45 protein-coding genes and 2 pseudogenes are annotated in these 56,560 nt (G+C 73.6%); 27 read left to right on the plus strand and 20 right to left on the minus strand.

Annotated elements, in window-relative coordinates; translation table 11 throughout:
- Positions 1–17: 17 nt before the first annotated feature.
- Positions 18–476, minus strand: a complete 459-nt coding sequence (locus ACIBJF_RS20880) for a flavodoxin family protein (RefSeq protein WP_399175527.1) — start codon at positions 474–476, stop codon at positions 18–20.
- 103 nt (positions 477–579) lie between these two features.
- Between ACIBJF_RS20880 and ACIBJF_RS20885 the strand changes: the two genes are divergently transcribed.
- Both ACIBJF_RS20885 and ACIBJF_RS20890 read left to right on the plus strand, forming a co-directional pair.
- Complete coding sequence (locus tag ACIBJF_RS20885) at positions 580–1,524, plus strand: GNAT family N-acetyltransferase (RefSeq protein ID WP_399175528.1); 945 nt, start codon at positions 580–582, stop codon at positions 1,522–1,524.
- Between the two features lie 91 nt (positions 1,525–1,615).
- Positions 1,616–2,314, plus strand: a complete 699-nt coding sequence (locus tag ACIBJF_RS20890; RefSeq protein WP_399175530.1) for a lipoprotein — start codon at positions 1,616–1,618, stop codon at positions 2,312–2,314.
- A 20-nt stretch (positions 2,315–2,334) separates the two neighbouring features.
- Here ACIBJF_RS20890 and ACIBJF_RS20895 read toward each other — a convergent pair whose 3' ends face one another.
- Positions 2,335–2,973 (minus strand): GNAT family N-acetyltransferase, encoded by a 639-nt coding sequence (locus tag ACIBJF_RS20895; RefSeq protein WP_399175532.1) that lies wholly within the window; start codon positions 2,971–2,973, stop codon positions 2,335–2,337.
- 175 nt (positions 2,974–3,148) lie between these two features.
- The gene (locus ACIBJF_RS20900; RefSeq protein ID WP_399175639.1) at positions 3,149–5,113 is read right to left on the minus strand and encodes a DUF1996 domain-containing protein; all 1,965 of its coding nucleotides are present in this window, start codon (positions 5,111–5,113) and stop codon (positions 3,149–3,151) included.
- A gap of 367 nt (positions 5,114–5,480) precedes the next feature.
- Between ACIBJF_RS20900 and ACIBJF_RS20905 the strand changes: the two genes are divergently transcribed.
- Positions 5,481–7,082, plus strand: coding sequence for an NlpC/P60 family protein (locus ACIBJF_RS20905; protein WP_399175533.1), 1,602 nt, complete (start codon positions 5,481–5,483; stop codon positions 7,080–7,082).
- A 34-nt stretch (positions 7,083–7,116) separates the two neighbouring features.
- On the opposite strand, the gene ACIBJF_RS20910 is transcribed toward ACIBJF_RS20905, so the two are convergent.
- Positions 7,117–8,175: an NAD-dependent epimerase/dehydratase family protein gene (locus ACIBJF_RS20910; protein WP_399175535.1), complete on the minus strand. Its 1,059-nt coding sequence runs from the start codon at positions 8,173–8,175 to the stop codon at positions 7,117–7,119.
- 224 nt (positions 8,176–8,399) lie between these two features.
- Here ACIBJF_RS20910 and ACIBJF_RS20915 point away from each other — a divergent pair, with 224 nt between their 5' ends.
- From ACIBJF_RS20915 to ACIBJF_RS20950, 8 genes and pseudogenes are all read left to right on the plus strand, one after another.
- Positions 8,400–9,764 carry an FAD-dependent oxidoreductase gene (locus tag ACIBJF_RS20915; protein WP_399175537.1) on the plus strand — a complete coding sequence of 455 codons (1,365 nt, stop codon included), beginning with the start codon at positions 8,400–8,402 and terminating at the stop codon, positions 9,762–9,764.
- 132 nt (positions 9,765–9,896) lie between these two features.
- Positions 9,897–10,860 (plus strand): annotated as a pseudogene (locus ACIBJF_RS20920) (DUF1152 domain-containing protein); the annotation flags it as partial.
- A gap of 538 nt (positions 10,861–11,398) precedes the next feature.
- A complete protein-coding gene (locus ACIBJF_RS20925; protein ID WP_399175539.1) occupies positions 11,399–12,634 on the plus strand; it encodes a hypothetical protein in 1,236 nt (411 codons plus the stop codon).
- Between the two features lie 91 nt (positions 12,635–12,725).
- Positions 12,726–13,001 carry a DUF1232 domain-containing protein gene (locus ACIBJF_RS20930; RefSeq protein WP_399175541.1) on the plus strand — a complete coding sequence of 92 codons (276 nt, stop codon included), beginning with the start codon at positions 12,726–12,728 and terminating at the stop codon, positions 12,999–13,001.
- Positions 13,002–13,030: 29 nt separating this feature from the next.
- Positions 13,031–13,759: a 2-phosphosulfolactate phosphatase gene (locus ACIBJF_RS20935; protein ID WP_399175543.1), complete on the plus strand. Its 729-nt coding sequence runs from the start codon at positions 13,031–13,033 to the stop codon at positions 13,757–13,759.
- Positions 13,760–13,932: 173 nt separating this feature from the next.
- On the plus strand, positions 13,933–16,443 hold the full coding sequence (locus ACIBJF_RS20940) for a SpoIIE family protein phosphatase (RefSeq protein ID WP_399175544.1): 2,511 nt from the start codon (positions 13,933–13,935) through the stop codon (positions 16,441–16,443).
- Positions 16,444–16,527: 84 nt separating this feature from the next.
- On the plus strand, positions 16,528–19,266 hold the full coding sequence (locus tag ACIBJF_RS20945; RefSeq protein ID WP_399175546.1) for a SpoIIE family protein phosphatase: 2,739 nt from the start codon (positions 16,528–16,530) through the stop codon (positions 19,264–19,266).
- 55 nt (positions 19,267–19,321) lie between these two features.
- Positions 19,322–20,641 (plus strand): hypothetical protein, encoded by a 1,320-nt coding sequence (locus ACIBJF_RS20950; protein ID WP_399175547.1) that lies wholly within the window; start codon positions 19,322–19,324, stop codon positions 20,639–20,641.
- A gap of 13 nt (positions 20,642–20,654) precedes the next feature.
- Here ACIBJF_RS20950 and ACIBJF_RS20955 read toward each other — a convergent pair whose 3' ends face one another.
- Both ACIBJF_RS20955 and ACIBJF_RS20960 read right to left on the minus strand, forming a co-directional pair.
- Positions 20,655–20,888, minus strand: a complete 234-nt coding sequence (locus ACIBJF_RS20955) for a hypothetical protein (protein ID WP_399175549.1) — start codon at positions 20,886–20,888, stop codon at positions 20,655–20,657.
- Between the two features lie 90 nt (positions 20,889–20,978).
- Positions 20,979–22,826: a glycoside hydrolase family 15 protein gene (locus tag ACIBJF_RS20960; RefSeq protein ID WP_399175551.1), complete on the minus strand. Its 1,848-nt coding sequence runs from the start codon at positions 22,824–22,826 to the stop codon at positions 20,979–20,981.
- A 152-nt stretch (positions 22,827–22,978) separates the two neighbouring features.
- Here ACIBJF_RS20960 and ACIBJF_RS20965 point away from each other — a divergent pair, with 152 nt between their 5' ends.
- Positions 22,979–23,185, plus strand: coding sequence for a hypothetical protein (locus tag ACIBJF_RS20965; protein WP_356311736.1), 207 nt, complete (start codon positions 22,979–22,981; stop codon positions 23,183–23,185).
- 146 nt (positions 23,186–23,331) lie between these two features.
- Here ACIBJF_RS20965 and ACIBJF_RS20970 read toward each other — a convergent pair whose 3' ends face one another.
- The gene (locus ACIBJF_RS20970; protein WP_399175553.1) at positions 23,332–24,465 is read right to left on the minus strand and encodes a molybdopterin-dependent oxidoreductase; all 1,134 of its coding nucleotides are present in this window, start codon (positions 24,463–24,465) and stop codon (positions 23,332–23,334) included.
- Positions 24,466–24,619: 154 nt separating this feature from the next.
- On the opposite strand from ACIBJF_RS20970, the gene sthA reads away from it, so the two are divergent.
- Positions 24,620–26,005: a Si-specific NAD(P)(+) transhydrogenase gene (gene sthA, locus ACIBJF_RS20975; RefSeq protein WP_399175641.1), complete on the plus strand. Its 1,386-nt coding sequence runs from the start codon at positions 24,620–24,622 to the stop codon at positions 26,003–26,005.
- Positions 26,006–26,107: 102 nt separating this feature from the next.
- Here the strand turns inward: sthA and ACIBJF_RS20980 are convergent, their stop codons facing one another.
- Positions 26,108–26,584, minus strand: coding sequence for a DUF5709 domain-containing protein (locus ACIBJF_RS20980; RefSeq protein ID WP_399175555.1), 477 nt, complete (start codon positions 26,582–26,584; stop codon positions 26,108–26,110).
- A gap of 136 nt (positions 26,585–26,720) precedes the next feature.
- Here ACIBJF_RS20980 and ACIBJF_RS20985 point away from each other — a divergent pair, with 136 nt between their 5' ends.
- A complete protein-coding gene (locus ACIBJF_RS20985) occupies positions 26,721–26,951 on the plus strand; it encodes a hypothetical protein (RefSeq protein ID WP_399175556.1) in 231 nt (76 codons plus the stop codon).
- A gap of 16 nt (positions 26,952–26,967) precedes the next feature.
- On the opposite strand, the gene ACIBJF_RS20990 is transcribed toward ACIBJF_RS20985, so the two are convergent.
- The 3 genes from ACIBJF_RS20990 to efeU form a co-directional block, all read right to left on the minus strand.
- On the minus strand, positions 26,968–28,125 hold the full coding sequence (locus tag ACIBJF_RS20990) for a HoxN/HupN/NixA family nickel/cobalt transporter (protein WP_399175558.1): 1,158 nt from the start codon (positions 28,123–28,125) through the stop codon (positions 26,968–26,970).
- Between the two features lie 110 nt (positions 28,126–28,235).
- Positions 28,236–29,513: an iron uptake transporter deferrochelatase/peroxidase subunit gene (efeB, locus tag ACIBJF_RS20995; protein WP_399175560.1), complete on the minus strand. Its 1,278-nt coding sequence runs from the start codon at positions 29,511–29,513 to the stop codon at positions 28,236–28,238.
- A 68-nt stretch (positions 29,514–29,581) separates the two neighbouring features.
- Entirely contained in the window at positions 29,582–31,612 is a 2,031-nt protein-coding gene (efeU, locus tag ACIBJF_RS21000; RefSeq protein ID WP_399175562.1) for an iron uptake transporter permease EfeU, read from the minus strand.
- Between the two features lie 213 nt (positions 31,613–31,825).
- On the opposite strand from efeU, the gene ACIBJF_RS21005 reads away from it, so the two are divergent.
- Genes ACIBJF_RS21005 through ACIBJF_RS21025 form a run of 5 tightly spaced genes read left to right on the plus strand, consistent with a single transcriptional unit; the run spans position 31,826 to position 35,918 of the window.
- Positions 31,826–32,485 (plus strand): DedA family protein, encoded by a 660-nt coding sequence (locus tag ACIBJF_RS21005; protein ID WP_399175564.1) that lies wholly within the window; start codon positions 31,826–31,828, stop codon positions 32,483–32,485.
- On the plus strand, positions 32,485–33,096 hold the full coding sequence (locus tag ACIBJF_RS21010; RefSeq protein WP_399175566.1) for a phosphatase PAP2 family protein: 612 nt from the start codon (positions 32,485–32,487) through the stop codon (positions 33,094–33,096). Before ACIBJF_RS21005 ends, ACIBJF_RS21010 begins: the two co-directional genes overlap by 1 nt.
- The gene (locus tag ACIBJF_RS21015; RefSeq protein WP_399175568.1) at positions 33,093–33,848 is read left to right on the plus strand and encodes a phosphatase PAP2 family protein; all 756 of its coding nucleotides are present in this window, start codon (positions 33,093–33,095) and stop codon (positions 33,846–33,848) included. Before ACIBJF_RS21010 ends, ACIBJF_RS21015 begins: the two co-directional genes overlap by 4 nt.
- Positions 33,802–34,467, plus strand: a complete 666-nt coding sequence (locus tag ACIBJF_RS21020; protein ID WP_399175570.1) for a response regulator transcription factor — start codon at positions 33,802–33,804, stop codon at positions 34,465–34,467. The genes ACIBJF_RS21015 and ACIBJF_RS21020 overlap by 47 nt, the downstream gene beginning before the upstream one ends.
- Before the next feature lie 11 nt (positions 34,468–34,478).
- Positions 34,479–35,918: a sensor histidine kinase gene (locus tag ACIBJF_RS21025; RefSeq protein WP_399175572.1), complete on the plus strand. Its 1,440-nt coding sequence runs from the start codon at positions 34,479–34,481 to the stop codon at positions 35,916–35,918.
- Between the two features lie 6 nt (positions 35,919–35,924).
- Here the strand turns inward: ACIBJF_RS21025 and ACIBJF_RS21030 are convergent, their stop codons facing one another.
- The 5 genes and pseudogenes from ACIBJF_RS21030 to ACIBJF_RS21050 form a co-directional block, all read right to left on the minus strand.
- A complete protein-coding gene (locus ACIBJF_RS21030) occupies positions 35,925–36,209 on the minus strand; it encodes a hypothetical protein (RefSeq protein WP_399175574.1) in 285 nt (94 codons plus the stop codon).
- A gap of 35 nt (positions 36,210–36,244) precedes the next feature.
- Positions 36,245–36,307, minus strand: a pseudogene (locus ACIBJF_RS21035) (hypothetical protein); the annotation flags it as partial.
- 67 nt (positions 36,308–36,374) lie between these two features.
- Positions 36,375–37,229: a proteasome subunit beta gene (gene prcB, locus ACIBJF_RS21040; protein ID WP_399175576.1), complete on the minus strand. Its 855-nt coding sequence runs from the start codon at positions 37,227–37,229 to the stop codon at positions 36,375–36,377.
- 74 nt (positions 37,230–37,303) lie between these two features.
- Positions 37,304–38,284, minus strand: coding sequence for a lysylphosphatidylglycerol synthase domain-containing protein (locus tag ACIBJF_RS21045; RefSeq protein ID WP_399175578.1), 981 nt, complete (start codon positions 38,282–38,284; stop codon positions 37,304–37,306).
- Positions 38,281–39,768 (minus strand): hypothetical protein, encoded by a 1,488-nt coding sequence (locus tag ACIBJF_RS21050; protein ID WP_399175643.1) that lies wholly within the window; start codon positions 39,766–39,768, stop codon positions 38,281–38,283. Before ACIBJF_RS21050 ends, ACIBJF_RS21045 begins: the two co-directional genes overlap by 4 nt.
- 167 nt (positions 39,769–39,935) lie before the next feature.
- Between ACIBJF_RS21050 and ACIBJF_RS21055 the strand changes: the two genes are divergently transcribed.
- Both ACIBJF_RS21055 and ACIBJF_RS21060 read left to right on the plus strand, forming a co-directional pair.
- Positions 39,936–40,319 carry a BlaI/MecI/CopY family transcriptional regulator gene (locus ACIBJF_RS21055; protein ID WP_356315232.1) on the plus strand — a complete coding sequence of 128 codons (384 nt, stop codon included), beginning with the start codon at positions 39,936–39,938 and terminating at the stop codon, positions 40,317–40,319.
- On the plus strand, positions 40,316–41,209 hold the full coding sequence (locus ACIBJF_RS21060) for a M48 family metalloprotease (protein ID WP_399175581.1): 894 nt from the start codon (positions 40,316–40,318) through the stop codon (positions 41,207–41,209). Before ACIBJF_RS21055 ends, ACIBJF_RS21060 begins: the two co-directional genes overlap by 4 nt.
- 49 nt (positions 41,210–41,258) lie before the next feature.
- On the opposite strand, the gene ACIBJF_RS21065 is transcribed toward ACIBJF_RS21060, so the two are convergent.
- Together ACIBJF_RS21065 and ACIBJF_RS21070 are read right to left on the minus strand one after the other, a co-directional pair.
- Positions 41,259–43,622, minus strand: coding sequence for a glycoside hydrolase family 65 protein (locus ACIBJF_RS21065; protein WP_399175583.1), 2,364 nt, complete (start codon positions 43,620–43,622; stop codon positions 41,259–41,261).
- Complete coding sequence (locus ACIBJF_RS21070) at positions 43,619–44,359, minus strand: HAD family hydrolase (RefSeq protein WP_399175585.1); 741 nt, start codon at positions 44,357–44,359, stop codon at positions 43,619–43,621. The genes ACIBJF_RS21065 and ACIBJF_RS21070 overlap by 4 nt, the downstream gene beginning before the upstream one ends.
- 85 nt (positions 44,360–44,444) lie before the next feature.
- On the opposite strand from ACIBJF_RS21070, the gene ACIBJF_RS21075 reads away from it, so the two are divergent.
- Positions 44,445–45,107, plus strand: a complete 663-nt coding sequence (locus ACIBJF_RS21075; protein WP_399175587.1) for a nucleoside/nucleotide kinase family protein — start codon at positions 44,445–44,447, stop codon at positions 45,105–45,107.
- Between the two features lie 6 nt (positions 45,108–45,113).
- Here ACIBJF_RS21075 and ACIBJF_RS21080 read toward each other — a convergent pair whose 3' ends face one another.
- Positions 45,114–46,943, minus strand: coding sequence for a hypothetical protein (locus ACIBJF_RS21080; RefSeq protein ID WP_399175589.1), 1,830 nt, complete (start codon positions 46,941–46,943; stop codon positions 45,114–45,116).
- A gap of 536 nt (positions 46,944–47,479) precedes the next feature.
- Between ACIBJF_RS21080 and ACIBJF_RS21085 the strand changes: the two genes are divergently transcribed.
- From ACIBJF_RS21085 to ACIBJF_RS21105, 5 genes are all read left to right on the plus strand, one after another.
- On the plus strand, positions 47,480–49,393 hold the full coding sequence (locus tag ACIBJF_RS21085) for a phosphatase PAP2 family protein (protein WP_399175591.1): 1,914 nt from the start codon (positions 47,480–47,482) through the stop codon (positions 49,391–49,393).
- 92 nt (positions 49,394–49,485) lie between these two features.
- Positions 49,486–51,381 (plus strand): phospholipid carrier-dependent glycosyltransferase, encoded by a 1,896-nt coding sequence (locus tag ACIBJF_RS21090; protein WP_399175593.1) that lies wholly within the window; start codon positions 49,486–49,488, stop codon positions 51,379–51,381.
- Positions 51,382–51,459: 78 nt separating this feature from the next.
- Positions 51,460–52,377 carry a MurR/RpiR family transcriptional regulator gene (locus ACIBJF_RS21095; protein WP_356315211.1) on the plus strand — a complete coding sequence of 306 codons (918 nt, stop codon included), beginning with the start codon at positions 51,460–51,462 and terminating at the stop codon, positions 52,375–52,377.
- A gap of 445 nt (positions 52,378–52,822) precedes the next feature.
- Positions 52,823–53,203 carry a hypothetical protein gene (locus ACIBJF_RS21100; protein WP_399175596.1) on the plus strand — a complete coding sequence of 127 codons (381 nt, stop codon included), beginning with the start codon at positions 52,823–52,825 and terminating at the stop codon, positions 53,201–53,203.
- Positions 53,204–53,385: 182 nt separating this feature from the next.
- Positions 53,386–55,794, plus strand: a complete 2,409-nt coding sequence (locus ACIBJF_RS21105) for a SpoIIE family protein phosphatase (RefSeq protein ID WP_399175598.1) — start codon at positions 53,386–53,388, stop codon at positions 55,792–55,794.
- A gap of 279 nt (positions 55,795–56,073) precedes the next feature.
- Here the strand turns inward: ACIBJF_RS21105 and ACIBJF_RS21110 are convergent, their stop codons facing one another.
- Positions 56,074–56,547, minus strand: coding sequence for a flavin reductase family protein (locus ACIBJF_RS21110; RefSeq protein WP_399175645.1), 474 nt, complete (start codon positions 56,545–56,547; stop codon positions 56,074–56,076).
- Positions 56,548–56,560: the final 13 nt, after the last annotated feature.

Below are 56,560 nucleotides of genomic sequence, written 5' to 3' on the forward strand. Positions count from 1 at the left end.
CCGCGGGCCGCCCGCGCTCACGACCCGGGCATCAGCCCGGCCGCGACCGTGGCCCCGAGCTCCCAGCACGCGTCCGTGTCGGCCTTGCCGGGTTCGCCGGTGACCGTCACCGCGTCGGCCGCGCGGCGCCAGCCGAGGCCGGTGGTGACGGCCTCGATGGCGCGGACGGCGCCGGTGACGTCGTTGCCGCCGTGGACGTAGTAACCGAACGGCCGGCCCCGGGTCTCGTCCAGGCAGGGGTAGTAGATCTGGTCGAAGAAATGCTTCAGCGCGCCGGACATGTACCCGAGGTTCGCCGGTGTGCCGAGCAGATAGCCGTCGGCCTCCAGCACGTCGGCCGCGGTCGCGGACAGGGCGGCCCGGCGGACCACGCGGACGCCCTCGATCTCCGGCGTCGTGGCGCCGGAGACGACGGCCTCGAACAGCGCCTGGCAGTTGGGCGACGGGGTGTGATGGACGATCAGCAAGGTAGGCACACCCCGCACCCTGCCGTGCCCCCGCAGCGCCTCGCAAACGGCGGGCGTGGCGGCCGGTGCCGCCGGGTAGAGCCTGTGCACGAGGAGGACGGGAGGGGCCGCCGTGACCAGAGCGGGTGCGCCAAAGGCCGGTTTCCGCCCGGACCGGCTGCCGGCCGGCTACCGGTGGCGGCCGGCGACCACCGCCGACGCCGACGCGATCCACCGCCTCGTCGCCGCGTACGAACACGCGCTGCACGGCCGCTCCGTGACCGGGGCCGACCGGATCACCGCCGAACTCACCCTGCCCGGTCTGCGACCGGAGGACGACACGGTCCTCGTGCACGACGGCACGGGCGCGCCGGCCGGCTACGGCTGGGTGAAGGAGCGGCGGGCCAGGGTTCATGTGCACCCCGGTCACCAGGGCCGGGGCCTCGGCGGTGCGCTGCTCGACTGGACCGAGGCCAGGGCCCGGAGCGCGGGCGGCGACCGGCTCGCGCAGACGGTCCCCGACAGCGACGGCGCCGCGAGCGCGCTCCTGCGGGCCGGCGGGTACTCCCGGCTGGTCACCGAGTGGCTGCTTCGGATCGCGTTGCCACGCGAACCGGAGGTGCCCGATCCGCCGGCGGGCATCACCGTCCGGCCGTTCCGGGCCGGCGACGAACAGGCCGCGTACCAGCTCACCGAGGACGCGTTCGACGAGTGGCAGCCACGGCGGAAGACCTACGCGGAATGGGCGCGGCACTGCGTCGAACGCACCACGTTCCTGCCGGCGGCGTCACCGCTCGCCTTCGCCGGCGGCCAACTGGTCGGGGCCGTGCTGTCGCTGGACGTTCCGGGCCACGACGAGGGGTACGTCGAGCGGGTCGCGGTACGGCGCGACCACCGCGACCGGGGCATCGCCCGCACGCTGCTGCACGAGGCGTTCCGCACCTTCCACCGCCTCGGCAGGCCGGCCTGCACCCTGTGGACGCACTCCGACACCGGTGCGCTCTCGCTGTACGAGCACCTGGGCATGACGGTCCAGCGCGGCTCCACCGTCTACGGCAAGCCGCTCCTCACCGGCTGACCCGGGCCGAGGCGCGACCACGCGGAAACGCGTTCGGTGGTGTCGGTGCCCTCGGCTACAGTTGCGCCCCTGAACAGGAGGGGAGCGGGAAGTGCAGGTCAGGGTGGGGCCCGGGCGGGGCGCGGTGGTCGTGGCGGTGGCGCTCGCGGCGGTGCTCGGCGGGTGCGCGAAGTCGGCGGACGGTGACGGGAAGAACGCCTCGAGCGCGTCCCCGGCCGCCAAGGGGGAAGGGGCCAAGGGGACGGGGACGGCGAGCGGCGGTTCGATCGGCGCGGCCGGTTCGGCCTGCGAACTGCCCGTCCGGTTCGACATCGCCAAGCACTGGAAGGCCAAGGCGATCGACGCCGAGGTGGTGCTGTCGAAGGGGTCGAAGGGCTCCGACGGCGACCTGGGCGGGTCGCTCGCGGACGCCTTCCTGCGGCAGGGACCGGTCACCGCCGCCTGCGAGATCGACGCCAAGCCTGCGGGCCACATCGGCTTCCTGCGCGTGTGGACCGGCAAGCCGGGGAAGGCCGACGCGGCCAGCGTGCTGCGGGAGTTCGTCGCCGCCGAGGACGACGTCAGCAAGGAGAGGTACCACTCCTTCAGGACCGGCAGCGGCCTGACCGGCGTGGAGGTCGAGTACCTGTACACCAGCAAGCTTCTGGACGAGACGAAGACCGAGACCGCGCTCGCGGTGGGCACGCCCGACGGCCCGGTCGTCCTGCACCTCGGCGGCATGGACACCGAGGAGCACGAGGCGATGCGGCCCGCCTACGAACTCGCCAAGCGGACGCTCGAGTCGACCTGATCGCCACCGCCCGGAAGCGCTCAGCCCACGGTCGTGGACCGGCCCAGATAGGTGAGGGGGCCGACGTCCGCGACCGGGATCTCCCGGAAGCCCAGGCGGTCGTAGAAGGCGCGGGCCGCGGTGTTGACGGTGACCATGCCGAGGTGGACGGCCTGAACGCCCTGTCCGCGCAGGGTGTTCAGGAAGGTGTGCATCAGCCGGCGGCCGTGACCCCGCCCCTGCCAGGGAGGCAGCAGGTCGATGTGCAGATGGGCGGGGTGACCGGCGAGTTCGGGCACGAGCATGCGCTCCGGGTGGTGCAGGAGGCGGATCATCTCCTCGGTGGGCGTGCGGGGCGGCTCGGTGGCTGCCGGGGCCGGGTAGCGGTCGGCCAGCTGTGGAATCCAGGCCCGGCGGAAGTCCTCGACGAAGCGCTCGGTGTCCGCCGTGCCGACGATGTAGCCCACCGCCCGGCCCGAGCCGTCGTCCAGCACGAAGGCGAGGTCCGGGTCGAAGTGACAGTACGGCTCGGCGAAGAGCGCGGGCATGAGGCGCTCATCGGGGTAGCGGGCGCGGGAGTCCCCGCCGTTGAGCGCGGTACGGACACAGACGTCGGCCACCGCGGGGCGGTCGGCGGGGTGATAGGGGCGGATGACGGGGGTGGGTGGGAGAGCGGGCATGGTGTCATCCTGAGCCTTTGGGAGCGCTCCCACAAGTCGCTGCCCGCAAGCGGTCGTTGACGGAAGCGCTCGATGCGCGGCTCAGGGGGCGGTCCCCTCCATGCGGCCATGGAGGGGACCGCGGAGGCGACCGCCCCGCGGAGGACGGCCGGTTGTCGTGGTGGGCGCGCCGCCGTCAGTAGCGGAGCCGCCTGGCCCTGAGCAGCATGAACAGGCCCGACAGGGCGAGCAGGGTGCCGAGCGCCGCGGGCCACAGGTGCGCCCCGGTCTCCGCGAGTCCGCCCTGCGTTCCCTGTGCTTGGGGCTGCGCGGCGGCGGGCGGAACGTATCCGGCGGGGGTGGCCGGGGCGGACGCGGACCGGCTGGGCTCGGGCTGGGCCGCCCCGGACCGGGTGGGCGCGGACGTGGGCGTGGGCGGTGCCGGCGGGGTGGACCGGTCCTGCTTGGTGGTGTGGTCCTGCCTGGTGGTGTGGTCCTGCTTGGTGCTGCCGCCGCCGTCGTCCGGCGCGGTGGTGTGGCGGTCCGGTGTGGTCGTGCGGTCCGGTGTGGTCGTCGCGTCGGTCCTGGGCTCCTCGCTGGGCTGCGCGGTGGAGGGAGCCGGCGCGGAGGTGGGGGCGGCGGTGTCACCGGGCTGCGGCGTCGTGCCGGAGCCCGGGGCGGCCGTCGTACCGGAGCCGGAACTCGCCGTGGGCGACGCCGTCGTACCCGAGTCGCCGCCGTCCGGGCCGCAGGTGCGGCCGGAGTTGATGCAGTCGACCATCTGGCCCATCAGGTCCTCGTCGAAGACATTGATGAAGTCGCCGTGGTCGGTGACGGGCTTGTGCAGTTGCTCGGGGAAGGAGTCGACCGCGAAGAGCGGGACCGTACGGCCGCCGTCCTGCAGGCTCGGCGCCTTCACGTCGTAGACGATCCGCTGCACCAGCTGCGGAATGGCGCGGAAGCCGGCCGGACACGAGCCGTCGGGCGCGGTGAAGGCCACGTGGGTGCGGTGGTTGGCGCTGTCGATGTTGCGGCCGTCCCAGCAGCTCTGGAACTTGAAGGTGCGCACCACGTCGCTGCCCGGCGGGCACAGCGGGTACTTGTCCTTCAGCTGCCGGTTCTCGTAACCGGTGCAGCTCCAGGACGCGTTGGCGTTGCCCGGGCCGTTGACGAAGGCCTTGGCGTCACCGGTGATGATGCGCAGGAACCGCGGCATGGCGGTGACCTTGTCGCGCGGGTTGCCCACGAACGTCAGCGTGACCTGCTTGGGGGTGACGATCTGGCCCGCGTTGCCCTCCGTGCCGCCGCCCGGGGATCCGGCGTCCCGCTCCTGCGTGCCGTTCTGCAGACGCAGCACCGGCCAGTAGTAGGTGGACCTGTCACCCTGGTCCACGCAACTCGTGCCGGCCTTCGCCAGGTCGTCGTCGCTCGCGAACGCGCTGTTGCCCTGGTTGCCGACGTAGTCGTGGAAGTGGTGGGCGCCGTTGGAGACGCCGGGGGCGACGATGACGTTGTCGGAGTTGCGCAGACCGTTCGCGTTGACGCCGCAGTCGGAGGTGAAGCTGCCGCGCGAGGCGCCGGACTGCTGCGGCGGGTTCGCCGCCTCGGGCGGTACGGAGGTGATGTCCGCGTAATCGGAGACGACGGGCCCGTTGCCGCCCTGGCCCGCGCCGCCCGGCTGGACGCTCTGGGTCGGGCCGGCGGAGGACTGGGCGCCGGCGGAGGACTGGGCCCCGGCGCCCGTGCCGTCGCCGCCGGGGCGCAGGGTGCAGGCGGCCAGGGCGTCCAGGCCCTGGGGGCGATCCCCCGCCCGGTCGATGGCGTCGGCGATCCGGCCGATCGCCGCGGCCCGCTGCTCCTTGAGCGGGTTCACGATCGTGTCCTGGACCGAGCCGGAGTCCGCTCCGCCGGTCTGCCCCGACTCCTGGAGCCGGTGGTAGGCCTCGGCCGTCCGCCGGTCCAGCAGGGCGAGTTCGCGGTCCACGTCGGGGCGGGCCGCCTCCGGTACCGCGGTCAGCCGGCTGCCGACGTCGGGGCAGTCGATCGTGGCCATGCCCGCGGACAGGACCTGTCCGGTTCCGTTCGTGCCGGATCCGTCGCCCCAGCCCTCGGTCGCCGAGGCGTAGACGTTGGCCGCGACGAGGCCGCCTCCGCCCAGCATCAGAGCCATCGCTGCGAGGGTCGCGCGTCGTGCGCCGGTCGGGCGTCTGCGCCTGTTGCGTACCAAGGTCGTCCCCTGTGTGGTGTGTGCGCCGGTCGGGCATGGAGCTCCCCGGCCTCATACGGAGGGCGGCACCGGTGTGTTCAACAGAATCGCGGATTCACCGGGACCTCACAGGTAAACATGGAACCCACCCTTTCCCCTTCGAACAGCATCACGAACATCACAAATACGTATCGGACATTTCACACCTCAACCTTCACACGAGGTACACACGTTGGCTAGGTTGACGCGAGGCCGCCCGGTCTCGACGGACCGGACGCATCGGCCCAACTGCCCTGTGGGGCAAGGAAGGAGCGTGTCTTCCATGGCGCCGGAGAGCCGCGACGAGGTGGCGCAGGACGAGGTTCGGCAGCGGATCGACTCCCTCTACGACCAGGCCGAGAACGCGACCGGGAACTACAACGCGACCCGGGCCATGTCCTCGTTGACGCGCTCACGGGGCGTCCCGCTGGCCAAGCGCCCGGGGCGCCGGCCGGATCCCGCTCTCGACGAGGTCGCCCGGCAGTGGTTCGACGGGGCACGCGCCAAGTTCGGCCCGACCGTCCCTGCCGTACTGCCCGCCGACCGGCTCCGCGACCGCCCGGCGACGGCCACGGGCCGCTCCCGGGACCGCGGCGGCCTTCCGGGCGGCACACCGGAGGCCCTGGGCGTGAGCCCGGCCGCTCGACGGCCCGCCCTGGAGCGCGCCATCGACCGCACGGTGGCCGAGCTGACGGCCGGCCGGGCGACGGACCCGGAGAGCCTGGCCCTCGCGGCGAGGGAGAGCGCACGCGCTGCCCTGGGCGGGCCACGGCGCCTTGAACTCCCTGCTGCTGATACGGAGTTGCCCACTGCCGACGGAACAGGTGCGCCCGGCGCGAGCGCGACGGATGCGGCGCCGCCCGGCGCGGCCGCCCTGGTCGGTCCCGATCCGCGTGGAGTACCGGCTGGTCTCGGCCGGGTGGAAGCGGCCGGCCTCGGTCCGGTGTACCCGGCCGGCCTCGGCACCGCGCCAACGGGCGACCCCGCTCCCGTCGAGACCGCCGTCCTCCCCGCGGCCGCACTGTCCGCCGTGCAGGGCACCCCGGTCCAGGAACCGAGGACACTGCCCGGGCCCAGCGCGCCGGGGCGCCCCTCCGCCGCCACGTCCAAGGCGAACAACCAGCGCAAGCTGGCCGCGGCGAGCGATGTGATCACCCGGTACACCGCCCGGCTCACCACGGCCGCCGCGACCGCTCAAGCCGCGGCCATGGCGGCGACACCACCGGCATCCTTTGTGGACATACCGCCGGCGTCGGTCCCGGCCACGCCGTCCGCGCCCATGCCGGAGACAGCCGCGCCGTCGGCTCCCGTCACCGCGGCACCCCCCGCGCCCGCCGCAGCCGTACCCTTCACGCCACCCGCGCAGCCCGCCTCCCAAGAACCCGCAACCAGCCAGTGGCAGCAGCCGGAATGGGCGGCACCCGGTGCGCCGGCGACCGCGTTGCCCGGCGTGGACGTCTCGCCCGTCACCCAGGCCTCCGTGCCCGCCGCGGCGTTCCTCACCGCCGTCCCCGAATCGCCCCGGGCCGTGCGGGCGGCGAAGGCCATCGCGTTCGCTCGGGCGCAGATCGGCAAGCCCTGTGTGTGGGGTGCGACCGGGCCGGACTCGTACGACTGCTCCAGCCTCACCCAGGCCGCCTGGAAGGCCGCCGGGGTCCCGCTGCCGCGGGCCGCGTACGAGCAGGCGCTCGCCGGTGCGCCGGTCACCCTCGCCGGGATGGAGCCGGGCGATCTGGTCCTCTTCTTCGACGACGACCGGCACGTGGGCCTCCATGTCGGCGGCGGCATGATGGTGCACGCGCCGGGTCCGGGATCGTCGATACGGGAGGAGTCGATCTACGGCGCCGGGGAGTCGGCGATCCACCGGATCGTGCGACCCGCCTGAGCGGTGCGCGGACCGGGGACGACCGGGACCGGGCTCAGCCGCGGCGCCGGTGTGCGCGCCGGCTCGCGTAGTGGTCGAGCAGGGTCTCCTCCAACGGGCGGTAGGTCAGGCCGAGTTCGTCGATGCTGCGGCTGTTGTCGACGCGGAAGCGGATCCCGAGGTGCTTGCGGATGTAGTCCTGGGTGAGGCCGAAGGCGGGGCCCAGGATGCGGACCGGCCAGTGCGGGAGCCTGGTGCGCGGCAGCCGGAGGTCGCGGGGGTGGCGGGCGAGGACGATGCGGGCCATCTCGTGGAACGACGTCATGGTCTCGGCGGCCACGATGTACCGGCCTCGCGCGGCCGGGTTCTCGGCGGCGGCGATGTGCGCGTCGGCCACGTCCCGGACGTCCGCCGTGGTGAAGCTGAAGTCCGGGGCGCCGTAGCAGAAGTAGCCCTGGAACAGCTCGTCCAGCAGGAAGAGGCTGCCGGAGTCGGACGCGGGGGTGAACGAGGGTCCCAGGATCAGCCCGGGGTTGACCGATACCATGCGCCAGCGGTCCTGCGCCGCCTCGGCCTCCCACGCGGCGCGTTCCGCCAGTGTCTTGGCGTAGTGGTACGGGTTGTTCTCGACGGTGCTGGAGGTGTTGAAGTACCGCTCGGAGAGGACTTGGCCGTCCATCGCGAGCACGTCGGCGTAGTCGCCGAAGATCGCGCCCACGGTGGACGTGAACACCAGCGTGCGCACCTCCGGGGTGCGCGCGATCGCCGCCAGTACGGTGCGGGTGCCCAGGAGCGCCGGGTCCACGACGTCCCGTCGGCCGTCCTTGATCCGCTCCGGCATCAGGAACGGTGAGGCCACGTGGAAGACGACCCCGCAGCCACGGAACGCCGCGTCGAAGGTGCCGTCCTTCAGCAGGTCGGCCTCGAACAGCCGCAGCCGGCCGGGAAACGCCTCCTGCAGCTCCCACAGCGGTCGGACCTTGGCCGCATCGGCCTTGTTCCGTACGGTGGCGTGGACCCGGTAGTCCCGTTCCAGCAGACGTCGTACCAGATGGCTGCCGACGAATCCGCTGCCGCCGGTCACCGCCACGGCCGTCCCCGCGTGTCCGCCCACGCTCGCCCCCGCCTTCCTCCCGTCCGAGGGCAGGCTCCCTCCCGCCCCAGGACAGCGTCGGGCACCGGCCGCTGGAGGGGAACACCCCGGACCATAAGGCGGCTCTTGGTGAGTCATAAGATCCACTTATGAGGTCATAGACAGGACCCGCATACCAACTTAGGGCTGCCTTAGTTTAGGCTTCCTGATCAAGTCGCCCATTCAGACGCGAAGGGAACCTGATCATGCCGCGCCCCCTGCGGGTAGCCATCGTCGGAGCCGGCCCCGCCGGGATCTACGCCGCCGACGCCCTGCTCAAGTCCGAGGTGGCCGCCGACCCCGGCGTGTCCATCGACCTCTTCGAGCGGATGCCCGCCCCGTTCGGCCTGATCCGGTACGGCGTCGCCCCCGACCACCCGCGCATCAAGGGCATCGTCACCGCCCTGCACCAGGTGCTCGACAAGCCGCAGGTCCGGCTGTTCGGCAACGTCGACTACCCGACCGACATCAGCCTGGACGACCTGCGCGCCTTCTACGACTCGGTGATCTTCTCCACCGGCGCGATGGCCGACCGCGAGCTGTCCATACCCGGCATCGACCTGGACGGCTCCTACGGCGCCGCCGACTTCGTCTCCTGGTACGACGGCCACCCGGACGTCTCCCGCACCTGGCCGCTTCAGGCCGAGAAGGTCGCCGTGCTCGGCGTCGGCAACGTGGCCCTTGACGTGGCCCGCATCCTCGCCAAGACCGCGGACGAACTGCTGCCGACCGAGATCCCGCCGAACGTCTACGACGGCCTGAAGGCCAACAAGGCCGTGGAGATCCACGTCTTCGGCCGGCGCGGCCCCGCCCAGGCGAAGTTCAGCCCGATGGAGCTGCGGGAACTGGACCACTCGCCGAACATCGAGGTCGTCGTCGACCCCGAGGACATCGACTACGACGAGGGCTCGATCGAGACCCGGCGCGGCAACAAACAGGCCGACATGGTGGCCAAGACCCTGGAGAACTGGGCGATCCGCGACGTCGGCGACCGTCCGCACAAGTTGTTCCTGCACTTCTTCGAGTCCCCCGCGGAGATCCTCGGCGAGGACGGCCATGTCGTCGGCCTGCGCACCGAGCGCACCGCCCTCGACGGCACCGGGAACGTCAAGGGCACCGGCGAGTTCAAGGACTGGGACGTCACCGCGGTCTACCGTGCGGTCGGCTACCTCTCCGAGAAGCTGCCCAAGCTGCCCTGGGACATCGACTCGGGCACGATCCCGGACGAGGGCGGCCGGGTCGTCGAGGAGGGCGGCGCCCACCTGCAGTCCACGTACGTCACTGGCTGGATCCGGCGCGGCCCTGTCGGTCTGATCGGCCACACCAAGGGCGACGCCAACGAGACCGTCGCCAACCTGCTGGACGACTACGCGAACGGCCGGCTGCACACCCCGGCCTCGCCCGATCCGCAGGCGGTGGACGCCTTCCTCGCCGAGCGCGAGGTCCGCTTCACCACCTGGGAGGGCTGGTACAAGCTGGACGCCGCCGAGCGCGCGCTGGGCGAGCCGCAGGGCCGTGAGCGCGTGAAGATCGTCGAGCGCGAGGACATGCTGCGGGAGAGCGGGGCGTAAGTCCCGGACGCGAGGAGCGACGAGCGGGGCCGGCGCGGGTGCGCCGGCCCCTGTGCACGCCCCGGGGAACCTCCGGCTGCGGCCCGGTGAATCCCGCATGAGCCCAGGAAAAGGCCCTGTCAGGGTCCTGTGGTGTTCTCCCTCCGCGAGCCCCTCTTCTTCACCCGTCTGCGTGAGGCCCGACGTGTGCTCGTCGCCGGTGCGGGCGGCGGGTTCGACGTCTATGCCGGGCTGCCCCTGGCGCTCGCTCTGCGGTCGGCCGGCAGCGAGGTCCACCTGGCGAACCTGTCGTTCGCCGACCTGTACGGCCTCGGACCCGGCCACTGGGTGGCACCGGATGTCGCCGCGGTCCGCCCGGGCACCCCACTGCGCGGCGACTACTTCCCCGAGCGGTCGCTCGCGCGACGGCTCCGGAAACACAAGGCCTGCCGGACACCGTGTACGCCTTTCCCCGCACCGGTGTCGAGCCGCTCCGCGCCGCCTGCCGGGCACTGTCCGGGCACCTGGGCGAGGTCGACGCGGTGGTGCTGGTGGACGGTGGGACGGACATCCTGATGCGGGCGACGAACACGGGCTCGGCACGCCCGAGGAGGACATGGCGAGCCTGGCCGCCGTCGCGGGACTCGACGAGGTTGCGCACCGGCTGGTGGCCTGCCTGGGTTTCGGGGTGGACGCCTATCACGGCGTCAGCCATGCGCTGGTGCTGGAGAACCTGGCCGCCCTGGACCGTGCGGGCGGCTGCCTGGGCGCGTTCTCGCTGCCTCGGGAGAGCGCCGAGGGCGCGGCCTGTCCCGACGCGGTCGCCCACGCCCAGCGCTGCCACGCCGGTCACCCGAGCATCGTGAACGGGTCCGTCGCCGCCGCGGTGCGCGGTGACTTCGGCGATGTGCGGTTCACGGAACGCACCCGGAACAGCGAGCTGTTCGTCAACCCGCTGATGAGCCTGTACTTCTGTGTGGACCTGCCCGCCCTGGCCCGCGCCAACCTCTACCGCGACCGGCTGACGGACACCGTCCTGATGCGCCAGATCAGCTCGGTCATCACCGGCTTCCGCGAGGAACTGCCCCGTCAGCGGCCACCCCGGGCCTTCCCGCACCAGCCCGGCCACGGCGCATCTCCCGGGAGAACTCCCTTCAGCAGCGGGCGAGTTCTCGGACTCCGGCGACTCCCGGCAGCACGGTCAGCAGGGTGAGCGCGGCCGTCTGGGCGAGGCCGCCGCCGGTGTATGGGGCGGCCCCGGCAACCGGAGCCAGGGGGAGACGGCGGCGACGCGCGCGGCCGGCAGGAGCAGACCGAGCGCGGCGAGGGGCAGGGCACCGCCGGGCGCGACGCTCGCCGCGCGGCGGGCCCAGCGACGCAGAGATCGCCACGGGAACCGAGAACGGGGCCCGCCCCTAAGCGGATGGGCGGGCGGACCCCGTTCGGCGGACCATTGTGGGCGCCGTACGAGGGCGCGACCACAGGTGAACGGCGGCCGCCCGACGCGCGCCCCGCGCGCCCCGGGTGTACGGCGCGCGCCCCGTGCGCGGGGCCGTCCGGCCCCGCCACGCGCCGCCCGCCCGCCCCGGACGACGTGCTACCCGGGCGAGCGGTGATACTGGGAGGCGCACCCGCCCCCATCAGCAGATTGGCTTATGTCGAACTCCAGCGCCGACCGCCCCACCATCCCGCAGACCCTCTGGGCGGCCCGTGGCCGCCATACCGGTCCCGACCCCGAGGAGGTCGTCCGCCGTACCCTGCGCCGCCACAAGGAGAGCGGTGACATCGACGACTTCGCCGAACCTCCCGTGCCCGAGGACTCGGCCCGGCGGGTGTTCGAGGCGCGCTGGCGGGTCGCCGGCACGGTGACCGTGCGGGCGCGGCTCACCCTCGTCACGGAAGGGGGCCGCGGGCAGGGACACGAGTGGCGGCTCGTCGCGGAGGCGGAACGCCCGTGGGACGAGGCATGGCCCTCGCCGGCGACGCTGTTCTGGCCCGAGGGCGCGGCCGGCGACGACGGCTCCTGGGACCACCACGCCACGGTGACCGGGCTGCGCCTGCGGCAGGTCAACGCGCTGCCCGCGGACGACAAGGAGATGCGGCGCAGGCTGCGGGAGGCGGCGCGCGAGGCGTGGTGCCTCAACGTGGTCGTGCACGAGGCGATGACCCCGGACGAGCAGGGCAGGCTGCCGCTGACCCGGCTGCTGCCGCCCGGTCTCAGGCACCGGGTGGTGGAGCACCGGGCCGCGCCGCACCAGTTCCGCGCCGTCAACTGGGCGCTGAAGGACCTCGGCGTCGAGGTGCCGCGCGGCGGCGCGGTGCTGCTGCCCCCGGAACCGGCTCCGGAGGGCTACGACAGCCGTGAGCACACCGTCCGCAGTGTCTTCCTCGACGGTGCGGAGCCCGCCGAACTCTTCGCGGCCCTGCGGCACTTCGCCGCCCTGACCCGGCCGTTGCCGCGGGAGATCGGGGAGGCGCTGACCGACCTGCGGGAGAACTGGACCCTGATGACCCTCCAGGAGGAGCTGGAGCGTGAACGGCGGCTGGTCGCCCGGTACGCGGAGGCGCTGGAGGCGATGACCCGGTCCCGTGACCTGTACAAGGAGGCAGCCGAGCAGGCCCTGGAGGCGCTCGCCGCCTACCGTGACCTCCCCGCCCCCGCCCTTCCGCCGCAACGGCCCACGTCCGGGACACCGGGGGCCCTGCAGCAGCTGACCCGCACGTTCGAACGGCTGAGGTTCACGGCCAAGGGCCGGCGGCAGTCCACGCCCGCCCCGCAGGACCCTGCGCCGGACTCGGCGAACACCGCACCGGACACGTCGGCGGCGCCCGAGCCCGCGGCGGAGAGCGGCAGCGCGGAGAGAGCCGACGGCACGGAGCGGTCCTCGTAGGCGGCACAGTGGGAGCGGGACGCCGCCGTAACCGTCACAGTGGATCCGGAAAGTCGTCGTAGCCGTCCTGTCGAAGCCCGGAGGGAGCCGGATGGATACCACCACCCTGCTGGTGATCGGCGCCGTCGTCGCGGCGGTGCTGCTCGCCGTCGCCCTCGCCCTGCTGGTACGGCTGGTGCGCGCCCGGCGCACGCTGCGGCGGGCCGGGCTGCCGACGGGCCCGCGCTGGGTGTTCTGGGGCGCGGTCGCCTATCTGCTGCTCCCCACCGACCTGCTGCCCGACCCCGTCTACCTGGACGACATCGCCGTCCTGCTGCTCGCACTGCGCAGCCTGCGCGCGGCCCGGCCGCTGCCGCCCGGTCCCTGAACGGCCGCCGCAGGCCCGATCATGGGGTGATGCGGACCGAGTTCACCGGTATACCCGGTACCCCGACGGCTCCGGACGTGGCCGTGGTCGTCGATGTCATGCGGGCGTTCACCGTGACCGCCTGGGCGTTCCGGCGCGGCGCCGAGCGGATCGTCTTCGCCGGTACGCAGCGGGAGGCCCTGGAGCTGAAGGCCCGTCACCCGGGCTGGCTCGCCTTCCAGGACGGCGAGCCGGTACCCGGGTTCGACCTGGCCAACTCGCCCGCGCGGCTGCGTTCGCTGGACGTGCGGGGCCGTACGGTCGTGCAGAAGACCACCGCCGGTACGGCCGGGGCGCTCGCCGTGGCGGACGCCGGGCTGCTGCTGTGCGCGAGCTTCGTGGTGGCCGGTGCGACCGCCGAGGTGCTGCGCCGGGCCCGGCCGGAGACGGTGACCTTCGTCGTCACCGGGGACGGCGGCCGGGCCGAGGAGGATCTCGCCTGCGCCGAGTACATCGCCGACCGCGTCCGGTCGGCCCACGCGGACGCCGTGCCCTACCTCGAACGGGCACGGCGCTCCGACGCCGCCGAACGGCTCGCCGACGGCGCGCGGCGCGGCTGGGCCGGTGTCCATCCCGAGGACGTGGCGATGTGCCTGGAGGCGGACCGCTTCCCGTTCGCCATGGCGGCCGACCGGCTGGACGGTCATCTGGTGCTGCGCCCGGTGCCCGCCGCGAGCCCGGAGCCGGGCCGTGCGGGACCGGCAGGACCGGCGGGCTGAGCCGGTCCGCGTCCTCGCGGCGGGCATGGCCGGCGGCCGGTGAGCGGCTGCCCCGGCGAGCAGCTTCCCGTCGGCCTCCCTGTTTCCCGCGCGTAGCAGGTGCGTCGCACGGTCCTCCGGGCGCATTCTTGCTGTGTCATCCACCCGAGGGCGCACGGGACGAGGTAGGGGCGATGACTGGGAGCGGTGGCGAGCAGGCGGTCCGTACGCGGGCCCGGCTGGCCGCGCTGCTGGCCGACACCTCGACTGGTGCGCTCGGCGCGGGCGGCGGCCGGGTGGCGGCCGTGTACCTGCGCTCCGGCACCCCGGGCCAGCTGCGCCTCGCGGCGCTGGCGGGGCTGCCCGGACCGCTGTTCCGGCCCTGGTGGCGACTGCACGTCGGCCGCCCCCTCCCCGTCGCCGACGCCTACCGCCTCGGCGTACCCGTGGTGCTGGCGAACGCCGCCGAGACGGCGCGCCGGTATCCGCAGTTCGCGGCGAGCCTGCCGTTCCCGTTCGGGTCGGTGCACGTGCCGGTGCCGGGCGGGAGCGAACCGCTGGGGGTGCTCATGGTGCTGCGCCCCGTGGTGACGGACACCGCGGACGAGCTGCTGGACCGGGAGCTGCTCGCCAGGCTCGCCGAAGGCCTGGGCGCCGAGCTGCTCGGCCTCGCCGACGGCGACCCGGCCGCGGTGGTCTGGGACGCTGAGCCACTGTGCGTACGGCCGCCCGCGAGCCGGCCCGCGCAGACCGTCGTGGCGCGGTTCCACTGGGATCCAGGGACCGGCGTGGTGCGCGCGGACGGCCGGCTGCATGCACTTCTCGGGCTGTCGCCCGGCGCCTTCGAGGGCACGGACACGGCGCTCGCGGACGCCCTGGCCCCGCACGACGCGCATCTCGTCCTGACCGCGCTGCGCGACGCCGCGGCCGGGAAGCCGCCCGCCGCGCCGCTGGCCCTGCGGGCGGGGGACGGCACGCCGCGGCTGCTGGACGTGTGGCCGGCCGCCGAGGGCGGTGCCGGGGAGCAGGTCGGCGCAGTGGTGGTCGCGCCGGGGCCCGCCGAGTCCGCGGACGGCGCGGCCGACCTGCTCCCGCAGGGGGTGTTCTGCCTGGACCGGCTGGGACTGATCGTGTACGTCAACGAGGCCGCGGCCCGGCTCGCCGGCCGGGACCGGGAGTGGCTGCTCGGGCGCTCGCTGTGGGAGGCGATGCCGTGGCTGGCCGGTGCGCCGTACGACGACCATCTGCGCGGCGCGCTGCTGTCCCCGGGTCCGGTGCACTTCCATGTGCACCGGCCGGCCGGGGAATCCGGCGAGCCCGCCGCGGGGGACTGGCTCGCCGTGTCGGTGCATCGCAGCGAGGACCTGCTGAGCTGCACGATCGTCCCGGCCAGCCGGATGGATCCGCCGGCCGGGCCGGCCGTCGAGGAGCACGTCCTGGAGGACACGGTGACGGTCGGCGGCTCGATGGCGCCGCTGTACCGGCCGATCGCCCTGGCCATCGCGCTGACGGACGCGGTGACCGCCCGGCAGGTGTCGGCGGTGGTGGTGCGGGAGCTGCTGCCCGCGTTCGGCGGCGGCTGCCTCGCCATCTACCTGCTCCAGGAACGGCATTTCTATCTCGCCTGGGAGACGGGCTTCCCGCAGGGGTTCCTCGATCCGTTCGAGGGGATCGGCCTGGACGCGCGATTGCCGGGCGTGGAGTGCCTGACCACGGGGCGGCCGCTGTTCTTCGAGTCGATGCAGCAAATGGCGGCCGCCTACCCGGGCATCCCGCTGGACGCCGACGAGGGCGCCCGGGCCTTCCTGCCGCTGATCGCCTCCGGACGGCCGGTCGGCTCGTGCATCCTCGGCTTCGACCGCTCGCGCGGCTTCAGCGCCGAGGAGCGCACGGTCCTCACCGCGCTCGCCGGGCTGATCGCGCACGCCATGGAGCGGGCACAGCGCTACGACAGCGAGGCGGCCCTCGCCCGCGGCCTGCAGCAGGCGCTGCTGCCCCGCCGGCTGTCGACGCATCCGCAGGTGGAGACGGCGGGCCGGTATCTGCCGGGCACGCAGGGCATGGACGTGGGCGGCGACTGGTACGACGTGGTCGAGGCCGGTGACGGGCTGGCGCTGGTGATCGGTGATGTGCAGGGGCACGGGGTGCAGGCGGCGGCCACGATGGGGCAGCTGCGCAGCGCCGTACGGGCGTTCGCGCTCGGCGACCGGCCACCCGACGAGGTGCTGTGCGGTACCAACCACCTGCTGATCGACCTCGATCCGGGTCAGTTCGCCAGCTGCTGCTACCTGCGGCTGGAGCCCGCGACGGGCCGTGCCCGGATCGCCCGGGCGGGACATCCGCAGCCGCTGCTGCGCTCCGCCGACGGCCGGACCCGGCTGCTGGACGTTCCGGGCGGTGTCGTCCTCGGGGTGGATCCGTGCGCCTGGTACCCGGTGGCCGAGCTGGTGCTGGAGCCGGATGCGATCCTCGCCCTGTACACGGACGGGCTGGTGGAGCGGCCGGGGGCGGACATCGACGAAGGCATCGACGCGCTGCGGATGGCGCTCGCCCGGGCGGGTGCCGCCGCGGGCCGCCGGGGCGGACGGTCGCTGGCCGGGGTCGCCGACCGGCTCACGGCCACCGCCCGGCATGCCACCAACCGCCCCGACGACGTCGCGCTGCTGCTGGCCGCCCGCCGTTCGGTCCCCGTACGCCTCCGGTGAGCGGACACAGCCCCCTCCGAACGGCGGCCACCACCTCGGGTGACGGTCTCGCCGGACCGGGCCGGGCAGTGTAGACATGGGCACATGGTGCGACTGCCCGGCCGGAACGCGACCCGGCCGCCCCGACGTTCCGGGGTGCCGCGCGCATCGAAGGTGCCGGGGCCGCACGGCTCGGACGGGAACGGCGGCGGGCGCGGGGCGCTGCGGTCGGCGGTGACCGGGCGCAGCGTCGCCGGACAGGTGTTCGTACTCCAGGTGGTGATCGTGCTGCTGCTGGTCGTCGCGGCCGTGGTGGCACAGGTGCTCCAGGTGCGGCGCGACAGCGACATGGCGGCACAGAACCGCTCCCTCGCCGTCGCCCAGTCGTTCGCGAACGCGCCGGGCACGGCGGCCGCGCTGCGCGCCCCGGACCCCACGGCCATCCTCCAGCCGAAGGCGGAGGCCACGCGCAAGGCGACCGGCGTGGACTTCGTCGTCGTGATGAACACCGACGGCATCCGCTACACGCACCCCAAACCCGACCGCATCGGCAAGAAGTTCGTCGGCACGATCGCCCCCGCGCAGGCCGGCGGCACGGTCGTCGAGCACGTCAACGGCACCATAGGCCCGCTGGTGCAGGTGGTGGTGCCCGTGAAGGACGCGGCGGGCAAGGTGGTGGGCCTGGTGTCGGCTGGTGTCACCACCGCGCACGTGGGCGGTGCCGCCCACGAGCAGTTGCCCCTGCTGCTCGCGGCGGCGGCGGTGGCGCTCGCGCTGGCCACCGGGGGCACGGCCCTGGTCAGCAGACGCCTGCTGCGCCAGACGCACGGCCTGGGGCCGTACGAGATGACCCGGATGTACGAGCACCACGACGCGGTGCTGCACGCGGTCCGGGAGGGTGTGCTGATCGTCGGCGACGGGGGCCGGCTGGTGCTCGCCAACGACGAGGCGCACCGGCTGCTGGACCTGCCCGCGGACGCCGAGCGGCGCAGCGTGCTGGAGCTGGGCCTGGACGACGAGACGGCGGCGCTGCTGGCCTCGGGCCGGGTGGCCACGGACGAGGTGCATCTGGTCAAGGACCGGCTGCTGGCGATCAACCAGCGGCCCACCGATGTGCGCGGCGGCCCGGCCGGCAGTGTCACCACGCTGCGCGACTCCACCGAGCTGCGCGCGCTGTCCGGCCGGGCGGAGGTGGCGCGCGAGCGGCTGAACATGCTGTACGACGCCGGGGTGGGCATCGGCACCAGCCTGGACGTGGCCCGTACCGCCGAGGAGCTGGCCGAGCTGGCGGTGCCCCGGTTCGCGGACTTCGTGACCGTGGACCTGTTCGACGCGGTGCTGCACGGCGAGGAGCCCAAGCCGGGCACCGCGCTGCGCCGCGCCGCCTGTGCCGGCATCCGCAAGGACTCGCCGTTGTATCCGGTCGGCGAGCGGATCCGGTTCGTGGCCACCTCGCCGCAGGCGCGCAGTCTGACCACCGGGCAGTCGGTCCTGGAGCCCGTGCTGCGTGACGCGCCCGGCTGGCGAGCGCAGGACCCGGAGCGCACCGGCCGGGTCCTGGCGTACGGCATCCACTCGCTGATCACGGTGCCGCTCCGGGCGGGCAACCTGGTGCTGGGCGTGGCGAACTTCTGGCGTTCGCAGAAGCCGCAGCCGTTCGACTCCGAGGAGCTGGCGCTCGCCGAGGAGCTGGTCGCGCGGGCGGCGGTGTCCATCGACAACGCCCGCCGGTACACCCGCGAGCACAGCATGGCGGTCACGCTGCAGCGCAGTCTGCTGCCGCGCTCGCTGCCGGAGCAGGACACGCTGGAGATCGCCTACCGCTATCTGCCGGCGCAGGCCGGGGTGGGCGGCGACTGGTTCGACGTGCTGCCGCTGTCCGGTGCCCGGGTGGCGCTGGTGGTGGGAGACGTGGTGGGGCACGGGCTGCACGCGGCGGCCACCATGGGCCGGCTGCGCACGGCGGTGCACAACTTCTCCGCGCTGGATCTGCCGCCGGACGAACTCCTCGGTCTGCTGGACGAGTTGGTGGGCCGGATCGACCAGGACGAGACGGCCGCGGACGGCTCCGCGGCGATCGCCGGCGCGACCTGCCTGTACGCGGTGTACGACCCGGTCTCACGGCACTGCGGCATCGCCCGGGCCGGCCATCCGCCGCCCGCGCTGGTGCACCCCGACGGCCGGGTGGAGTTCCCGGAGGTGCCGGCCGGGCCGCCGCTGGGTCTTGGCGGGCTGCCGTTCGAGACGGCCGAGCTGGAGCTGGCGGAGGGCAGCAGGCTGGTGCTGTACACCGACGGGCTGGTGGAGGACCGCGAGCGGGACATCGACGTCGGTCTGGAGCTGCTGAGCGGCGCTCTGCGCGACACGCCGGGCGGCTCGCCGGAGGAGACCTGCCGGGCCGTGCTGGACCGGCTGCCGCCCCGGCCGAGCGACGACGTGGCGCTGATCGTCGCCCTGACCCGGGTGCTGGGCGCCGACCGGGTCGCCGAGTGGCCGGTGCCGTCCGACCCGGCGGCGGTGTCCGAGGTGCGGTCCGCGGTGACCCGGCGGCTCGCCGAGTGGGGCCTGGAGGAGCTGGACTTCACCACGGAGCTGATCCTGAGCGAGCTGGTCACCAACGCCATCCGCTACGGGCGCGGCCCGATCCGGGTACGGCTGCTGCGCGACCGCACGCTGATCTGCGAGGTGTCCGACTGCAGCACGACCTCGCCGCATCTGCGGTACGCGGCGACCACCGACGAGGGCGGTAGGGGTCTGTTCCTGGTCGCGCAGCTCGCCGAGCGCTGGGGCACCCGCTACACCCCCGACGGCAAGATCATCTGGGCGGAGCAGCCGCTGCCGTAGATCTCCGCGGGAATTGTGTTGAGGACACGTCATTCGGCGGGTGATGATCTCCGGCATGTTCTCACGCAGGAATCGCCGCCCGAAGTCCCCCGATCTGCTCAAGGCCTGGGAGTGCCTGGACTCGGGGGACGTGCCCGGTGCGCTGCGGCAGTTGCGGGCGGCCGGTGAGGAGCAGCCGCTCGCCGAGGTGGCCCTGGTGGTGCGGCGGGCCGCGGCAGCGGCGGGCTTCGACGACCTCGCGAAGGCCGCCGCGGCTCTCGCCGCCGACCCCGGCCGCCCCGGGGCGCTTTTCGACTTCGGGTACGCGTGCGTCGAACGCGGCGTGTCCCACCTGGCGATCCCGGCGCTCCGCGAGGCGCTGCGCCGAGGCGGCGGTTCGCTTGTCGTCCTGCGGGAGCTGGTGTCGGCGTACGAGGACGAGGGCCGGCACCGTGAGGCGGTCACCGAACTCGCCCGGCACGAAGGGGTGTTCAAGGACTGGCCGGACCGCTATCTGCTGGTGTTCAACGCCGTGCTGGCGGGCGACCTGGAGCTGGCCCGGCGCCAGCACGCGCTGCTGACCGACCCCGAGGACGCGCAGTGGCAGCCGGCGCGGGACCGGCAGAACCGGGTGCTGAAGCGCGCGACCGACGCCGAGCGGGTGTCCTCGCTCGACCTGACCGATCTGCGCGGCTGGCAGTACGTGACCGCCGGCACGGTCCTCGGGACCCTGTCGCCGTACGGCTTCGGCGCGGGCATGAACGGCCGCTACGCCTGGCTGCAGGACACTCCCGACACCTGTCTGCGCGGGCTGCTGCGACTGCGCACCCTGCTGGAGGCGGCCGAAGTGCGGCCCCGGTCGGTGTCACTGCTGCCCGACCGGGACTCACGGATCCTCGGCCTCGCCGCGGCCGAGGTGCTGGACCTGCCGGCCGAGCCGTTCGCGCCCGGACGGACGGACACCGTGGTCGTCGCCTACGACCTCGACGGCCTGGCGGCGCACGACGGCGGCCCGCAGATCGTCGGGCAGCTCTTCGAGCGCGTGCCTGGGCAGGTGCTGCACGCGCACGCGAGCTGCTGGACGGACCCGCCCGCGATCACCGCGGACAGCGTGGGCCTGCTGCACCAGTCGGTGGTGCCGCCCTGGGGCGAGCAGCTGCGTCAGGGCGCGGGCGGCGGCGTCGAACGGGGCCCCGCGGACGACCGCCCGGAGGCGGAGATCGCCGCCGAGGTGACGGCCGCCGACCCCGGCGCCGATCCGGGGGACGGCGGGGGCCCGGCGGACGACGACGCGCCGTTCGCCGCGTTCGCCGGTGCCGTCAGGGGCACCTGGCTGCGCGGCGACCGGGCGCGCGTACGGTCCGCCGGGCCCGTCCCGAGTTCCCGGTTCGCCTGAGCGGAGGAGGCGATCAGGCGCTCAGCCGCTCGCGCAGCAGCTGCTTGCCCATCTCGGCGCCCTTGCGACTGTCGGACTGAGCCTTGTGGAACAGGTCCATGAGCTCTCGGTCGTCGTCGCGTTCGGCGTCCTGGATGTACGTCTCCAGGCGAAGGGCGTTGTCCAGGCACGCTTCCACGTACCAGATGAGGTCGTAGTTCTTGTCGCGGGTACCGGTGATGCCACCTGTCTCACTGGAGCTGGTCATACGGGGTCTCCTCCTTCTTTCGACCCTGCGTCGTTCTCCTTTCGGAGACTCCCGGGTACCCCCACGACCTGCGGACACACCGCCCCATGGTCAGCCCAGGGCGCGGTCGAGGTTGAACGCGGCGCTGATCAGGGACAGGTGGGTGAACGCCTGCGGGAAGTTCCCCTGTTGTTCGCCGGTACGGCCGATCTCCTCCGCGTACAGCCCGAGGTGGTTGGCGTAGGTGAGCATCTTCTCGAAGGCCAGCCGGGCCTCGTCGAGCCGGCCGGCCCGCACCAGCGCCTCCACGTACCAGAAGGAGCAGATGGAGAAGGTGCCCTCGTCGCCGCGCAGTCCGTCGGGGCTGGCCTGCGGGTCGTAGCGGTAGACGAGGGAGTCGGAGACCAGGTCCTCGGTGAGGGCGTCCAGGGTGGACAGCCACTTGGGGTCGGTGGGGGCGATGAACTTGGCGAGCGGCATCATCAGTAGGGAGGCGTCCAGTACGTCGCCGCCCTCATACTGCACGAAGGCACCGCGCCCCTCCGACCAGCCGCGGTCCATGATCCGCCGGTAGATCGTGTCGCGGGCCTGCCGCCAGCGCCGGTGATCGGCGGGCAGTCCGCGCCGGTTGGCGAGGCGGATGGCCCGCTCGATCGCGACCCAGCACATCAGCCGCGAGTACAGGAAGTTCTTGCGGCCGCCCCGGGTCTCCCACACGCCCTCGTCGGGCTGGTCCCAGTGTGTGCAGACCCAGTCGACCAGGTGGGACACGTCGTCCCACTGGTGGCTGGAGATCGGCTGCGCCCACTTGTCGTACAGGTAGATCGAGTCGATCAGGGCGCCGTAGATGTCCAGCTGGAGCTGGCCGGCGGCGGCGTTGCCGACCCGGACCGGGGCGGAGCCCTGATGGCCCTCCAGGTGCGGCAGCTCGCGCTCGGGCAGGTCGGGGCGGCCGTCGATGCCGTACATGATCTGCAGCGGCGCGACCTCGGCGCCCTCGCAGGGGCTGACGTGCGTGGTCAGGAAGCACATGAACGCCTCGGCCTCCCCGGCGAAACCGAGCCGCAGCAGCGCGTACACGGCGAAGGCGGCGTCCCGCACCCACACGTACCGGTAGTCCCAGTTCCGCTCGCCGCCGAGCTGCTCGGGCAGGCTGGTGGTGGGGGCGGCGACGATGGCGCCGGTGGGCGCGTAGGTGAGCAGTTTCAGGGTCAGCGCGGAGCGGTGCACCATCTCGCGCCAGCGGCCCCGGTAGCGGGACTGGTGCAGCCAGCGCCGCCAGTAGTCGACGGTGGCGTTGAACTGGTGCTCGGCCTCGGCGTGGGCGCAGCCGCGGGGGGCCACCGCCTCGCCGGCCTGGTCGAGGGCGAACACCGCCGACTCGCCCTCGCCGAGCTTGAAGTCGGCGCGCGCGTCCCGGTCGTCGCACTCCAGGTCGACCGTGGAGATCAGCGCCAGGGACCCCTCGGTGGACTCGAAGACGACGGTGCCGCCCATGGTGCGCAGGGTGTGCGGGGCCCCGCCGTAGTCGAACCGCGGGGCGACCAGCGCCCGGAAGGGCACGGTGCCGCGGACGCAGACCACGCGCCGGATCAGCCGGTGCCGGCCCGCCTCTCCCGTGCCGGCCGCGCTGTCGGAGGTGACCGGCATGAAGTCCTGCACCTCGCCGACGCCGTCGTCGGTGAAGAACCGGGTGATCAGTACGTTGGTGTCGGGGAAGTAGAACTGCTTGGTACGCGCGGGTGCGGCGGCGGCCAGCTCGAAGCAGCCGCCGCGCTCGGCGTCGAGGATGGCCGCGAAGACGCTGGGGGAGTCGAAGGACGGAGTGCAGTACCAGTCGATCGTGCCGTTCGTGCCGACCAGGGCCACGCTGCGCAGGTCGCCGATGAGTCCGTGGTCGGCGATGGGCAGGTAGCGGGAACTGGGGTGGACGTCCTCGGGAAACGGGGTCTCGGCCATCTGCGGCCTCCCGGTGAGCGGTGCGAGATGTCTTCAGCTTAGGAGGGAGTGCTCTCCGGTGGCGCGGGAAGGCGCTGCGGGGAATGGTGAGAGTGTGCCCCGTTCGGCGGCACCGGCACGGATGCGGTCATCCGGACCGAGGAGGAGGCATCATGTCGACGATGACACCCGACGAGTCCCGGTCGTCCGACGACCACTGCACCCCGGACGCCCTGCTCCACTCCGCACCCCCCAGGGATGTCACCCCGGAGGATCTGGTGATGGCGGCGGGCAGGGACGTCACACCGAAGAACCTCGACTGGGCCCGCCGCAAGATGGAGAAGGAGGGCCCGACAGCCATCGAGAGGCTGATGCCGTAGGGCGGTCCGGGGACAACAAGGGCTCCTTTTCAACGGGGGCGGAACAGCCGACTCGCAGGGGCGCGGGGCCGTATGCGACATGCGGCTCCGCCGCGGGGCGCGATCGACCACGCACGACCCGCGCCCCGCCGCACCACGCAAGCCCCTTATGGCGCGTGGGCGTCGGCCGCACACAGCACGCTCAGCCAGTGCACGGCGTTGTTGGCGAAGCCGCCGCGGTTCCAGCGCTGCTCAAGGGGCTGGGTGCCGCCGACGGCATCGGTCGCCCGCGCGCCCAGCGCGTACTCGCCCGGCACCGCGTCCCAGTCGTGGTGCCAGGCCCGCCACGCCCATCGCTGCCCGTCCACGACCGGGTCGAGAACGGCACGCGCCCAGTGGGCGCCACCGTCCGTGCTGACCTCCACGGAGGTAACGGGCGCCTGCCCGGACCAGGCGCGGCCGAACAGCCTCACCGGCCCGGGCCGCACCACCCGTGTGCGGGACATGAAGTCGGGACAGCCGGGCGGCACGAGCAGCGCGCGCGGCGCGATCCGGGTGACCGGTTCGCCCTCCTCGTCGGCGCTGCGCCGCATCCGGTAGGCGACCGCGTGCTGGAAGCCCGTGAACGGTACGTCGCTGACGGTGACCGAGCGCAGCCACTTCACGTGCGCCATGCCGTACCAGCCGGGCACGACCAGCCGGAGCGGCCGGCCGTGCTGCGGGGGCAGCGGCGCGCCGTTCATCGCGGTGGCGACCAGAACCGCCGGATCGTCGCCGGCCGCGACGGCCAGGGGCAGGGCACGCTGGTAGTCCTGCTCGACGCCCCGCTCGACTCCGTGATCGGCGCCGGTGAAGACGACGTCGGCGGCCGCCGGGTCCGCGCCCGCCTCGGCGAGCAGCAGCCGGAGCGGCACTCCGGTCCAGTCGGCGGTGCCGACCGCCTCCACCAGCCAGGGCTGGCTGACCGGCCGGGGGGTGAGCAGGGCCCGGCCGTTGCCCGCGCACTCCAGGGTCACCCGGGTGGTGACCTGCGGGAACGACAGCAGGTCGGCGAGAGACAGGTCGAGCGGGGTGCGCACCCGGCCGTCGACGGTCAGCCGCCAGGCACCGGCGTCCGGCACGTACGGGATGTCGTAGTGCGTGAGGACGTAGTGCAGTCCGGGCGGGGTGACGTCGTGCCGCAGCGCCTCCAGGGGCAGACCGTGGTTACGGGTGGCGAGCGCGAGTTCGTCGGCACCGATCCCCTCGCCGGGACCGGCCAGCCGGGCGGGGCGGCTCACATCGCCGGATCGCTGGCCCATGGCGTCATTGTCCTCCCGGGGCTCCGGCGCGGCGAGGAGGGCGGACGCCGACGGAAACTCCCGCGCCGTTCAAGGGATTTCGACGGCGGCGATCCCTTCCGGAGCGGGCCGGTGGACTGACAGACTCCCGAGGGTGCCCGACTTCGACTTCGACATGCTCGTCATCGGATCCGGACCCGGCGGTCAGAAGGCCGCCATCGCCGCGGCCAAGCTGGGCCGCCGGGTCGCCGTCGTCGACCGCCCCGACATGCTCGGCGGGGTCTCCCTGCACACCGGAACCATCCCTTCCAAGACCCTGCGCGAGGCGGTGCTGTACCTGACCGGTCTCTCCCAGCGCGATCTGTACGGGCAGAGCTACCGGCTGAAGGACGACATCACCGTCGCCGATCTGACCGCGCGCACCCGGCACGTGGTCGGCCGCGAGGTGGACGTCGTGCGCAATCAGCTCTCCCGCAACCAGGTGACCGTGTACTCCGGCACGGCCCGCTTCGCCGACCCGCACACCGTCGCGCTGTCCGAGGTCTCCGGCCGGGAACGGCGCCTGAGCGCCGGGCACATCGTGATCGCCACCGGCACCCGGCCGGCCCGCCCGGGCACGGTCGAGTTCGACGGGCGGACGATCATGGACTCCGACAACGTGCTCTCGCTGGAGCGGGTGCCGCGGTCCATGGTGATCGTGGGTGCCGGCGTGATCGGCATGGAGTACGCCTCCATGTTCGCCGCGCTGGGCAGCAAGGTGACGGTGGTGGAGAAGCGTCCCGGGATGCTGGACCTGTGCGACGTGGAGATCGTGGAGTCGCTCAAGTACCACCTGCGGGACCTGGCGGTCACCTTCCGGTTCGGCGAGACCGTGGCCGCCGTCGAACGCCATCCGCGGGGCACGCTGACCGTGCTGGAGAGCGGCAAGAAGATACCCGCGGACACGGTGATGTACTCGGCGGGCCGGCAGGGCCTCACCGACGAACTCGACCTGGACAAGGCGGGGTTGGCGGCGGACGCGCGCGGCCGGATCAAGGTGGACGAGAACTACCGCACCGACGTCCCGCACATCTACGCGGTCGGTGACGTCATCGGCTTCCCGGCGCTCGCGGCGACCTCGATGGAGCAGGGCCGGGCCGCCGCGTACCACGCGTGCGGGGAGCCGGTGGGGCGGATGCACCATCTGCAGCCGATCGGGATCTACACGATCCCCGAGATCAGCTTCGTGGGGCGGACCGAGGACCAGCTGACCGAGGACCGGGTGCCGTTCGAGGTGGGCGTGGCCCGCTACCGGGAGCTGGCCCGCGGGCAGATCATCGGGGACTCGCACGGCATGCTGAAGCTGCTGGTCTCGCCCGTGGACCGGACGCTGCTCGGTGTGCACTGCTTCGGCTCCGGCGCGACGGAGTTGATTCACATCGGGCAGTCGGTGATGGGCTGCGGGGGGACGGTGGACTACCTGGTCGACGCGGTGTTCAACTATCCGACGCTGGCCGAGTCGTACAAGGTCGCCGCGCTGGACGCGACGAATCGGCTCCGCCAGGTGGACCGGTTGGGGTAGCGCCGTCTGGGTGCCGGTTCGTCGCCGGGTGCGGGGTCGGGGGTGGCTGCTCATGCATTCCCCGCACCCCAGGGGTTGGACCGGGCCCGTCCGCCCAGAGGCTCAGGTTTCCTCGTCCACCACGTGAACGGCCGCTTCCTCGGCGCCCGCCGCTCCCCCGTCGATGCCCACGTCCCGCGCGATCTCCTCCTTCACGGTGTGCGTGTGCGCGCCCTCGTCCGGGGCGACCAGGCGGCCCGCCCGGGCCTCGCCGGCCTCGGGGTCGACCGGCTCGCCCTCACCGCCGGGCAGGTCGCCGACGCCGTCGCCCGGTGGCGCGGTCACGTCCGGGACCTCCTGGCCGAGACGTTCGTCCAGGGTCTCCCCCGCGTGCTGCTCGGCCGCGGTGGTGCCCTGCTTGGTGACGGCCAGGGGGCGTTCCGGCGGGGAGTAGCCCTCGTCGAGGACGTCGTCGTAGGTGCGCTCGTCGACCGCGTCCTGGAGGTCCAGGGGACCGGCGTCCTCCTGTTCCTCGTTGGTTCCGGTGGGCTGGTAGGCGTCGTCCGCCATCGGGGTCTGCTCGGACTGCTGGTCGCTCATGGTCGCCTCCCTCTGGACTCGCGGGCGGTCCGGTCCGCGTTTCCCGGAAGCGCGGTGCTAACCCCGCCCGTGCGCGAACGGACGGACGGTGCGATCATGCGGGTCTCGATCAGCGGGGAGGAAGGGCACGGCGGTGGTGCTGCGTGGCGTACTGTCGGTGATCATCGGCATCGCCTTGCTCATGGTGGCCTTCGACTACCGCGGTGTCTCGGTACGGGTGTGGGACTGGGCGGATGTCTTGTTCACCGACCGTCACCGGCCCCCGTGGCGGACGCCGTGGCGGAGCTTCGGATCGATGCGGCTCCAGCTGGGCTGCGTGGGAGCCGTGCTTCTCCTGCTGGGGCTGGGGTCCCTGCTGCTGCACTGACCTGGCGAGGTCGGGGTCAGGACCCCGGCTGCTCCGCCGTGGCCAGGCCTTCCGTCCACTTCTCCTCGATGCGGCCCGCCTTCCACACCACCAGGGCGATCGCCCAGGTGGCGAAGAACAGGCCGACGATGACGAAGCCGACGGTGTTGAGGTCGAGGCCGGAGATCCAGTCCCAGAAGGCGCCGTGCAGGTCGAGCCTGTCGGCGAGCAGGCCGAGGAGTTCGACCGTGCCGATGACGAGGGCGACAGCGACGGACAGGCCGGTGATGGTGAGGTTGTAGTAGACCTTGCGGACCGGCTTGGAGAACGCCCACTCGTAGGCGAAGTTCATGAATGAGCCGTCGATGGTGTCCAGCAGCGACATACCGGCCGCGAAGAGGACGGGCAGGCAGAGGATCGCGTACCAGGGCAGGCCGGAGGCGGCGCCCGAGCCGGCGAGGACCAGCAGGGCGATCTCCGTCGCGGTGTCGAAGCCGAGGCCGAACAGCAGGCCCAGCGGGTACATCTGCCACGGCTTGGCGATCGAGCCGGTGACCCGGCCCAGCAGGCGGTTCATGAAGCCGCGGTTGTTCAGCTGCGTCTCCAGCGCGGCCTCGTCGTAGGCGCCGGACCGCATCTGCCGGAAGACCTTCCATATGCCGGCCAGGATGACGAGGTTGATGCCGGCGATGAGGTAGAGGAAGGTGCCGGAGACCGTCGTACCGATCAGGCCGGTCACCTCGTGCAGGTGCGAGCCGTCGTCGCGGACCGGTCCGGCCAGGGTCTTCATGCCGAGCGAGAGCAGCAGGGAGAGGCCGAAGACGATGCTGGAGTGGCCGAGGGAGAACCAGAAGCCGACCGACAGCGGGCGCTGTCCCTCGCCCATGAGCTTGCGGGTGGTGTTGTCGATCGCCGCGATGTGGTCGGCGTCGAAGGCGTGCCGCATGCCCAGGGTGTAGGCGGTCACGCCGATGCCGATGCCGAAGGACTCCTTGCCGACGCTGAAGTGCTGGGGGGCGATGATCCCCACCAGGGTGCCCCAGCCGACGACGTGCAGGGCGAGCACGAAGGCGGCCATCGAACCGACCCTGATCCACTCCTGCCGGGTCATGGAGCCGCGGACACGCCGCCAGGCCGAGCGCTGGGCGTCGGCCTGGGCGGGGAGGGGCGGGGCGGAACCAGGGGCGGCCGTCATCGGGAGGGTCATCCTTCGGTGGTGCGGGTACGACTGCGCAGCGCAGCCTGATGCCATCATTCCTTACTTGCAAATGATGCGCAGTAAGTGCTCGGTAAAGGCGGGTTCGGTCAGGCGGAGAGCATCCCCCGGCCCAGCCAGTCCTCGCTGTCCCGGACGCCGGGCAGGGCGAAGAAGTAGCCGCCGCCCGTCGGGGAGATGTAGTCGACCAGGGGCTCGTCGATCAGCCGGGTCTGCACGGCCTCGAACTGGCGCTTGACGTCCTGGTTGTAGCAGCAGAAGACCAGGCCCATGTCGAGGTTGCCGACGTTGTCCACGCCGCGGTCGTAGTTGTAGCCGCGCCGCAGGATGCGGGAGCTGTCGGTCTCGGCCTTGCGCGGGTTGGCGAGGCGGATGTGGGCGTCGAGCGGGATCGCGGTGCCGTGCGGGTCCTTGGCGTAGTTGGGGATGTCGGTCTCCTTGGCGCCGTCGAGCGGGGCGCCGGTGTCCTTGCGGCGGCCGAACATCTTCTCCTGCTCGGTGAGCGAGACCCGGTCCCAGAACTCGACCAGCATCCGGATGATCCGGATGACCTGGTAGCTGCCGCCCTTGGTCCAGGCCGGCTCGCCCTGGCCGTCGCCGACCCAGATCAGCTTGTCCGTCTCGCGCGCGGACGTGACGTCCGGGTTGGCGATGCCGTCCTTGAAGCCGAGCAGGTTGCGCTGGGCGCCGGTGGGGCGCGGGGCGTTCTGGAAGCCGTCGATGCGCCACTTGATCTGCATGCCGCCGCGGGTGTGCCGGGCGATGTCGCGCAGGGCGTGCAGCACGGTGTCCTGGCTCTGGGCGCAGATCTGCAGGGACAGGTCGCCGTGGCACTCGGCCGCGTTCAGGTTGTCGTTGGGGAAGGTCCGCATCGGGGTCAGCCGGGCCGGCCTGGCCTTGCCGAGGCCGTAGCGGTCGTCGAAGAGGGAGGCGCCGACGCCGACGGTGACGGTGACGGTGAGGCCGTCGGAGGGGACCTCGGGGCCGAGGATGCCGTTGTCGGAGGGCGGCGCGCCGACGCCCAGGTCGGTGGGGGCGCCCCCGGAGGTGAGGAAGCGGGCCCGCTCGGTGATGGTCTTCAGCAGCTCGGTCAGGCCCGCGCGGTCGTCGGCGATGACGTCGAGGGAGACGAAGGTGGCGGCGGCCGGTGCCGGGGTGAGGATGCCGGCCTGGTGGGGGCCGTGGAAGGGGACCTTCGCGGTGCCGTCGGGGTTCGCCGACCGGGCCTGCGCGGTGCCGCCGCTCTCGCCGAGGGCGAAGCCGCCGCCGGCCAGGACCGCTCCGGCGGCACCGGCGCCCAGCGCGGTCCGCACGAAGGAGCGGCGGGCGGGGCCGACGGGGCAGGCCGACGGTTCGGCAGTGGACATCGCAGGGTTCCCTTCGGGGCGCGGGTGCGGTTGCGGGTGCGCGGACGTCATCGGGCAGGCTTCGGGCATCAGGCGGACTTCCGGATCTCGAGCAGGTCCGGGATCGGGGCGAGGTCCTCCAGCAGCTGGCCGGTGGCGCCGTCGAGGCGCTGCCGGTCGGTGGTGGCGAGCCGGTCGACGGGGGTCCAGTGGGTGCCGTCGTGGGCGGCGTCCAGGAGTTTCTGCACGCGGGCGATGTCCGTCTCCGCCGTCGGGAGCAGCTTCGGCGCGCGGCTGGTGAGCAGCGGCTTGAGGACGGTGAGCAGCTCACGGGTGCCGGCGAGGTTGGCGTCGGCGGTGGCGAGGCCCGTGCCGCTGCCCTCGTCGGTGTCGCCGGTCAGCTCGAACTGGAGGGTGTTCTCCAGGATCTCGTGCACGCGCAGCGGCAGGTCACCCGGGTCAAACTCCTGGGACGGGAAGGCCTTCCGCAGGCCCGCCGCGTCCGTGGCGAGCTGCCGGGCGGGGGCGGTCAGGTCCTCCGCGGACTGTCCGTGCCACAGGCCGTACTCGAGGCGGAGGAAGCCGGTGAAGTCCTTGTCCCGCTCGCCGTCCGGCAGTCCGTCGGCCCGCCCGTCGATCTTCTGGTCGTAGTCCTCGAATGTGCCGTAGGCGGCGCCGAGGGAGGCGTAGGTGCGGTGCGCGGTGAGCCAGTCGGTGCGGGCCTTGTCCAGGTGGCCGTGCTCGATGTCCTCGTCGAGGGTGCGGGTCTGGGTGACGAGGGTGTCCAGCCCCTGCTCGACGTACGTCTTGTAGGCCTTCAGGGGGGCGGCGAGGTCTTGTTCGGAGACGGGGACGACCGGCTTGGCCGCGCCGCCGCCGCTCACGGTGACGGCCTTGGAGGTGACGGCCTTGCCGCCGGTGGGGACGCAGCGCCAGGCGTAGGTGCCGCCGGCGACGGTGGCGACGAGGTCGCGGGTGGTGCCGGGGGCGAGGCCCTCGATCTCGCCGTAGACCGCGCTGGTCGACGGGTCGATCAGGTACACCTCGGACGTTTTGCTGCCGGTGTTCTGCATCTGGAAGGTCTGCCGGCCCGGCTTGGGCGCTGTGAAGCCCTTGCCGCACTCGGTCTCGGAGACGGCGACGGTCTGGTCCCCGGCGGGCTTGGGCCGGGAGAGGGCGACGACGCACCCGGCGATCACGGCGGGTACGGCGACCACGACGGCCGGCACCACCCAGACCGGCCGGCGCCGCGCGGGCCGCTCGGCCTTCGGCTCCCGCTCGGGGCGCTCCTTCGCCGGCTTGGGGCCCGTGGCCCGCACTCCGCGGACGAACAGGGTCATCACGACGGCCAGGTAGGCGACGTAGGCCACCACCTGGAGCCAGGTCATGGTCGGGGTGAGGTTGAGGACGCCCTGGACCAGGGTGCTGTACCAGGAGCCGGCGTCGACGCTGCCCGCGAGGTCGACCGCGTAGGCGGTCTTGCCGGGCAGGACGCCGCCCTCCTGGAGGTCGCGCAGGCCGTAGCCGAGGACACCGGCGGCGATGACGATCAGCACGGCGCCGGTGGCGGTGAAGAACTTCGTCAGGTTGATCTTCAGCACGCGCCGGTACAGGCCCCAGCACAGGGCCGCCGCGATGAGGAGACCGATGCCGGCGCCGGTCAGCGGTCCGGCCGACTCGCCGGCCGCCCGCGCGGTGGTCCACAGGAACAGGGCGGTCTCCAGGCCCTCACGGCCGACCGCGAGGAAGGAGGTGAGGACGAGCACACCGGAGCCCATGGCGAGGGCGCCGGTCACCTTCTGCTTCAGCTCGCCGGAGAGGCCGCGGGCCGAGCGGCGCATCCAGAAGACCATGGCGGTGACGAACGCGACCGCGATCACGCTGAGGGTGCCGCCGAAGGCCTCCTGGGCGGTCTGCGGCATGGACGCGGCGGTGAAGGTGAGCACCGCGCCGAAGCTCATCGCCACGGCGACGGCGGCCAGCACGCCGGTCCACACCTGGGGCAGACGTGAGCGCGCCTCTGCCCGTACCAGGGTGGCGACCAGGATGGAGACGATGAGTCCGGCTTCGAGTCCCTCCCTGAGTCCGATCAGGAAACTCGGAAACGCGTCGTCCCACATGCCCTGCTGCCCTCCCGGTTAGTTAGTGAAGGCATGCCTTACCTTCGCGGACCATCATGACTACGGCCATGTAGTCGACCGGTCACGAAGTGGCAATGGACAGGCAAAGTCCGGGAACGTTCGCCATTCTCCGTTCGTCTACAGGTCGGTAGACCGTCTACAAATGTGTAGTCGGATCTTGTCGAAGCAAGTCGAAGGAAAGGGCGTACGGCGATGGCCACTCCCCCACACCTGGCGTCGCAGCTCGCGGTCAACGTGCTCGACGCCCACTCGCTGCTCGCCGCCTTCGGCGTGCTCGGCGTCGGCGTGGTGCTCTTCGCGGAGACGGGCCTGCTGATCGGGTTCTTCCTGCCGGGCGACTCCCTGCTGTTCACGGCGGGGCTGCTGTGCACGGGCAGGTCCGACAGCGGGGTGCACCTCTCGCTCGGGCCGCTGCTCGTCGCGGCGGCCGTCGGCGCGCTGGCCGGCGCGCAGTGCGGGTTCCTGCTCGGCCGGAAGGCGGGCGGCGCGCTGCTGGCCCGCAGCCGGTCGGCGAAGCTCCGCGAGGGCGCGCAGCGCGCCGAGGAACTCCTGGAGCGGTACGGACACGCGAAGGCGATCGTCCTGGCCCGCTTCATCCCGGTGGTGCGCACGGTGCTGAACCCGCTGGCCGGCGCGCTCGAGGTCCCGGCCCGGACCTTCACCCTGTGGCAGGTGACGGGTGGACTGGTGTGGAGCCTCGGCGTCACGCTCGCCGGATACGCGCTGCGCTCCTCGATCCCGAATATCGACAGGTACCTGCTGCCGGTGATCGCGCTGATCGTCGTCGTGTCCCTGCTCCCGCTCGCGGCCGAGGTGCTGCGCTCCCGCAGGGCGGCCAGGGAGACCCGCTGATGACGTCCGCTCTGTCCGGCTCCTCGATCGACGGGCCGCTCTACCTCGACGTGGTGGACCTCGCCCACCGCTCCCCCGGCTGGGTGGACGGCACCATCGCCGTGTGGTCCGCGTACGGGCTGGCGGTGTTCGCGCTGCTCATGGTGGTGGGCTGGTGGCGGGCCCGCCGGGACGGGGCGGACGCGGCCATGACCGCGCTGAGCGTGCCGGTGGCGGTGGTGGTGGCGTTCGCCGTGAACAGCGCCGTGAAGCCGCTGGTCGCCGAGGACCGGCCGTGCCGGGGCCTGGCCTTCCGCACGCTGGAGGCGTGTCCCGCGCGGGGCGACTGGGCGTTCCCGAGCAATCACACCGCCGTCGCCTTCGCCGCGGCGGTCGCCCTGTTCTTCGTCTCCCGCCGGCTGGGCGCCGTCGCCTCGGTGTGCGCGCTCGCCATGGCGGCCTCCCGGGTGTGGGTCGGGGTGCACTATCCGCACGACGTCGTCGCGGGGGCGGCGCTCGGCGGGCTGGTCGGCTTCCTGGCCATGACCGTCCTGCGCCGCCTGCCGGCCCGGCTCGCCGGGCGGCTCGCAGGGACCTGGCTGCGCCCGCTGCTGGTGGCGGGACACATATGAAGCCCGGGAAGCTCGCGGAGCCGGCGGGCACGGTGGCCCTGGGTGCCTGGATGGCGTTCGCGGTCCTGGCCGCCGTCGTGGTGAGCGGCCAGGGCGGCCCGCTCGCCCCGGACCGGGGCCTGCTGTCCTGGTCCGTCGGGCACCGTCCGCCGGTGGCGGTGGCGGTGGCCCGCGGCCTGACCGCCACGGGCACGGGTGTCGTGCCGTACGTCCTGGTGGTCCTGGCCGGGCTGATCGCGGGACGCACCGGGCGGCAGCGGCTGGTGACCGTGCCGCTCGGCGTGGTCTGCCTGGCCGCGGGCCAGGCGGTGCGGTACGGCGTGATGGAGCTGGTCGCCAGGGCCCGGCCGCCGCAGTACGACTGGCAGACCCACGCCTCCGGCTGGTCGTTCCCCTCCGGTCACACCACCACGGCCGCGCTGACGGCGGGCCTGCTGATCACGGCCCTGTGCCTGCGCGCCCCGCGCGGCAGAACCGTGCTGTGTCTGCTGGTCGCGTGCTGGGGGGCGGGGGTCGGGCTGACCCGCGTCTTCCTGGGCGTGCACTGGTTCACCGACGTGGTCGGCGGCTGGCTGCTCGCGGTCGGCTGGCTCGCCGTCTTCGTCTGCGCGGCGGCCCGGTGGCTGCCCGGGCGACACGTCCTGCGTGCCCCGGAGCCGGGCACACCCCACCCGAACAACACGGCCCACGGGCCGGTGGAGAGACATGCGCCCCAGGATTCTCATCGTCGAGGACGATCACGCCCTGCGTGACGTGCTGCGCCGTGGTCTGCAGGACGAGGACTTCGACACGGTCTGCGCCGGCGACGGCGCCACCGCCCTGCGGCTGGCGACACCGGACGTGTCCGCCGTCGTGCTGGACGTCGGCCTGCCGGACGCCGACGGCCGGGACGTCTGCCAGGCGATGCGGGCGAACGGCTTCCTCGCCCCGGTCGTCTTCCTGACCGCGCGACAGGGACTCACGGACCGCTTGTCCGGCTTCTCGGCCGGCGGGGACGACTATCTGCCCAAACCGTTCCACCTCGCCGAGCTGTCCGCCCGGCTGCGCGCCGCCCTGCGCCGGGCCGCGCCCCCGGCGCCATTCCCCGCCGCCGGCGGACTGGTGCTGGACGCCGTCCGGCACAGCGCCACCGTGTCCGGCACGCGCGTCGACCTCACACCGACGGAGTTCCGGCTGCTGGCGGCGCTCACCGCGGCCGGCGGGGAGCTGGTGCGCCGCCGCGAGCTGCTCCGCACGGGCTGGCCGGAGGGGGCACAGGTCAGCGACAACACGCTGGACCAGTACCTGACCCGGCTGCGCCGCAAGCTGCGCGCGGCGGGCAGCGAGCGCACCATCGCCACCGCGCGCGGGATCGGCCACCGCCTGACATGAGGGGGTGGCGTATGGATACGAGGCGATCCCGCTCGGGCGAGGAGCCGCGTGCGACGAGGAGGCCGTCCGGGAGCGCAGGCGCGTTCTTCACCCGTACGCCGTCGCTCCTCGCCCGGCTGGCACCCCGTACGCTGCGTGGCCGGCTCTCCCTCGTGGCGCTGACCACCGCCGCGCTGCTGATGGTGATCCTCACCGTCGCGTTCAACACCGTCGCCCGCCACCGCCTCCAGCGGGAGGCGGACGACGAGCTGCGCACCCGTGCCGCGGCCGTCGCCACGACCGTCGACTCACGCAACGGCCGGGTGCGGGTGCTGGAGACCTCCGGCGACCGGCTGCTGGACACCAACGCGTGGATCTACACGGGCGGCAGACTGCTGGAGCGGCCTCCGTCCGGGGCCGGCGCGCTCACCCGCGCCGCCGATGCCCTGGCCGCGCACGGCCGGCGCGGCTGCACCACGGTGCACGGCCCCGGCACGGTACGGCTGTGCGCGCAGCCGGTGCCCGGCGCGGCGGCGCGGGCGACCGTGGTCACGGCGCTGGACCTCGCGCCGTACCGGAGTTCGGCCGAGACGCTGCTGCTGGGCTCGTTCGCGCTGGACGCGGTGATGCTCGCGTGCACCTACGCGCTGACCCGGCTCGCGGTGGGCCGGGCGCTGCGCCCGGTGCGCACGATGACGGACCAGGCGACGCAGTGGAGTGCCGTGGGGTCCGAGGAGCGCTTCGCGGGCCGGGACCGGCCGGCCGAACTGGCCGCGCTCGGCGGCTCGCTGGACGCCCTGCTGGACCGGATCCGGGCGGTGCTGCGGCACGAGCGGCAGCTGACCGGCGAGCTCTCCCACGAGCTGCGCACCCCGCTCAGCCGGATCGTGGCCGAACTGGACTGGTGGGGCTCCCGTCCGCGTTCCGACGCCGAGACCCGCGCGTCCCACGAGGTCATGGCGCAGGCCGCGCAGTCGATGCGCACCATCTGCGACACCCTGCTGGACGAGGCCCGCGGGGGTGTGCCGACGGCGCCCGGCACCGCCGACGTGCCGCCCGTGCTGCACCGGCTGTCCGCCGCCCTGGAGGCCCCGGACGGGGTGCGGGTCGTCGTCGCGGACGCCCCGGGGCCGCTCACGGCCGGCGTCCGACCGGCGCTCCTCGAACGGATCGTCAGCCCGCTGCTGGCCAACGCCGTGCGCTACGCCCGTACGACGGTCACGCTCGCCGCGTGGCGGACGGCCGACGGCATACGCGTCGAGGTCACCGACGACGGCCCGGGCGTGCCCGAGGCCTTCGCAGACCGGCTCTTCCAGCCCGGCAAGCGGGCCGAGCCCGGCGACGGCCACGGCGGGGCGGGCCTCGGGCTGCCGCTCGCCCGCCGCCTGGCCCGCTCCGCCGGCGGCGAGGTGTCCCACGACCCCGCGCACCGGCCCGGGGCGTGTTTCGTGGTCACCCTGCCCGCGGGGTGACCCCCGTCAGACGGTCTGCCCGGCCGGCCGTTCCCCGGTGACGTCCTTGCGGGTCACGATCAGGAAGACGACGAGGCCGAGCGTGACGGCCAGGAACAGCACGCTGGTCACGACGGTGCCCAGGGCGAGACCGCCGTCGCCGGCCGGCTGGGAGAGGTGGTCGCCGACGGAGGCGCCGAGCGGCCGGGTGAGGACGTAGGCGTTCCAGAAGCTCGTGACGGCGCTCGGCCCGAGCGCGAACCGGGCGAGGGCGACCGCGGCGGTGGCGGCGGCGAACAGCACGGCGGACACCCAGTAGCCGCCTTGTCGTTCAGCAGATCGGCGGCGGTCTCGCCGACCGTCGTGCACAGCACCTTGATCACCCAGAAGTAGACGGTGACTTCCGGCACCTTGTTCCAGCGACCGACAGTGCCGACGAGAACCTGAACGCATCCTGAGCGCCCGGCGCCGCACGGGTCAGGGTGTGGCGTGCGGGCCGTCCGGGCGGGCGGTGCGCTGCTCGATCATCTCCCGGCTGAGTTCCTCGGTCTCCTCCTCCGGCAGCCGCTCGAAGCCGTCCTCGGTGATGACGGAGACGACGGGGAAGATACGGCGGTTCAGGTCGGGGCCGCCGGTGGCCGAGTCGTCGTCGGCCGCGTCGTACAGCGCCTGCAGCGCGGCGAGGACGGCCTCGCGCCGGGTGAGGCCCGGCCGGTACAGCTTCTTCAGGGCGCCCCGGGCGTACGGGGAGCCGGAGCCCTCGGCGTAGAAGTCGTACTTCTCGTAGAGGCCGCCTGCCGCGTCGAAGCCGAAGATGCGGCCGCGGCCGCCGTCGGGCACGGTGAGGTCGTAGCCGACGAGCAGCGGGACGACGGCTAGGCCCTGCATGGCCTGGGCGAGGTTCTGCCGGATCATGGCCGCGAGCCGGGTCGCCTTGCCGGCCAGGGTCATCGGCGTGCCCTCGATCTTCTCGAAGTGCGTGAGCTCGACCTGGTAGAGCCGCACCATGTCGACGGCGAGGCCGACGGTGCCGGCGAAGGCGACGGCCGTGTAGTCGTCGGCGGGGTGCACCTTCTCCAGGTCGCGCTGGGCGATCAGGTTGCCCATGGTGGCCCGGCGGTCGCCGGCGATCAGCACGCCGTCGCGGTAGGTGAGGGCGAGCACCGTGGTGCCGTGCGGGAACCGGTCGGGGGCCGTACGCGCCTCGGCGGGCAGCACGGGTGCGGTGGGCAGCAGCCCGGGGCGGTGCGCGGCCAGGAACTCGGTGAAGGACGAAGTCCCCGGCGTGAAGAACGCCTCGCCCGGCAGGCCCGCTGTGCCGTTCCCCGACATGGCTCTCCCCCTCCTGTTCGGCATGCGACATCCGACTCCTACCTGCGCCGGACGTGCGGGAAACTCCCGGTGCCTCACAGGGCCTTGCGCCGCACCAGCACCCCGAGCACCACAAGCCCCGGAAGCAGGGGCAGCCACACGGTCAGCAGCCGGTATCCGAGCACCGCGGAGGCGGCGGCCGCGCCGGGGGCGCCGGCGACGGTGAGGGCGAGGGCGAGGGCCGCGTCCAGGGAGCCGAGGCCGCCCGGGGTGGGCAGCAGGGCGGCGGCGCTGCTGGCGGCGAGGTACAGCAGGGCCACCTGGAGCGGGGGCAGCGGCAGTCCGACCGCCTGGGTGACGGAGATGACGACCAGGGAGTGCAGCGCGGCGAACGCGAGGGAACCGCCCCACAGGGCCGCCGCCCGCGCGGGGCAGCCGTGCAGCGCGCGGATGTCGGCCAGGACGGCCGACAGGGCCCGGCGGCAGCGCGCCCACCAGGGGGTGACCGGCAGCGCCGCGAGGAGCACGAGTCCGCCCAGGGCGACGGCGAGGACCGTCGCGGTGAGGTGCGGCGGACGAAGGAGTCCCGGGCAGGCCGGGGCGAGCAGCGCGATCAGGGCCAGGCGGACCGTGCCACCGGCGGTGGCCTTGACGGCGAGCGCACTGGCCGAGCGGCCCGCGGGCAGTCCGCAGCGCATCAGGAACCTGAGGTTCACCGCGCCCGCGCCGAGCCCTGCGGGCAGCAGATGGTTGGCGGCGGAGGCGGCGAACTGGGCGGCGACCAGCCGGGATCCGGGCAGCCGTCGTACGACCGCGCCCTGCTGGGCGAGCGCCGAGGCGGCCCAGGTGCCGAGCGCCGCCGTCGCGCCGACCAGCAGCCAGCCCTGGTCGGCGCCGGCCAGCCGCCAGGCCCCGCTCTCCAGGGCGGGCCAGTGCCGGCGGGCCAGGTAGAGGCCGCCGAGCAGGACAACGAGCAGGACGCCGGCGTGCCAGCAGGCGTGCCGGCGGCCGAGGGACGGGGCGGGTCGCGGCGGGGACTCCACCGGCCGTTCCCGGGTGGGGAGCGGGGACGTCATCGGCCGCTCCCGGGCAGGAAGTAGTACAGCCGCTGTCCGTCGAGCGGTTCGGACGGCCAGCCGCGGGCGTAACCGGGCGGCCGGGAGCCGCCGGGCACCAGTACGGCGACCGGGATCCGCCGGGCGGTCCCGATGATGGCCTCCTCGGTGCTGTTGGCGTTGTGCCCGGCCGTCGCGGCCGAGGAGCAGCCGGTGTAGAACGCGACCGGGATCGCCTCGTTCCCGGTGAGCAGGCAGGGCGGGCGGACACCGAGCCGGTGCAGCGCGGTGGCCGTACGGGACCAGGCGCCGTGCGCCTCCGTGGCGCCGTCGACCGTGTTCTCCAGGACGGCCAGCTGCACCGCGAGATGGGCGGCCAGTCCGAGGCAGAGCAGTGCCGCGACGACCGGGCGCCAGGGCCGGCGCGGCGCCGTGAGCAGGTAGGTGAGCGCGTCGGCGACCGGGAGTGCGAGCAGGGCGTAAGCCGGCAGCAGGAAGCGCGGTGCGGCGTAGCCGATCATGAACAGATACGGGAAGGCGGCGGTGGCCGCGCAGGCGAGCGGCAGAAGCGTGGCCGTCGTGCGCCGGGCGCGGACGGCGACGACGAGCCCGAGCACGGCGAGCAGGGGCAGGACGAACCACCAGACGGTGACCACCGGGTGGGGGACGTCACCGGTGCAGGGCCGGCACAGCGCCCGGCCGCCGAGGCTGCGCAGCTGGTCGACGACGGCGAGATGCCAGCCGAGTCCGCCCTGGATCTCCGAGCCCTCGGACAGCCGGCGTACCAGGCCGCCGTAATCGGCGAAGGCCTCGATCACCCACTCGGCGCCGCCGGCCGCGAGCCCGGCGAGCAGCACCGCGAGCGCCCGCCAGCGGCGGCGTGCGAGGCCGAGTGCGAGGAGTGGCAGCACCGCCCAGACGGCGTCCATGGGCCGCATCAGGGCCATGAGCGCGGCACTCGCCGCCAGGCCCCACAGGGCGCCCCGGTCGGTCCGGTCGGCGCGGGCGCGCAGGAAGCAGGCGACGGCGGCCAGGGCGCCGACGGCGACCCAGTAGTTGGGCATGGCCTGCGGCCCGTAGAACAGGGTGACCCACAGCGAGGCGAAGAGGGCGCCGGCGAGGGCGAGCATGCGCACCGGGAACAGGCCGCGCCAGGCGCGCAGGGCCAGGTACAGGGCGAGGCCGGACAGGACGGCGAGGTAGATCCGCAGCAGCGCGGTGGAGGTGGACCAGGAGGCGACGGGCGCGACGAGCAGGGAGACGCCGCGGGCCCGTGGTGCGCTGAAGAAGGCGGCGGGGGCCTGGGGACTGACCTGGCTGACGTACACCGCCTCGTCCCAGCCGAGGCCCATGCCGGGCCGGACCAGGAGCAGTTGGGCCAGGGTGAAGGCCACGGCGACGGCCGCGAGCGGGACGGTGGTGCGGACCGGCCGCGTGCCGCCGGGCGTGCGCGGTGAGCGTGAGCGCCGGAATACGGCGAGTGTGGCGTGCGCGCTGCCGGCCATCATCACCCCTCTGCCCCCGCGGCATGTGGGGACCCTTGTCACCCTACAACCTGTAGGGCCGCGAACGGGAGTCGGGGAAAACACCGTCAAACTACCCCGAATACCTGCCCGATACCGGGCGAACACGGCCATCCGGCCCACGGCACTACGCGCTGTAAGGTTGGGGCATGGCTGGCACAGGGTCCCGCGGCAGGGCGGAGCGGCGCAGCGCCGGTGAGCTGGAGAGCGAAGTACTGGCCACGCTCTGGGCCACCGAGCGGCCGCTGACCCCGGCCGAGATACAGGCCGAGATCGACGGGGCGCTCGCCTACAACACGGTGCACACCATCCTCAAACGCCTGTACGACAAAGGGCTCGTGCTGCGGGACGCCGACGGGCGGCGCGGCGCGTACCGGCCGGCGAAGAACGCGGCCGAGCTGACCGCCGAGGCGATGCACGAGGCCCTGGACCGGGGCCCGGACCCGATCGCCGCGCTCCAGCAGTTCGTGACCGGGCTGAGCCCCGAGGAGGAGCGGGCGCTGCGCGAACTGCTCGCCGGAGGCGGCGCATGAGGTTCGACGTGTACACCCCGCTCGTGCTGTCCCTGCTGCTGTCGCTGGTCGGCCCGCTGGTCGCCCGTTCGGTCGCTCCGGCGCTCGCCGCGCGCGTGCTCACCTCGGCGGCCGTGCTGACGGCCGCGGCCACCACCTGGTCACTGGTCCTGCTGGCCGCCGCGCTCCTCGGGGACGCGCCGCCGGTGATCCGCGAGGCCCGCGAGGACGGGCATCCGGTGACGCACCCGGTGCCCGAGGCGATCGGCCTCGCCGCCTGCCTGGCGCTGGTGGCGATCGCCGTACGGGTGTACCGGGCCGTACGCGCCGAGCGCCGCACCCGGCGGGCCCTGCGCAGGCTGTGCGCGGGGCACCCGGCGGGCACCGAGCTGATCGTCGCCGCCTCCGAGGTGCCGCAGGCGTTCGCGATCCCGGGCCGGCCGGGCCGGATCCTGGTCACCTCGGCGATGCTGCGCGCGCTGGAGCCCGCCGAGCGGCGGGTGCTCCTCGCGCACGAGCGCGCCCATCTCGCCCACCGGCACGGGCCGTTGGTCTCGGCTGCGACCCTCGCGGCGGCAGCCGACCCGCTGCTCGGCCCGGTGCGCAAGGCCGTCGGCTTCCTCGTGGAGCGGTGGGCCGACGAGCAGGCGGCGGCCACGGTCGGCGACCGGCGCACCACCGCCCGGGCACTGGCCCGGGCCGCGCTCACCGCCGGCCGCGCCCGCACCGCCTGCGCCCTGCACTTCACCGACCGCTCCGTCACCCGGCGCATCGCGGCGCTGCAGACCAGCCCGCCGCCACGGCTGTGGCCGGCCGCGGCGGCCGTCCTCCTCCTGGGCACCCTGTCCGCGCTGCTCGCCGCGGACGCGACGGGGGATCTGCTGCGGCAACTGTCCGGCGTCCTGAACTGAACGCGCCCGCAAGGGGCGCGGGGCAGGCACGCGCAGCGGCGCGCCCGCCTCAGCCGCCGTTCGGGGCGCGATGCAGCGGTTGCTCCGGCGTGGGCCGGCGGACCGCCGGCGGCACGGCCCGCACCGCCGGCTCGTCGGTGCTCACCGTCAGCGGCTCACCGTGGTGGCGCAGGGTCAGCGGCGGGCCGTCCAGCAGCGCGTACATGGCCTTGTCCGCGCCGATGTCCACGCGCAGCCGCCGGCCGCGGAACTCCACGTTGAAGGCCAGCCGGCTCAGCCGCTCGGGCAGGCGCGGCGCGAACCGCAGCCGCTCCCCGTCGCGGCGCATCCCGCCGAAGCCCGCCACCAGCGCCATCCAGGTACCGGCCAGCGAGGCGATGTGCAGCCCGTCGCGGGTGTTGTGCTCCAGGTCCTGCAGGTCCATCAGGGCCGCCTCGGTGGTGTACGCCCAGGCGAGGTCCAGATGGCCCGCCTGGGCGGCGACGACGGCCTGGCAGCACGCCGACAGGGAGGAGTCCCGTACGGTCAGCGGCTCGTAGTAGGCGAAGTTCCGGGCGACCTGCTCGGCGTCCGCCTCCTCGTCTCCCGTGTCGAAGAAGTCCCCGCAGGTGTACATGGCCAGCACCAGGTCGGCCTGCTTGACGACCTGCTTGCGGTAGAGGTCGAAGTAGGGGAAGTGCAGCAGCAGTGGGTACTGCTCGGGGCGGGTGCCGGCGAAGTCCCAGCGCTGGTAGCGGGTGAACCCGGCGTGCTGCTCGTGGACGCGGAGTTCGTCGTTGTAGGGGACGTGCATGGCCTCGGCGGCGTCCCGCCAGGCCGCGCTCTCCTCCTCGTCCACGCCGAGCCGTGCCGCCTCGCGCGGATGGCGTTCGACGGCGTCGGCCGCGGCGAGCAGGTTCTGCCGGGCCATGAGGTTGGTGTACGTGTTGTCGTCGGCGACCGCGCTGTACTCGTCGGGTCCGGTGACGCCGTCGATGTGGAAGACGCCGTGCGCGTCGTGGTGGCCCAGCGAGCGCCACAACCGGGCCGTCTCCACCAGCAGTTCGACGCCGACCTCGCGCTCGAACTCGCGGTCGCCGGTGGCCTCGACGTAGCGGACCACCGCGTCGGCCACGCCGGCGTTCACATGGAAGGCGGCGGTACCGGCCGGCCAGTACGCCGAGCCCTCCGGTCCCGCGATCGTCCGCCAGGGGAACGCGGCCCCGCCGAGCCCGAGTTGGGCCGCGCGTTCACGGGCCTCGTCCAGGGTGTTGTGCCGCCAGCGCAGCGCCTCGGCGACCGCCGCGGGGGCGGTGTGGGTGAGCACGGGCAGCACGAACATCTCGGTGTCCCAGAAGGCGTGCCCGTCGTAGCCGGAGCCGGTCAGGCCCTTCGCCGGGATGGCCCGCTGCTCGGCCCGGCTGCCCGCCTGCAGGACGTGGAACAGGGCGAAGCGGACGGCCTGTTGGACCTGTTCGTCGCCCTCCGCCTCGACGTCGGCGCGGGACCAGAAGTCGTCCAGGCAGGTCCGCTGGTCCGCCAGCAGGCCGTCCCAGCCGTCGTGCGCGGCCGCGGCGAGCGCGGCGTCTACCTGGTCGGCCATCGCGGGCAGCGAACGGGTGCCGGACCAGCCGTGGGCGACCAGCTTCTCGACCCGGAGGGTCTGCCCGGGCTCCAGTACGGAGGTGACCGTCATCCGGGCCACGTCGGTGCCGCTCTCGCTGCGGGTGCTGGTGCGCTCGGGGCCGCTGACGACGTGGTCGGCGGCCACGGCGACCCGCAGGCCGCTGCGCCTGGTGCGGTGCACCAGGCGCAGCCTGCCGCCGGAGGCGAAGTGGTCCTCCTGCTCCAGCGGCGACTGCAGTGCGATGGCCGCGCGCGGGTCGCCGATCGACTCGGGCAGGGTCTCGTTGGCGACCAGCTCGGACTGGATCACCACACGGCTGCGGCGGCCGACGGCCTGGACCTCGTACGCCACCGCGGCCACCGCGCGCTGGGTCAGCGACACCAGCCGGGTCGAGCGCACCCGCACCGTGGAGCCCGCCGGGGAGGTCCACTCGCAGGTCCGCTCCAGCACCCCGCGGCGCAGATCCAGCACCCGCTCGTGGGCGACGAGCCGGCCGTAGCGCAGGTCGAACGGCTCGTCGTCCACCAGCAGCCTGAGGATCTTGCCGTTGGTGACGTTGATGACCGTCTGGCCCGACTCCGGGTAGCCGTAGCCGGCCTCCGCGTACGGCAGCGGGTGCACCTCGTGGACGCCGTTGAGGTAGCTGCCGGGCAGGCCGTGCGGTTCGCCCTCGTCGAGGTTGCCGCGCCAGCCGACGTGCCCGTTGGACAGCGCGAACACCGACTCGCTCTGGGCGAGCACATCGAGATCGAGGGCCGTCTCCCGTACGGCCCACGGCTCCACGCTGTACGACCGGTCGGTGATCACTGCTTGCCTCCCAGCTCGGCCAGGTCCTTCACCACAATGGTCGCGCCGTGCGCGTACAGGGCGTCGGCCTGGCCCACGCGGTCCACGCCGACGACATACCCGAAGCCGCCCGCGCGGCCCGCGTCCATGCCGGCCAGCGCGTCCTCGAAGACGGCGGCCCGGGACGGCTCGACGCCCAGGTCGTGGGCGGCGGCGAGGAAGGTGTCGGGGTGCGGCTTGCCCGGCAGCCGCCGCTCGGCGGCGACCACACCGTCGATCCGTACGTCGAAGAAGTGCTCGGCGCCGACGGAGCGCAGCACGTCCCGGCAGTTCGCGCTGGAGGAGACGATCGCCGTGCGCAGCCCTTCAGCACGGACCGCCTCCAGATAGCGCAGGGTGCCCTCGTAGGCCTCCACGCCGCCGGTGCGGATCCGCTCCAGCAGCAGGACGTTCTTGCGGTTGCCGAGGCCGTGCACGGTGGGTGCGTCCGGGGGGTCCTCCGGGGTGCCCTCGGGCAGGCGGATGCCGCGCGAGTCGAGGAAGGCGCGGACCCCGTCGGCGCGGGGCCGCCCGTCCACGTACTCGTCGTAGTCGGCGACCGCGTCGAACGGCCGCCCCTGCTCCCCCGCGTAGTCCCGCAGGAACGCGTCGAACGTCTCCTTCCAGGCGGCGGCGTGGACGACGGCCGTCTTGGTGACCACCCCGTCGAGATCGAAGAGACAGGCCTGGATGGTGTCGGGCAGACCGAGCTGAGTCATACCCAGCACTGTTCCCCGTGGGGCGCCGTCCAGTGAGTGGCACACACCACACACTGTACGAATTCCTGGTGACACACTCTGCTGTGTGCCGCTGACTTTCGACGACCTCCTCGACCGTGCCCGTGGCCTCGTCCGGGACCGCCGCCGTGCCGTGCTGGGCATCGCGGGCAACCCCGGTGCGGGCAAGACCACCCTCGCCGAGCACCTGGTGCGCGCCCTGAACACCGACGGGCCGCCCTGGGCCGCGCACGTGCCCATGGACGGCTTCCACCTCGCCGACGCCGAACTGGACCGGCTCGGCCGCCGGGACCGCAAGGGCGCGCCGGACACCTTCGACGCGGCCGGGTACGCGGCGCTGCTGCGGCGGCTGCACGAGGACACCGACGAGGTGGTGTACGCACCCGGGTTCGAGCGGGTGCTGGAACAGCCGATCGCGGGCGCGATCCCGGTGCCGCCGGCCGCACGGCTGGTGGTGACCGAGGGCAACTACCTTCTGCTGACGGAGGGTTCATGGGCGCGGGTGCGGCCGTGCCTGGACGAGGTGTGGTTCTGCGAGACGGACGAGGAGGCGCGGATCCGGCGGCTGATCGCCCGGCACGAGGAGTTCGGCAAGGACCACGAGACGGCCGTGGCCTGGGTGCTGGGCACGGACCAGCGCAACGCCGACCTGGTGGCGACGACCCGGGGGCGGGCGGATCTGGTGGTGCCGGCGGGCGCGCTGCCGGCACCGGTGCTCCCCGAACGCTGACGACGCTCAGCGGCGCAGGGTGAGGGACGGCTCCCCACGGCTGTCGCCCGCCACCGCGCCGACGACCGCCGTGAACGCCTCCGTGCGTACGGTGAGACGGTCCGCGCCCTCCTCGAACACCGGCGCGAAGGGGCCGCCGGGCCCGTACCGCACGGCGAACACGTGCAGGCCCTCGGGGGCGCCCGGCGCCGGCTCGGCCTCCAGGGCGCTGGAGGAGACCAGGTGGCGCCATCCCTCGTCGGGGTTGCCGTAGCCGCGCGGATCGGCGGCGAGCGCGAACGCCGCCTGTTCCTGGGTGAGTTCACCGCGGGCGTCGAAGTGGTCGGGGCCGGAGTCCGCGGGGTGCGTGAGGCGCAGGCCGCCCGCCGCGGCGACCTGGCCCTCGGCGGTACGGCGCACCCGGTCGCCGTCGTCGGCGGCGTACGGCAGCCCGGACAGCAGGTAAGGAGCCCCGTCGAGCCGCTCCACGGCGACCGTCACCCACAGGCTGGTGCCGTCGGTGACGTACAGCGAGCGCACATGGCGCAGGACGTGGTCGCGGTCGACGACGGGCTTGGTCACCAGCTTCGCCGCGAGCCCGTCGGCGCGGACGTCCGCGACCCGGACCTCGCCCATCGGGCGGCACAGCAGGAAGCCGTCCGTCACCGGACCGAACCCGTGCCGGCGGCGCACGGCCGCGGGCAGGTAGTAGGTGCCGCCCGCCTCGATGAGCGAGGGGGTCATCCGGCTGTCGAAGGCCACGGACACCGTGCCGGAGCGCAGTTGGTGGCGGCGGGGAGCCTGCGACGGCTCGCGGTGCCATCGAGCGGTGTCCTGGATCTGCCAGACCAGCATGAACGCGAAGTGCCCGTCGATCCGGCCGTCCCGCTGGGCCGCGTGCCGGCCCCAGCGGGTGTCACCCCGGTAGCGGCCGAGGTCGGAGCCGATGCGTGCGCCGAAGTACCGCAGCCCGAGGACGGATTCGAAGCCGCAGTGCTGTTCGCTGTAGCGGGGGCCGCCGTTGTCGTAACCGCCGGACGTCAGCCGGGCGTCGATGTACCGGGCGAGGGTGTCGCCGTCCTCGGCGAAGACCTCCTCTGCGCTGACCCGGTGGGCCTGGGCCAGGAAGGACAGGGAGATCGGGCCGTAGTTGTTGTCGTAGGCACCGCCGTGCTCGGGAGGCAGGAGCGCGCCCCGGTCGCGGACGCGGTGGGCGCGGATCTCGTCGGCGTACAGGCTCAGTGCGCGCGCCCGGACCGACTCGCCCTGCCCTTGCGGGAGGTGGCGGGCCAGCATCAGGCCGCCGACCACGCAGCCGATGGCCTGGTTCCCGGCCTCCTGCGGGTTGAAGAAGGTGGCCTCGGTGAGCCAGCGCCAGTAGCCGTGCGCCACATCCCGCAGTGCCGTGCGCTGTTCGTCGGCCAGGAGACCGTCGGCCCCGTCGAGGACGTTGACCGCCTGGAGCAGCGCCCAGACCGTACTGGGCCAGTCGCCGATCGGATGGGCCCCCGCTTCGAGCACGTAACGGGCATGGGGCAGGCCCGAGTCGGTGACCCTGAGGTTCGGATAGCCGGGGTTGTCCGTGGTGTGGACGCACTCGCGCAGATGGAAGGCGAGGCTGCGGCGGACGGCCTCCGGCAGCCGGGGGTCCCCGCCCCGCCGCCAGGCGAGGACGAGCAGCGAGGTGACGCCGAGGGAGGTGTCGCCGATGTCGTCGTGGGCGTCGGGGTGTTCGAGGTTGCCGTCGGGGGTCATCCGGGCGAGGGCCTGCTCGGTGACGTCGGCGAGGACCGCGTCGTACGCCTGCGGGGTGTCCGGCAGGTCGTGCAGCGGGCCGCGCTGGTAGGGCAGATGCATGCGGTTCGGCCCTTCCTTCCGGTGGTGGCCAGGCCTTGCACCAGTCTCGCCCGGAAGCCGGGGAAGCAGATGAGCGTCGAGGCGAGGGCGAGTGTCGGCATGGCGAACATCGCGCTGTAGAAGGCGCCGGCGGCGAGGACCTTCGGGACGACCGGCGGCGGTCCGGGCCGGTCCCAGGGGGCGGTGGCGGTACGCACATGCCGGGCCGCGCACGACCGCGGCGGGGAACCGACGCGTCGCCGCCGAGGCGGGTTCGGCGCTCGCCCGTCGCGTGAGGGGCGCGGGCAGCACTGTCCTCGCTCGGCCGCCGATTGCGTGAGCGTTCGTTCCTGTGGGGCCAAGGGCGTTTCTGTGCACCCTGCGGCCCGCGTTCACCCGCCGACCACGCGCAGATCACCGTGACCTACCCGGCGGGACACACCAGAGCCCTAGATATTCACCCGTTCAACTTCTTCCCTCTTCTTCTCCACGGGATCACACAAGTCGGCACATCCCGCCGGGAGCCCGTGGCCGACCGACTCCTGAGAGGCACAGGCATGCCGTCATCTGCCGGGCAGCAGCACCCCTCCTCCGTGCCGGACCGGCGCGGGTTCCTCAAGACCTCGCTGGCCGCGTCGGCGGGCGTGCTCGCCGCCCCGGCACTCGCCGCCTGGCTGCCGGCGGCCGACGCCAAGGCCGCGAACGCGCCGGCCGCGTTCGTGGACGACTACAAGACCAACGTCGTCGCCAACCTCACGCCCGAGACCAACGCGGTGGTCCGGATCCTCGGCGGCTTCGCCCAGGTGTGGAAGACCGGCTCCGCCTGGGACACCGGCACCCCGCTGCGCCCCGACGTGCTGCGCGCCGACATGGACTACTGCGCCCGCGTCACCCGGACGCGCACCGACGCACAGGCGAAGGAGGCGTTCGTCTACGACCGCCAGCACCAGAGCTACGCCCTGATCGCCGGCCTCGGCCCGCTCGCCGGCCTCTACAAGGAGGGCGCGAAGGCGGTCACGTCGATCACGAGCGCGCCCGACGGCACACCCGCGACCACCGTCAGCGACGCGGTCCCCGCGGACGCCCCGGCCGGCTCGGCACTCGGCGCCGGCGCCCACGACTCGGCCCTCGGCAAGGTCGCCGAACTGGTCGACACCGTGCGCGGCCCCTACGCCTCCGGCAACCCCGCCAAGTACGCCTACCAGTACCCGCGTCCCTGGCGCCTGACCGAGGACAGCGAGGTCGTCGACACGGGCCGCACCGACGCGTTCGGCTTCCCGGTGTACGACTCGCCGGTGGTCGTGGCCCCGCAGCTGCTGCGCCAGCGCGGCGCGTCCGCCACCGACGACGGCGGTTTCCCGAGCGGCCACACCAACGCCTTCCACCTGGCCGCGCTGGCCTACGCCTACGCCGTGCCCGAGCGCTTCCAGGAGCTGGTGACCCGCGCGTTCGAGCTGAGCCACACCCGGATCGTGGCGGGCATGCACCACCCCGTCGACGTCGTCGGGGGCCGGATCATGGCCACCGCGCTCGCCGCGGCCACCCTCGCCGACCCGGCCAACGCGCAGTTGAAGGCCGCCGCCCGCGCCCAGGCCCTCGCCTACTTCACCGCGCGGACCGGCACCAGCGCCGACACGCTGTACGACTACGCCCACACCGGCGCCGACCCGTACGCCGACCGGGACGCGGGCGCCCGCGCGGTCCGGTCCCGGCTGACCTACGTCCTCGCCCGGCAGGGCCGCGATCTGCCGCTGACCGTGCCGAAGGGCGCGGAGGTGCTGCTGGAGACCCGGCTGCCGTATCTGACGGCCGATCAGCGCCGTGAGGTGCTGCGCACCACCGGCCTGCCCTCCGGGTACGTCCTCATCGACGGCTTCGAGCAGTGGGGACGGCTGAACCTGTTCGCCGCCGCGGACGGTTACGGCGCCTTCGACTCGGACGTCTCGGTCACGCTGGACACGGCGGCGGGCGGTTTCTCGGCGGCCGACGCCTGGCGCAACGACATCGACGGGCGCGGCGGGCTGACCAAGCGCGGCACCGGCTCGCTCGCGCTGACCGGCCGCAACCGCTACACGGGCGGGACGGTGCTGACGGAGGGCACGCTGGTCGCCGGCTGCGAGGACGCCCTCGGCCACGGGGACGCCCGGGTCGCGGGCGGCACGCTGCGGGTGGCCGAGCGGCTGCGGGTGCGCGGCGCGTACGCGCAGGACGCGGGCACGCTGGAGGTCATCCTGCGCGCCGGCGGCAAGGCGCCGCTGGCGGTCGGGCACCTCGCCGTACTGGGCGACTCCGCGGTGCTGTCGCTGCGGCTGGACACCGGGCGGCCGCCGGCCGAGGGCGACGCCGTGCCGGTCGTCGACGTGCCGCGGCTGCGCGGCCGGTTCACGCGGATCGAGGTGAACTCCGACCGGCTGCGGGCCGTACCCGTGTACACGGCAGAAGGTCTGTCGGTACGACTCGTGAAGCGGTGACGCCGCCGGCGGCGGGAGCGGTGCGACAGTAGGGCCATGATCCGGCCCACGACCGTTCCCGCCGCCCTCCGGCCGGTGCCACCGCGGGGCGGATGATGGCGCGCGAACAGCACCTGGTCCTCACCCGTGCGGCTGCCGAGGGGGCGCGACGGCCTGCCTCCGGCCACCGCCCGTACGCCTGGCTGCGCCGCCACCGGCGGTGGCTGGTGCCCCTGCTGGCCGCGCTGTTGCTCGCCCAGATGGCCGCGGCGATGGTCACCACGGCCGTCCAGCAGACCCCGACCATCGACGAGCCGGTGTACGTCGCGACCGCCACCGACTATCTGCACGAGCACCGGCTGCGCTACAACCCCGAGCACCCGCCGCTCGGCAAGCTGCTGATCGCGACCGGTGTGGCGGTCGCCGACCCGCACTACGACCCCTCCTTCACCGGCACCCAGGGGGATGTCGGCCGGCATCTGCTCTACGAGTCGAGCAACGACCCCTGGCGTGTGATGCTGTGGGCGCGGCTGCCGGTGATCGTGCTGACGCTGCTGTTCGGGCTGGTCGCCTTCGCGTTCGCCCGCGACCTGACGGGCACGGCGGGCGGCCTGGTGGCGCTGGCGCTGTACGCCTTCTCGCCCGATCTGATCGCCCACGGCTCGCTGGCCACGCTGGATGTGCCGATGGCCGGGTTCGTGCTGGCGTCGGCCTGGCTGGTGTGGCGGGCGCGGCGCCGGCCCGGGCTGTACCTGCCGCTCGCCGGTGCGGCTCTCGGGGCGGCCGTGGCGACGAAGATGAGCGCTCTGCCGGCGGTTCCGGTGCTGATGGGCCTGGCCGCGGTGTCCGTCCTGGCGGCGCACCGGCGACCGGCGCTGCCACCGGCGGACCGGCCGGACACGGGCAGCGGCCGGGCGCAGGCCACACGCCCAACGGCCGGATCGCACACGGACATCGACCGGCACCGGGACACGCACCCGGCCGGCGAGCCGGACGCGGCCACCGGCCTGGACCGGAAGGCGCCGTGGACCGGCAGACGCGCAGCCCTGTCCCTCCTCGCGGGCGTCCCCGGCGGCCGGCGGCGGATGGCGCTGTCGGCGCCGGCCGGCGCGGTCGGCGTGGCGGGGGTGGCGGTCGCCGTCGTCTGGGCCGCGTATCTCGCCGTCGATCCCGGCCTGCGGTTCTCCCCCGCCGAACCCGTCCCGGCCCTCCACGGGCTGCGCGGCCGGCTGGTGGACCTGCTGCCGGTGCCCGGTGCCTACCGCGCGGGCCTGCGGGTGCAGTTCGGGCTGGAGGACTACCCGTGGCAGGGCTATCTGTTCGGGCACCTGTACACCGGCTCGCGCTGGTACTACCTGCCGGCCGCCCTGCTGCTGAAGACGCCGCTCGGGCTGCTGGCGCTGGGCGCGGCGGGTGCGGTGGCGGTCGTGGCGCTGCGGCGGCTGCGGCCCGCGGCGCCGTATGTGCTGCTGCCGCCAGGGGTGCTGCTCGGGGCGGCCATGTCGGGGTCGCGGGACTTCGGGACGCGGTACGCGCTGTTCGTGCCGATGTTCCTCGCGGTGGCGGCGGCCTGTGTGCCCCGGCCCGGCCGGCGGTGGACGGCCGCCGCGACGGCCGCGCTGGTGCTGTGCACGGCCGTGAGCTCGCTGCGGACCTTCCCGACCTACCTGCCGTACTCCAACGAGGCCTTCGGCGGCCCCGCCCGCACCCACCGGCTGCTGCACGACTCCAATGTGGACTGGGGCCAGGACCTGGGCCGGCTCGCGGACCGGCTCCGGCAGCGGTATCCGGGCGAGCGGGTGTGGCTGGTGTACAAGGGCAGCGGCGTGCCGTCGTACTACGGCATCCAGGCCGCCGATCCGCGCACGGTGCCGCTGGAGCGGGTGCACGGGCTGCTGGTGGTCTCGGACTCCGCGCTCGCCAAAGCGCGCGGACGGCTCGCGGAGCTGGTCCGCAGCAGCCGGCCGGCCGGTGACGTGGGCTATTCCATCAGCCTCTTCCGGCGCTGAAACCTCCTGCTCAACCCCCTGTTCCTGACGGTGGGTGAGCTATGTTGAGTGCTTGTGGCAGAAAAAGGAGGCGGACCGGTGCCCTCGCCGCAGCAGGCACGCGCACAGGCATCAGCGATCACGTCCGGCAAGGCTGTGCCCGCGGCCGAGGCCGCCCCGACCTCGCAGCTCAGGGAACTCTTCGACGGCCCCCGTCTGTCGCCGGGGCAGCGCCGCATCGCCCAGTACCTGATCGAGCACATCACCGAGGCCGCCTTCCTGTCCATCACCGAGCTGGCCGACCGGGTCGGGGTCAGCCAGCCCTCGGTCACCCGCTTCGCGGGCGCCGTCGGCTTCAGCGGCTACCCGGCGCTGCGCGAGAGGCTGCAGTCGATCGCGCTGAGCACGCTGGCCGGCGGGCCGGGCGAGGAGAACCGGGCCAACGAGCTGCAGGCGGCCGTCGACGCCGAGATCGAGAACCTGGAGAACCTGCGCCGGGACTTCGCCGACCCCGACCAGATCATCCGGGTCGGCCGCGAGCTCTCCCGGTCCACCCCGCTGACGGTGCTGGGCCTGCGCATCTCGGAGTCGCTGGCCGAGTACTTCGGTTACGCGGCCCGCCGCATCCATCCCGACGTACGGCTGGTCACCCGGGGCGGCAGCGTGGCCTACGACGCGCTGCTGCAGTGCCGTGAGGCCGGCGGCACCTGGGTGCTGGCCTTCGCCATGCCCAGGCACTCCCAGGAGACGCTCCAGGCCGTCCGGGTGGCCCGCGGCGCCGGCCTGAAGGTCGCCCTGGTGACCGACCTGGCGCTCGGGCCGGTGGCCGACGAGGCCGACGTCACCTTCGCCACCGGCACCGGCTCACGGCTGGTGTTCGACTCCTACGCCGCGCCGGGCGTGATGGCGGCCGCGCTGCTGCAGGCCATGACCGACGCCGATCCGGAGCGCACCCAGGCCCGCCTGGAGAAGTACGAACAGCTCTCCGACCAGCACCACTTCTTCATGAAGGACTGAATCCGGCGCATTCGTGCGCCCGTGGCGCCGGGTGCGGTGAAGATCTCGCGGTCTCCCCTGCCATGGACGGGGATCATCCACGACAAAGCACGCATGAATGTTTTCATACGTCTTGCAAAGCAGACGGCATATATAAATACTGCTCACGGATCGCGCCCGGCCCACTCCGGGCACGTTCCGCACCTGCGGACTCACCGCTCGCACACCGCCCCGAGAAAGCCGACGGACCGCCCATGCGTATGCCAGTCACCGCGCAGCGCCGGTTTCCGATGCCCGGGGCCCCCGCACGGACACCCCCAGCCGCCGTCCCCTACCCACGTCGGCGCCCGGGGTGTACCGGGGCGCGCCGTCTGCGCGACGCGCCCGTGGCGGCCCCGGCCATCCCCTAGGCCGGGGCCGCCCCGCACCCGTCGGACCACCCTCACGACGCCGCACACCGGAAGCGATGATCATGCCTCTGACCAGCACCCGTATCAGCCCCGACTGGCCCTGTCAGGTCAAGACGCCGGGCTCGTACGACTGGGAGCGCTCGGCGGCCAAGTGGCTGCGTGAGCTCATCCCCGCGCGCTACGCCAGCTATCCGGCCCTCATCCGGCACCCCGTCCTGCTCGCCCGGCACGCCCAGCTGCAGGTCCAGCAGGAGATCCGGGTGGCCCGGACGGCACTGCAGACCGCACGGGCCGAGCTGCCGATGCTCGGCCTGCCCGAGTCGGTCATCGAGCACACGATCAAGCTGTACGCCGCCGAGGTCCTGCAGCTGCAGCACATCGCCCGCAGCGTCCGCGCGGTCAGCGACGCCCTGGCCGGACGCGGCGCGGGCCGCTGAACGGCGGGCCGCCACCGGCCCCACCGGTCGACGGCGCACCACCGTTCATCCCGTTGGGCTGGGCTTGTGCGGACGAATCGCACATGCCTTCGGGCGGTCCTGCAACGCTCGTGTGAAGCTCATATGAAACCGGACCCGCCAGACGAGTGATCGAACGGGCCTTGATGTGACATGCTCGTCGCGTGACGAGCGAGCCCGTTGACCCGGTGGATCCCCCCGGCGGCGACCCGATCGCCCTGGCCAGGGTCGTCGCCCGGCAGCGCGCGGAATTGGCACGGCTGCGGGACCTGGCCGCCTCCGCGGCGGTCCAGGAGCGGGCCAAAGGCGTGCTCATGGCCGTCACCGGCTGTTCCCCGGAAGCCGCGCACGAGGAGTTGCTGCGGCGCGCCGCGAACGGCAACCGCACGCTCCTCGAACAGTGCTGGCTCACCCTGGGCGCCCTGCCGCCGGCGAAGGAGCAACCGGCCGGCACGCCGCCCGCGTCCGCCGCGCCGCCGGCCGCCGGCTCCTGGGAGGTCTCGCCCACCGGCACGGTGGAGCTCGCGAAGAAACTCGGGCACATCGGCCGGGACCTGGTCCGGGTCGGCACGCCGCAGGAACTGGCCTGGTGTCTGCTGCACCACATCGCGCCCGAGACGGACGCCGACGCCGTGATGCTGTACCAGCGGCTGCCCGAGGGCGGGCTCGAACTGATCGGGCACGCCGGCGTCGACCCGACCTTCGCCGCGCAGTGGCGGTACGTCCCCCCGGTCTCCGGAGTGGCCGCGCTGGACGCCCTGCGCTCCGGCGAGCCGAGGTGGCTGGAGGACCTCTCCGGGGACGACGACCGGTACCTGATCATCGGTGAGTCGCCGGAGCGCTGGCCCAGCCGGGCCTGGCTGCCCGTGCCCATCGGGGACGCCGCGCATGTCGCCCTCGGCGTGTGGCGCGGCCGCGGCGGGACGTTCGAGCCGCGCGAGCGGCGGCTGCTGCGGGCCGTGGCCCGGCTGTGCGCGGGCCGGCTGCGCGCCTTCGACCCCGGCCAGGAACGCGCCGGCGAGGCCGTCACCCAGACCGTGCAGGCGGTGTTCGAGGCGCTGCCCGGCGCGGCGATCCTGCTGACTCCGCTGCGCGCCGCCTACGGCGAGGTGGAGGACTACCGCATCGACGCCGCCACCCCGGAGGCGGTCGACGTGTTCGGCCGGTCCGGCTGGGAGATGGCCGGCCGACAGGTCCTGGAGAGCTATCCGGCCCTCGCGGGCGAGCCGCTGTGGCAGGGCTGTCTGCAGGCGCTGGAGACGGGGGTGCCCTTCGAGAGCGAGCCGTTCGTCCACCAGGAGGTGGTCGGCGAGGTGCCCGTGACCGCCACCTACTCGGTGCGGGCCGCCCCGCTGGGCGAGGGCCTGCTGGTCACCTGGCTGCGGCACCACCCCGCCGAGCGGCAGGAGCAGCGCCTGGCCGATGTGCAGCGGCTGGGCAAGCTCGGCTGGGCCAACTGGAACCTGGTCACCCAGGAGATCTCCTGGTCCGAGCAGACGTACACCGTGCTCGGCCGGCCCCCGGCCGAGCGGCCGCTCGCTCTGGAACGGCTCCCGGACCTCGCCCTGCCGGAGGACGCGGGTCCGCTCACCCACGCGATCGCCGAACTGGTCCGCCACGCCCGGCCGTTCGACGTGCCGTTCCGCATCGACACGACCGAGGGCGTCCGGCATCTGCGGCTGGTCGCGGAGGCCGTGACGGCGCCGGACGGCACCACCGTCGAGGTGCACGGCTTCGTCCAGGACCTCACCCGGCAGCGGAGCGCGGAGCTGGCGCTGGTGGAGAGCGAGCGGGCGATGCTGCTGCAGCGCGGGATCCTGCAGGCCGAGCGCGCCCTGGCCGCCCGGCTGCAGCACGCCCTGCTGCCCCTGCCGATCAAGCCGGTGCGGCTGGCCGGGCTGCGTATCGAGGTCGCCTATCTGCCCGCCCAGACCGGCGTCCATGTGGGCGGCGACTGGTTCAGCGCCATAGAACTGCCCGACGAGAACGCGCTGTTCGTGGTCGGTGACGTCGCGGGCCACGGCGTCGACGCGGTGGCCACGATGGCCCAGCTCAGATTCAGCGCGAAGGGCATGGTCACCACCGGCTCCTCGCTGACCGGGGTGCTGGCGCGCCTCAACTACCTGCTGCTGCACTCCCGCGACACCCAGACCACCGCCACCGTGGTACTCGCCCGCTACGACCCCGTCCGGCACGTCCTCGCCTGGGCGCAGGCCGGGCATCTGCCGCCGCTGCTCGTGCGCCGCGGCGAGGCGCGCTATCTCGACCGGCCCGGCGGCATGCTGCTCGGCGCGAGCGTGGCCCCCGTCTTCGAGGCGGCGGAACTCCGTCTGGAGCCCGGGGACCGGCTGCTGCTGTACACCGACGGCCTGGTCGAGCGCACCGGTGAGAGCCTCGACGCGGGCCTGGACCGGCTGGCCGAAGCGGTGCGCGCCCAGGGGTGCGGCGCGTCCGGATCCCTGGACGCGTTGCTCGCCACGATGCTCGCGGAAGAGGGGCGGGACGATGTGTGCGTGCTGGACATCAGGTTGCCGCTGGAAGACGTGACGGACGCGCCGGACACGGACGACTAGGGCCGGGCGGCGCCGGGGTCCGGTGGCGGTCCTCCGGGGGGCGGGACCGGGATCAGTCGTCGTCCCGGTGTCGCCAGTACCAGAACGCCCCGACGACGAGGGCCAGCAGAAAGACGGCGGGCACGAGCAGGCCCGGGATGCGGGAGCCGGTCATCGGGCTGGCTTTCGTTCGTGGTGCGGCGGTACGCGCGGCCGTCGGCCGCGGGCTGCCCATGATGGCGCCGGGCCGCTGCCGGGGCAATGCCTCCGGCCGGGGTGTCGCCGGGTGTTCGCACCGGTTCAGTCCGCCGGGTGACCGGCCTTGATGCCGACCGCGTCGGACAGGCGCAGCAGCGGCCCGGAGCGCCCCTCGCCCCACTGCACCGGGTCCAGGACGAAGCCGACGTGGTCGCCGCCGTCGGTACGGTGAAGGATGGTGCCGACGAACCAGGCCGCGGTGTTCCGCAGCACCACCGCGCCGCCGTACCCCTCCGTCCACTCCAGGCGCGCGAACTTGTCGACCTCGTCCCCGGTCTCGCCGCCGAGGAGTTCCGCGAGGTTCCGCTGGTCGCGGGTGATCAGGTGGACGCCGAGGTGCTGGGCGGCCCGGGCGACGCGGTAGGTGTGGTTGGCCTTGGACAGCCAGACCGTGAACCTGGGCGGCCGGATGGAGCACTGCGAGGCGAAACCGACCAGGCACCCGGCGCGCTCACCGTCGGCGACGGCCGTGACCACGCACATGTCGGGGTTCAGCCGCGCGAAGAAGTCCTCCATGGAGCCGTCCCCG

Origin of the sequence: Streptomyces sp. NPDC050743, from assembly GCF_044456925.1 — a bacterium.
Lineage (GTDB): Bacteria > Actinomycetota > Actinomycetes > Streptomycetales > Streptomycetaceae > Streptomyces.

What these genes read in the sequence shown, in the direction of transcription:
- ACIBJF_RS20905 (WP_399175533.1), top strand. Translation starts at nt 5,481, where the DNA reads ATGGCGCCGGAGAGCCGCGACGAGGTGGCGCAGGACGAGGTTCGGCAG.
- ACIBJF_RS20990 (WP_399175558.1), bottom strand. Translation starts at nt 28,125, where the DNA reads ATGACGGCCGCCCCTGGTTCCGCCCCGCCCCTCCCCGCCCAGGCCGAC.
- ACIBJF_RS20950 (WP_399175547.1), top strand. Translation starts at nt 19,322, where the DNA reads ATGTTCTCACGCAGGAATCGCCGCCCGAAGTCCCCCGATCTGCTCAAG.
- ACIBJF_RS20895 (WP_399175532.1), bottom strand. Translation starts at nt 2,973, where the DNA reads ATGCCCGCTCTCCCACCCACCCCCGTCATCCGCCCCTATCACCCCGCC.
- efeB (WP_399175560.1), bottom strand. Translation starts at nt 29,513, where the DNA reads ATGTCCACTGCCGAACCGTCGGCCTGCCCCGTCGGCCCCGCCCGCCGC.
- prcB (WP_399175576.1), bottom strand. Translation starts at nt 37,229, where the DNA reads ATGTCGGGGAACGGCACAGCGGGCCTGCCGGGCGAGGCGTTCTTCACG.
- ACIBJF_RS21090 (WP_399175593.1), top strand. Translation starts at nt 49,486, where the DNA reads ATGATGGCGCGCGAACAGCACCTGGTCCTCACCCGTGCGGCTGCCGAG.
- ACIBJF_RS21070 (WP_399175585.1), bottom strand. Translation starts at nt 44,359, where the DNA reads ATGACTCAGCTCGGTCTGCCCGACACCATCCAGGCCTGTCTCTTCGAT.
- ACIBJF_RS21025 (WP_399175572.1), top strand. Translation starts at nt 34,479, where the DNA reads ATGGATACGAGGCGATCCCGCTCGGGCGAGGAGCCGCGTGCGACGAGG.
- ACIBJF_RS20900 (WP_399175639.1), bottom strand. Translation starts at nt 5,113, where the DNA reads ATGCTGGGCGGAGGCGGCCTCGTCGCGGCCAACGTCTACGCCTCGGCG.
- ACIBJF_RS21110 (WP_399175645.1), bottom strand. Translation starts at nt 56,547, where the DNA reads ATGGAGGACTTCTTCGCGCGGCTGAACCCCGACATGTGCGTGGTCACG.
- ACIBJF_RS20955 (WP_399175549.1), bottom strand. Translation starts at nt 20,888, where the DNA reads ATGACCAGCTCCAGTGAGACAGGTGGCATCACCGGTACCCGCGACAAG.
- ACIBJF_RS20930 (WP_399175541.1), top strand. Translation starts at nt 12,726, where the DNA reads ATGGATACCACCACCCTGCTGGTGATCGGCGCCGTCGTCGCGGCGGTG.
- ACIBJF_RS21015 (WP_399175568.1), top strand. Translation starts at nt 33,093, where the DNA reads ATGAAGCCCGGGAAGCTCGCGGAGCCGGCGGGCACGGTGGCCCTGGGT.
- ACIBJF_RS21085 (WP_399175591.1), top strand. Translation starts at nt 47,480, where the DNA reads ATGCCGTCATCTGCCGGGCAGCAGCACCCCTCCTCCGTGCCGGACCGG.
- ACIBJF_RS20980 (WP_399175555.1), bottom strand. Translation starts at nt 26,584, where the DNA reads ATGAGCGACCAGCAGTCCGAGCAGACCCCGATGGCGGACGACGCCTAC.
- ACIBJF_RS21060 (WP_399175581.1), top strand. Translation starts at nt 40,316, where the DNA reads ATGAGGTTCGACGTGTACACCCCGCTCGTGCTGTCCCTGCTGCTGTCG.
- ACIBJF_RS21080 (WP_399175589.1), bottom strand. Translation starts at nt 46,943, where the DNA reads ATGCATCTGCCCTACCAGCGCGGCCCGCTGCACGACCTGCCGGACACC.
- efeU (WP_399175562.1), bottom strand. Translation starts at nt 31,612, where the DNA reads ATGTGGGACGACGCGTTTCCGAGTTTCCTGATCGGACTCAGGGAGGGA.
- ACIBJF_RS20970 (WP_399175553.1), bottom strand. Translation starts at nt 24,465, where the DNA reads ATGGGCCAGCGATCCGGCGATGTGAGCCGCCCCGCCCGGCTGGCCGGT.
- ACIBJF_RS20960 (WP_399175551.1), bottom strand. Translation starts at nt 22,826, where the DNA reads ATGGCCGAGACCCCGTTTCCCGAGGACGTCCACCCCAGTTCCCGCTAC.
- ACIBJF_RS20935 (WP_399175543.1), top strand. Translation starts at nt 13,031, where the DNA reads ATGCGGACCGAGTTCACCGGTATACCCGGTACCCCGACGGCTCCGGAC.
- ACIBJF_RS21005 (WP_399175564.1), top strand. Translation starts at nt 31,826, where the DNA reads ATGGCCACTCCCCCACACCTGGCGTCGCAGCTCGCGGTCAACGTGCTC.
- ACIBJF_RS21045 (WP_399175578.1), bottom strand. Translation starts at nt 38,284, where the DNA reads ATGACGTCCCCGCTCCCCACCCGGGAACGGCCGGTGGAGTCCCCGCCG.
- ACIBJF_RS20945 (WP_399175546.1), top strand. Translation starts at nt 16,528, where the DNA reads ATGGTGCGACTGCCCGGCCGGAACGCGACCCGGCCGCCCCGACGTTCC.
- ACIBJF_RS21055 (WP_356315232.1), top strand. Translation starts at nt 39,936, where the DNA reads ATGGCTGGCACAGGGTCCCGCGGCAGGGCGGAGCGGCGCAGCGCCGGT.
- ACIBJF_RS20940 (WP_399175544.1), top strand. Translation starts at nt 13,933, where the DNA reads ATGACTGGGAGCGGTGGCGAGCAGGCGGTCCGTACGCGGGCCCGGCTG.
- ACIBJF_RS21020 (WP_399175570.1), top strand. Translation starts at nt 33,802, where the DNA reads ATGCGCCCCAGGATTCTCATCGTCGAGGACGATCACGCCCTGCGTGAC.
- ACIBJF_RS21010 (WP_399175566.1), top strand. Translation starts at nt 32,485, where the DNA reads ATGACGTCCGCTCTGTCCGGCTCCTCGATCGACGGGCCGCTCTACCTC.
- ACIBJF_RS21100 (WP_399175596.1), top strand. Translation starts at nt 52,823, where the DNA reads ATGATCATGCCTCTGACCAGCACCCGTATCAGCCCCGACTGGCCCTGT.
- sthA (WP_399175641.1), top strand. Translation starts at nt 24,620, where the DNA reads ATGCTCGTCATCGGATCCGGACCCGGCGGTCAGAAGGCCGCCATCGCC.
- ACIBJF_RS20965 (WP_356311736.1), top strand. Translation starts at nt 22,979, where the DNA reads ATGTCGACGATGACACCCGACGAGTCCCGGTCGTCCGACGACCACTGC.
- ACIBJF_RS21050 (WP_399175643.1), bottom strand. Translation starts at nt 39,768, where the DNA reads ATGGCCGGCAGCGCGCACGCCACACTCGCCGTATTCCGGCGCTCACGC.
- ACIBJF_RS20915 (WP_399175537.1), top strand. Translation starts at nt 8,400, where the DNA reads ATGCCGCGCCCCCTGCGGGTAGCCATCGTCGGAGCCGGCCCCGCCGGG.
- ACIBJF_RS20925 (WP_399175539.1), top strand. Translation starts at nt 11,399, where the DNA reads ATGTCGAACTCCAGCGCCGACCGCCCCACCATCCCGCAGACCCTCTGG.